This is a genomic window from Caldimonas tepidiphila (assembly GCF_003569765.1).
GTDB classification, from domain to species: Bacteria; Pseudomonadota; Gammaproteobacteria; order Burkholderiales; family Burkholderiaceae_C; genus Caldimonas; species Caldimonas tepidiphila.
Genome location: NZ_QXMG01000003.1, coordinates 109,600 through 165,406, shown reverse-complemented (window position 1 = coordinate 165,406; position 55,807 = coordinate 109,600). Strand labels below are relative to the sequence as shown.

Below are 55,807 nucleotides of genomic sequence, written 5' to 3'. Positions count from 1 at the left end.
AGCGCCGCGGCCGTTCCTCGACGCAGCCGACGCAGCGCCACCTCGCTCGCCGGCACGCCATCGGCCGGCTCGCTCCCGGCACGTGCGTGGATTGCACGAGAAGGAGCAAGGGGTGGGGGGCGCGCGACCGAAACGCGGTCCTGCCGTCCTCACCCGCGCGTGAGCGCCTTGCATATGGCGTCCACATGTCTCTGGTCGGTGCCGCAGCAGCCACCGACCACGCTCAGGAAGGGCAGCATCCGCTGCAAGTCCGCATACTGGCTGCCGAGTTCCCGCGGATCCCCGGCGTCGAGAGCGCTGGCCTCGTCGAGTTCCTTGTGGCTCTTGCGCGAGGCATTGGCGCGCACGCCGCGCAGCCGGGAAAGCCATTCCCCGCCCTCGGCGAGGGCATCCTCCAGGTGCGTCGGGTGGGCGCAGTTGACCATGTAGTAGGCCGCAGAGCCTGTCGTCGCGTCGTCGGTCGCTTCGATCGCTTCACGCAGCGTCTGCCCGTCAGGAAGGCGCCCGTCGGTCTCGACCGTGAAGGAGAGCGCCACCGGCATCCCGAACGCCCGCGCGGCGCGCGCGATACCGGTCGCCTCGTCGACATGGTTCAACGTGAAGGCGGCCACCATGTCCGCCTCCGTCTGTGCGAAGGTTTCGATCTGCTGGCGGTGATAGCTTTCCGCCTCCGCACTGCTCATCCTGACGGAGACCGAGTAGCCGTCCCCTCTCGGGCCGATGTTGCCGCTGATGACGACCGGTTCCTTGCCGCCCGCTTCCATCTCGCCGCGCAATTCGACCAGCAGGCCGATCGCTTCCCGGTTCAATCGGTCGAGGGATTCGCGGGAGTGGCCGAGCCTGGCGCCCCAGTCGCGATTCGCCCGCCATGTCGGGCTTTCCAGAACGATTCCCATCCCGTGCCGTGCGGCGATTGCGCCGTAACTGCGGAAGTACTTGCGCAACACCGCACGCCCTTCGTCGCTGTCGAGCAGCACGAAAGCCGCGAAGGAGGGGAGTTCGATGCCTTCGTCGAAAATGAGGGTGGTCTCCAGCCCTCCGTCCGTTGCGAAGAGGCCGTCCCCCAGTTGCGGCAGTTGCCCGCGATACTTGGCCATCGCTCTTCCTCCTGCACGGGAGTGCCGCCGAAGTCCTGCGTCCCGGCTCCCGCAAAGGACGCAAGCACCCGTTCGAAGCCGGCTGCACGAAGCAGGCCGAATTCATGCTACTTCTTCGAGGCGTGTTTTCGCCTCGCCCCGACCTGGGGAAATGGTGATTCGGCAGCGACCTGTTTTCCCCGGCCCGCTCGACACAGCGGATCGGGGCGGACGATCGATTGCCGGCGCGAAGCGATCGGGAGCCGAGATCCCGCCTTCCCTGCCTGCCGCGTGCCGGGCCCTGTTCTTGTCTCCGGGCGGCTCGGCGCCGGACCTCGTGCGCAGCCTCGGTTCAGCCGCGCACTTCATGGATGCCGAGCTTGCGGTGCAGCGGGCTCTCGTCGGCGACGAAGAGGAAGGCGGGCGCATCGGCGCTGCGCTTGACGAGGCGCACCGCGGCGAAGGGCCGCGCACAGCAGGTGTCGGCCTCGTCGAGCATGAAGCCGCTCGCCGCATGCTGGAGCAGGGCGAGGCCGAACTCGCGCTCGGCTTCATCGCGCAGCTCGAGGCGGGCTTCTACCAGCAGGCGCTGTTCCGGCAGCACGACGTCTGCATGGCGCGACCACCCGCGCGTGCGCGGGGCGCTGTCGCTGGCGCAGCTCGAGGCCGAGGAACACGCGCTGGTCGGCAGCTCCGGCACCGGGCACCTGATCATCGAGCGCGAGCCGGCGCGCCAGCGCATCCGGCGCCGCGTCGCGCTGCAGATTCCCAATTTCCTCGGCGCGGCCTTCGTGCTCGAGCACACCGGGCTGCTGCTGACGATCCCGCAGCGCCTCGGCGACGTGATGCAGGGGCACGGGCGCTTCAAGGACCTACCCGGTGCCCTTCGCGCTGCCCCCCTACGCCGCCAAGCAGCACTGGCACGAGCGCTACCACCACGAGCCGGGCAAGGCCTGACTGCGCGGGGTGATCCCCGAGCTGCCGGGCGAGCCGGAGGCGCCGCTGCGGCAGGCGCAGGGCCGAGATCGGGGCGTCCCGGCGCCGGCTCGCCCCACCGGGTCGGCGCGGCCCCCCATCCCCCCGCCCTGATCAGGGCGGTTCAAGTCGGGGATTGCCCTGCGGCAGCCGGCGGCTACGCTAGTCACCCATGACACCTGCACGGCGGAGCGCCTGTGGCGCGATGGACAAGCTCAACGACATCACCGAAAAGCTCCACGACCTGCAGGGTCGGCTGGTGGCACTGGAGTGCTTCACCAGCGTGCTGCGGGACGTGAAGGCCGGCGAGGGCACGAAGCTGCTCGGCGAGGCGCTGCTCTACCGGACGGAGGAGGCGCGGGTCTCGCTGCTGAACCGTCCGGTGGCGGACCGGGTGCTGCAGGTATTCGACACGGAGGTCGAACGCCTGCTGGCGCGGCTGGACCAGGAGGTCGGCTGATTTCTCCGGGCAGGACCGCGCCGCGCGCGGTCCCTGCCGTCTCCTTCGCGGGCCGCCCCGTCCCGCTGCCGGCTCGGCCGGCCTCGCCCCCGCACCCTGAACCCCTGCTGCATGCGCAGGCGCCGCATGGCGCCGGCAGGCACGTGCGGCCCCTCGGGCACTCCCTGGTGGAAACGGGAAGGCGGTGGCTTTCCCGGACAGGCCTGCCTGCCCGGGAGCAGGCATGCACGGGAGCAGGCATGAACGGGGGATCCCCCCGGACGGGTCATCGCAGCGCCCTGGGCGCAGGCTCTCCCCGGGCATTGCCTCCGCGCCCGTGGCCGCCCTCTACCCTGAAACCGAGCGACGCTCGTGTCGCGATGGCTTGTCGGGGAGGTTCCATGGCGGAAAAGATGTTGCGCTTCCTCTTCCTGCTCGTGCCGATGGGGTGGGGCGCGTGGGCGAGCTACGAGAAGGCCGGCTGGTCGGAGGAGATCCTGCTGGGGGCGCTGGCCGGCGTGCTGGTGCTGGGCCTGGTGAGCCTGCTGCTGCTGGGGCTGCTCGGCATCATCGTGCGCTGCCTCGGCTTCTTCCATCGCCATTGAGGCAAGGCACGACCGGGCCGGGCCTGCGAGCCCGGCCCCCCGGGGCCGCGGCTCAGAGTCCTGCCGCCGGTCCCGAGGCCGCGGTCTGCGGCTGCGCGGCAGCGGCAGCCCATCCGCAGCCCGGTTCGTCGGGATGGCGGACGCAGTAGTCGAACCAGCCGATCGGGCCGAGCCGCTCCTCGCCGGCCCGGAAGGGCAGCGGCGCCGCACAGGCGGCGAGCAGGACCACGGTCATCATCAGAGCACCGCGAACCATCGTCCTGCCTCCTCGACGAGATGCCAGCGGTAGCCCTGGGCCTCGAGGTCCTGGCGGACCATCGGGAAGGGGTGGCGGGCATCGAGCACGTATTCGCCGCGATCGGTGGTGGCGATCAGCACCAGGTGGTATTCGCCGCTGGCGATCCAGGCGGTCGCGAGCCGCAGGTGGGCCGGATCGGCACCGGCCGCGAGCAGGGCCGCCCGCTTGGCCAGCGCATAGTCCTCGCAGTCCCCCGCGCCGCGCGCGATCGTCCAGTGCTCCGGGCGGCCGTACAGTTCCTCGTCGCTCACGTAGCGGGTGGCTGTGTTGACGTCCCGGTTGACCCGGTGCACCGTCGCATAGCTCAGCGCCCGCCCGCCCGTGCGCGCCTGCCGCGGCGCGTCAGCGCCGGACCCGGTGTCGAGCCGCGAAGCCGTCTTCGCGACGGCGGCGTCGAGCGGCGGCGCGGGCGAGGCCTGCGCGGTGGCGGTCAGCAGGACCGTGGACAGCAGGGCGCTGCCCAGCGTCGCGAACGCACGATAGAGAGTCGCCCCGCACCGGCTTCCCGGCGGTGCGGGGGCGGTGGAAGTGCTCCATTCCATGTCCGTTTCCCCCTGCGGGGCAGTCTAGGAACGGACGTCCCTGCCGGCTTCCCGTGCACCGGGGGGCGGCACCTGCCTGAAGGCGCGGGGATCGGGGGGGATGGCACGCCCGCCACGCGGCAGGGGCGGCGAGCCGGCGGGGCAGCCGGCTCGCCGGCGAACTCAGCGCGGCGGCGGCACGGCGGCCGAGGCCGGGGGTGCGCTCTTCATCAGCGTCATCGCGGTGCCGATCAGGCCGGAGACCTCGCTCATGTTGCCCGGCACGATCATCGTGTTGTTCTTCTGCGCGAGCTGCGCGAAGGCCTGCACCGCCTGCTCGGCCACGCGCAGGTTCACCGCCTCCATGCCGCCGGGCTGCCGGATGGCCTCGGCGATCTGGCGGATCGCACCGGCCGTGGCCTCGGCCACCGCGGTGATCGCCGCGGCCTCGCCGTGCGCCTTGTTGATCTCGGCCTGCTTCTCGCCCTCGGAGCGCGCGATGAAGGACTCGCGCTCGCCGGTGGCGATGTTGATCTGCTCCTGCTTGCGGCCCTCGGACGCGGCGATCAGCGCGCGCTTCTCGCGCTCGGCGGTGATCTGCGCCTGCATCGCGCGCAGGATCTCGGCCGGCGGCGTGAGGTCCTTGATCTCGTAGCGCAGCACCTTCACGCCCCAGTTGAGCGCGGCCTCGTCGAGCGCGTTGACCACCGCGGTGTTGATCGCGTCGCGCTCCTCGAAGGTCTTGTCGAGCTCCATGCGGCCGATCACCGAGCGCAGCAGGGTCTGCGCGAGCTGGGTGATCGCCATCACGTAGTTGCTGGAGCCGTAGCTCGCGCGCATCGGGTCGGTGACCTGGAAATAGATGATGCCGTCCACCTGCAGCTGCGTGTTGTCCTTGGTGATGCAGACCTGGCTCGGCACGTCGAGCGGGATCTCCTTGAGCGAGTGCTTGTAGGCGATGCGGTCGACGAAGGGCACGATGAAGTTCAGGCCCGGCGTGAGCGTGCCGTGGTACTTGCCCAGGCGCTCGAGCACCCAGGCGTTCTGCTGCGGCACCACCTTGATCGCTCGCACGATGAAGATCACGGCGAGGACGAACAGGACGGGGGCGATCAATTCCATTCGGGGTCTCCGGGTCGGGATGGCGGGTCGGGAAGGGGAAGGGCGGGACGGGTTCGGGCTCAGCGGCGCAGCACCAGGCGGCTGCCTTCGAGCGCCTCGATGACATGCTCGCCCGGCGCGGGCGCGCCGGGGCCGGCCCAGCGCGCGGACCACTCGGCGCCGCGGTAGTGCACGCGGGCGCTGCCGTCCGCGTCCCAGCGCTCGACGTGCACGCGCTCGCCGATGTCGAGCATGACGTCGCGGTTGGCGCCGGCGGGCGGGGAGGGCGGCTCCTGCTGGCGGCGCACCACCCAGGCGCCCACCGCGCCGCCGCCGATCACGGCCGCGGTGACGATCTGCATCGGCAGGCCGAAGCCGGCATGGGCGGCCAGCGCGCCGGCAGCCAGGCCGATGCCCAGCATCAGCAGGTGGAAGCTGCCGCTGAGCAGCTCCAGCGCCACCACGACGCCGGCCGCCACCCACCATCCCGTCGCAGGCCCCAGATCCATGCATCCCTCTCGATGTGTCTTCCTGTAGCCGGGCAGTGTACGTGCCGTTCCCGCCACCCGGTGCCGCGCCGGCATGGCGCCTGCTCCCCCAGGGAAATGGCCGGCCTGCGGCCTCCGTGTCGACCGACCGCAGGTGTTGTCACGGTGCAGGCCCTACACTTCGCGCTTTTCCGAAACCGATCCGCATTCCGCCAGAGGTCCCGCATGATGCGTTTCCACTTCCCCATCGTCATCATCGACGAGGACTACCGCTCCGAGAACACCTCGGGCCTCGGCATCCGCGCGCTCGCCGACGCCATCAAGAAGGAGGGCTTCGAGGTCATCGGCGTCACGAGCTACGGCGACCTGTCGCAGTTCGCGCAGCAGCAGAGCCGCGCCAGCGCCTTCATCCTGTCGATCGACGACGAGGAGTTCGCGGGCCTCGAGCCCGAGCCGGAGCCCGCCGCGCTGCAGAACCTGCGCAAGTTCATCGTCGAAATCCGCCACAAGAACGCCGACATCCCGATCTACCTGTACGGCGAGACGCGCACTTCGCAGCACCTGCCCAACGACATCCTGCGCGAGCTGCACGGCTTCATCCACATGTTCGAGGACACGCCGGAGTTCGTCGCGCGCCACATCATCCGCGAGGCCAAGAGCTACCTCGACGGGCTGGCGCCGCCGTTCTTCCGCGCGCTGATGGGCTACGCGTCGGACGGCTCCTACTCCTGGCACTGCCCCGGCCACTCGGGCGGCGTCGCGTTCCTGAAGAGCCCGGTCGGACACATGTTCCACCAGTTCTTCGGCGAGAACCTGCTGCGTGCCGACGTGTGCAACGCGGTCGAGGAGCTCGGCCAGCTGCTCGACCACACCGGGCCGGTGGCCGCGAGCGAGAAGAACGCCGCGCGCATCTTCAACGCCGACCACTGCTTCTTCGTCACCAACGGCACCAGCACCAGCAACAAGATGGTCTGGCACCACGCGGTGGCCTCGGGCGACATCGTCGTCGTGGACCGCAACTGCCACAAGTCGGTGCTGCACTCGATCATCATGACCGGGGCCATCCCCGTGTTCCTGACGCCGACGCGCAACCACTACGGCATCATCGGCCCGATCCCCGAGAGCGAGTTCTCGCCCGAGGCGATCAAGCGCAAGATCGCCGCCAACCCGCTGCTCGCGGGGGTCGACCCCGAGAAGGTCAAGCCGAGGATCCTCACGCTCACGCAGAGCACCTACGACGGCGTTCTCTACAACACCGAGACCATCAAGGCCAAGCTCGACGGCTGGATCAACCACCTGCACTTCGACGAGGCCTGGCTGCCGCACGCCGCCTTCCACAAGTTCTACGGCAGCTACCACGCGATGGGCAAGAACCGCCCGCGCCCGAAGGAGGCTATGGTCTACGCGACGCAGAGCACGCACAAGCTGCTCGCGGGCCTCTCGCAGGCCTCGCAGGTGCTGGTGCAGGACTCGCAGACCAGGCAGCTCGACCGCCACCTCTTCAACGAGGCCTACCTGATGCACACCAGCACCAGCCCGCAGTACGCGATCATCGCGAGCTGCGACGTGGCCGCGGCGATGATGGAGCCGCCGGGCGGCACGGCGCTGGTGGAGGAGAGCATCCGCGAGGCGCTCGACTTCCGCCGCGCGATGCGCAAGGTCGAGGGCGACTACAGCGACTGGTGGTTCAAGGTCTGGGGACCGGAGCACCTGACCGAGGAAGGCATCGGCGAGCCGAGCGACTGGCTGCTGCACGCCGACGAGGACTGGCACGGCTTCGGCAACCTCGCCGACGGCTTCAACATGCTCGACCCGATCAAGGCCACCGTCATCACGACGGGCCTGGACGTGTCGGGCAAGTTCGCCGAGACCGGCATCCCGGCCTCGATCGTCACCAAGTACCTCGCCGAGCACGGCGTGGTGGTGGAGAAGACCGGCCTCTACTCCTTCTTCATCCTGTTCACGATCGGCATCACCAAGGGCCGCTGGAACACGATGGTGGCGGCGCTGCAGCAGTTCAAGGACGACTACGACCGCAACCAGCCGATGTGGCGCGTGCTGCCGGAGTTCGTCGCCAAGCACCCGCGCTACGAGCGCATGGGCCTGCGCGACCTCTGCCAGACCATCCACGAGACCTATGCGAAGAAGGACATCGCGCGGCTGACCACCGAGATGTACCTGTCGGACCTGCACCCGGCGATGAAGCCGAGCGAGGCCTTCGCCTGCATCGCGCACGGCGAGACCGAGCGCGTGAACATCGACGAGCTCGAAGGCCGCATCGGCACCTCGCTGCTGACGCCCTATCCGCCGGGCATCCCGCTCTTGATCCCGGGCGAGCGCTTCAACAAGAAGATCCTCGACTACCTGTACTTCGCGCGCGACTTCAACAAGCAGTTCCCCGGCTTCGAGACCGACGTGCACGGGCTCGTCGTGACCGAGGACGAGCGCGGCAACCGCGAGTACTGGATGGACTGCGTGAAGCAGAAGGGCTGAGCCGGAAGAACCGACCACAACCACGCCGGAGGGGCGAGCGATGACGAGCGAGAAGAAGGACTTTGCGACCTGCGACCTGTGCGACGAGCGCAAGAACGACGCGAGCGGCGATTTCCGCGTGCTGCCGCCGGTGTTCCGCGACTTCGGCGGGCGAACGAAGTTCGCCGGGCCGGTGGCGACGGTGAAGTGCTTCGAGGACAACTCGCTCGTGAAGGCGGCGCTGGAGTCGCCCGGCGAGGGCCGCGTGCTGGTCGTGGACGGCGGCGGCTCGCTGCGCCGCGCGCTGGTCGGCGGCAACATCGGGCAGGCCGCGGCGCGCAACGGCTGGGCCGGCGTCGTGATCGACGGCTGCGTGCGCGACGTGGCGGAGCTGGCCGCCTGCGAGGTCGGCATCCGCGCGCTCGCCTCGATGCCGCTGCCGACCGAGCGGCGCCAGCAGGGGCTGGTGGACCTGCCGGTGCAACTGCAGGGCGTGTGGGTGCGCCCCGGCGACTGGCTCTATGCGGACGCCGACGGCATCGTCGTGACCTCGGCACCCGCCGCCTGAATCCGGCTTTCCGTCAGCGAAACGGCCCGCGCTCCCTTTGCGGGGAGGCGGGCCGTTTTTCATCGACGAGGGGCGGGCTTCAGCCGGCCTTGAAGGCCTCGCCGATCGCCATGAAGGCGCCGCCCGCGACATGGTGGATGGTGCGCAGCGCCTCGTCGTCGAAATGCCAGCGGCCGTTCGAGAACGCGCGCGGGTCGGCCCAGGCGGCCACCACCTCGCCAAGGAAAAGGTCGTGCGCGGCCTCGAGCGCCGGCTGCGGCAGGCGCCGGCATTCGAGCCAGGCGACGCAGTCCTCGACCAGCGGCGCGGCGACGACCGAGCCGGGGGCGGTTGCGATCTTCAGCGTCGCGATCTTGTCCTCGTCGCGGCCGCTCGTCGAGCCGACCGCGACCGTCAGCCCGGCCTGCGCGCGGCAGGGCACGTTCAGCACGAACTCGCCCGAGCCCTCGATCAGCCCGCGCGTGAAGGTGCTCTTGTCGAGCACTACCGCGACCTTCGGCGGGTCGAAGTCGAGCGGCATGTTCCAGGCTGCGGCCATCACGTTGGCGCGTCCGTCGTGGGCGGCGCTGACCAGCACCGTCGGGCCGTGGTTCAGCAGCCGGTAGGCCTTCGCGAGTTCGACGGGAGCGCGGTTCGCTGCACTCACGGCAGGACGACCTCCAGCAGCCGGTCGAGCCCGCCCTCGTTGATCGCGACCATCGCCTGCTCGCGCACCTTCGGTTTCGCGTGGTAGGCGACCGACAGGCCCGCGGCATGCATCATCAAGAGGTCGTTGGCACCGTCGCCGACCGCGATGGCCTGCGAGGGGCTGCAGCCGACCTGCTCGCACAGCGCGAGCAGCTGGCGCTTCTTCTCCTCGCCGTCGACGATGTCGCCGATCACGCGGCCGGTCAGCCGTCCGTCGGCGATCTCCAGCAGGTTGGACTTCGCATGGTCCATGCCCAGGCGCTCGCGCACCCGGTCGGCGAAGAAGGTGAAGCCGCCCGACACCAGCAGCGTGGTCAGGCCCGCGGCGCGCGCCGCCTGCATCAGCTCGACCGCGCCGGGGTTCAGTTGCAGGCGCTGCTCGTAGACCTGCTCGAGCGCCGTCGCCGGCACGCCCTCCATCAGCGCCAGGCGCCGGCGCAGGCTCTCCTTGAAGTCGGTGATCTCGCCGCGCATCGCGGCCTCGGTGATCGCCGCGACCTCGGCCTTCTTGCCGGCCGCGCCCGCGATCTCGTCGATGCACTCGATGTTGATCAGGGTCGAGTCCATGTCGAAGGCGATGACGCGGAAGTCGGAGAGCTTCAGCGGCGGCGTGAAGCGCTGGATGACGAGGCCGGGGGCGTGTTCGATGCTCATGTACTTCTTGGGGTTCGTTTCTCGGGCCTCAGGCGGCCTGGGTCTTGGGGGTGCCGAGCGAGCGCAGCACGTCGCGCAGCAGCTGCGCGCGCGCCTGCGGCTCGGGGGTTTCCTTGTCGATGCGCAGCTTGTCGTTGCCGGCGAGCTTGATGTGCCGGTTCTTCTGCACCAGCTCGATGATGCGCAGCGGCTCGACCGGCGGGTTGGGGCGGAAGGTGATCACCATCGCCTTCGGCGCCGCGTCGATCTTCAGCACGCCGTAGGGCTTGGCCAGCACGCGCAGCCGGTGCACGTCGAAGAGCGTCTGGCCCTGCGGCGGGAGCTTGCCGAAGCGGTCGGTGACTTCCTCCAGCAGCGCGTCGATCTGCTCGTTCTTCTCGGCGGTGGCGAGGCGCTTGTAGAGGTTCAGGCGCACGTGCACGTCGCCGCAGTAGCTGTCGGGCAGCAGGGCCGGGGCATGCAGGTTGATCTCGGTGGCGGCATTCAAGGGCGACAGCAGATCCGGTTCGCGCCCCGCCTTCAGCGAGCGCACGGCCTCCGACAGCATGTCGTTGTACATCTGGAAGCCGACCTCCTGCATGTTGCCGCTCTGGTTCTCGCCCAGCACCTCGCCGGCGCCGCGGATCTCCAGGTCGTGCATCGCGAGGTAGAAGCCCGAGCCCAGCTCCTCCATGCTCTGGATCGCATCCAGCCGCTGCTGCGCCTGCTTGGACAGGCCCTCGAGGTCCGGCACCAGCAGGTAGGCATAGGCCTGGTGGTGCGAGCGGCCGACGCGGCCTCTGAGCTGGTGCAGCTGCGCGAGGCCGAACTTGTCGGCGCGGCTGATGACGATGGTGTTGGCGCTGGGTACGTCGATGCCGGTCTCGATGATGGTCGAGCACAGCAGCACGTTGTGGCGCTGCGCGACGAACTCGCGCATCACGCGCTCGAGCTCGCGCTCGGGCATCTGGCCGTGCGCGATCGCGATGCGCGCCTCGGGCAGCAGCTCCTCCAGCTTCTGGCGCCGGTTCTCGATCGTCTCGACCTCGTTGTGCAGGAAGTAGACCTGTCCGCCGCGCTTCAATTCGCGCAGCACCGCCTCGCGGATCACGCCGTTGCTCTCGCTGCGCACGAAGGTCTTGATCGCGAGGCGCCGCTGCGGCGCGGTGGCGATCACCGACAGGTCGCGCAGGCCTTCCAGCGCCATGCCGAGCGTGCGCGGAATCGGCGTCGCGGTCAGCGTCAGCACGTCGACCTCGGCGCGCAGCGCCTTCATCGCCTCCTTGTGGCGCACGCCGAAACGGTGCTCCTCGTCGATGATCAGCAGGCCCAGCCGCGCGAACTTCACGTCGCCCGACAAGAGCTTGTGCGTGCCGACCACGATGTCGATCGTGCCGTCAGCCAGGCCCTGCATCGCGACCTTGACCTCCTTGGCCGATCTGAAGCGCGACATCTCGGCGATCTTCACCGGCCACTGCGCGAAGCGGTCCACCAGCGTCTGGTAGTGCTGCTCGGCGAGCAGCGTGGTCGGCGCGAGCAGCGCGACCTGCTTGCCGCCGGTGACCGCGACGAAGGCCGCGCGCAGCGCCACCTCCGTCTTGCCGAAGCCGACGTCGCCGCAGACCAGCCGGTCCATCGGCTGCGGGCTGATCATGTCCTGGATCACCGCGTGGATCGCGGCGTTCTGGTCCGGTGTCTCCTCGAAGCCGAAGCTCGACGCGAAGGCCTCGTAGTCGTGCGGCGAGAAGCGGAAGGCGTAACCCTCGCGCGCGGCGCGGCGGGCATAGATGTTGAGCAGCTCGGCCGCGGTGTCGCGCACCTGCTCGGCAGCCTTGCGCCTGGCCTTGTCCCACTGGCCGGAGCCGAGCCTGTGCAGCGGCGCCTCGTCGGCGCTGACGCCGGTGTAGCGGCTGATCAGGTGCAGCTGCGCGACCGGCACGTAGAGCGTGGCCTTGTCGGCGTACTCCAGGTGCAGGAACTCGCTCGGGCCGTCGCCGAGATCGATGTTCAGCAGGCCCTGGTAGCGGCCGATGCCGTGGTTGGCGTGCACCACCGGGTCGCCGACCTTCAGCTCCGACAGGTCCTTGATCAGCGCGTCGACGTTGCTGACCTGCTCCTGCTGGCGGCGTTTTCTCCTCGTGGTCGGGCCGGTCGCGAACAGCTCGGTCTCGGTGACGAACTGGATCGCCTCGGCGTCCCCTTCGCGCGCCCAGTGGAAACCGGCCGCGAGCGGCGCGACCGCGATCGCGAACTTCTCGGCGCCCGCCTCGAAGGCCGCGAGCGACTCCACGCTCGGCGGCTCGATGCGCTGGTCGCGCAGCAACTCGAGCAGGCTCTCGCGCCGGCCCGCGGACTCCGCGACGATCAGCACGCGGTGCGGGCTGGACAGGATGTGGTCGTGCAGCTTCTTCAGCGGCTCGGGCGTGCCGCGCTCGGCCGACAGGTCCGGCAGCGGCCGGGCCCAGTCCACGGCTTCCTTGCCGCGCAGCGCGAGCTGCGCATGGGCGTTGGCCAGCATGAAGAAGTCGTCGGGCCGCAGGAAGATGTCCTCGGGCGGCAGGATCGGCCGCTCGGGGTCGTGCTGCAGGAAACGGTGGCGCTCGCGCGTGTCGTTCCAGAAGCGTTTCAGGGCCTCGTCGATCTCGCCGTGCAGCGCGATCGTCGCCTGCGCGCCGAAGTACTCGAAGATCGTCGCGGTCTGCTCGAAGAAGAGCGGCAGGTAGTACTCGATGCCGGCGGTGGCGATGCCGGTGCCGATGTCCTTGTAGATGCGCGACTTGCTCGGGTCGCCCTCCATGCGCTCGCGCCAGCGGCTCCTGAACGCCGCACGCGCGTCCTCGTCCATCGGGAACTCGCGCCCGGGCAGCAGGCGCACCTCGGGAACGGGATAGAGGCTGCGCTGGCTGTCGGGGTCGAAGGTGCGGATCGAGTCGATCTCGTCGCCGAACAGGTCCACGCGGTAGGGCACCAGCGAGCCCATCGGAAAGAGGTCGATCAGGCCGCCGCGCACCGCGTACTCGCCGGGCGATACCACCTGGCTGACATGCTGGTAGCCGGCGAGCGTGAGCTGGCTCTTGAGCGCCGCCTCGTCCAGGCGCTGCTTCTGCTTGAAGTGGAAGGTGTAGGCGGCGAGGAAGGAGGGCGGGGCCAGCCGCACCAGCGCGGTCGTCGCCGGCAGCAGCACCACGTCCACCTCGCCCTGCAGCATGCGCCACAGGGTGGCCAGGCGCTCGGAGCTCAGGTCCTGGTGCGGCGAGAAGCTGTCGTAGGGCAGCGTCTCCCAGTCGGGGAAGACGGCGATGCGCAGCTCCGGCGCGAAGAAGGCCAGCTCGTCCTGCAGCCGCTGCGTGTCGCCGGGCTCGGCGGTGACGATCGCAAGCCGCTGCTTCTTCGCCGCCAGCTGCCGGGCCATGCGGGCCAGTTGCAGCGCGTCGGCCGAGCCGGGAGGACGGGGCAGGGTGTAGCGTTTGCCGGGGGCGAGGGTGGGCAGTTGCATGGCGCGCAGCAAATGGGAAGCGCCCCGCGGCGAGCTGCCGAGGGGCGTGAAGGGCCCGATTGTAGAGAGCCGGGGGTGCCCCTGCCGGGGCGCGGGCGCGCCGCGGCAGGCGGCCGCCACGGCGGCGCAGGGACGGCCCGCGCTGCGTATCATGGCGGCCCGCCGACTCGCTCCGCACCATGTCCCTGTCCCTGATCGGCAGCCCGCCGCGCTGCTTTGCCCTGGTTCCCTGCGCCGGCGTCGGCGAGCGCGCCGGTGTCGGCGGCCCGAAGCAGTACCACCCGGTGGCCGGCCGCGCCGTCGTCGCGCACACGCTCGACGCGCTCGCGCGGGTGAGGCGGCTGGAGGCGGTGCTCGTCGTGCTGTCGCCGGGCGACGCGCAGTTCGAGCGCCACGCGCCGGACTTCAGCGGCGAGCGCGCCTGGGTGGCGCGCTGCGGCGGATCGACCCGCGCCGAGTCGGTCGCCAACGGCCTCGACGAGCTGCTGGCGCGCGGCGCGCAGCCGCACGACTGGGTGCTGGTGCACGACGCGGCGCGCTGCCTGCTGCGCCCCGAATGGGTCGAGCGGCTGATCGAGGCCTGCGCCGACGACGAGGTGGGTGGCCTGCTCGCGCTGCCGCTGGCCGACACGCTCAAGCATTCCGAGGACGGGCGCGTCGCCGCGACGGTCGACCGCACGGCCAAGTGGGCCGCGCAGACGCCGCAGATGTTCCGCCTCGGGCTGCTGCGTCCGGCGCTCGCGGCCGCCGGGGGCGGCGTCACCGACGAGTCGAGCGCGGTCGAGGCGCTCGGCCACCGCCCGAAGCTCGTCGCCGGCGACTTCGAGAACTTCAAGCTCACCTGGCCGGGCGACTTCGCGCTCGCCGAGCGGCTGCTGCGCACGCGCGGCGCCGCTGCCTGATCCCCGGCCTCAACCCCTGTCCAGAGAGGACCGCATGTCCCCATTCGACTTCCGCATCGGCGAGGGCTGGGACGTCCACGCCCTGGTGAGCGGCCGCCCGCTCGTGCTCGGCGGCGTGACCATCCCGCACACGCACGGCCTGCTCGGCCACTCCGACGCCGACGCGCTGCTGCACGCGATCACCGACGCGCTCCTCGGCGCCGCGGGCCTGGGCGACATCGGCCGGCACTTCCCCGACACCGATGCGCAGTTCAAGGGCGCCGACTCGCACACGCTGCTGACCGAGGCGGCGCGGCGCGTGAAGGCGGCGGGCTGGAGCGTCGTCAACGTCGACAGCACCATCGTCGCGCAGGCGCCGAAGATGGCGCCGCACATCCCGCTGATGCGCGAACGCATCGCCGAGGCGCTCGGGCTCGCGGCCGAGCGCGTCAACGTGAAGGCGAAGACCGCCGAGAAGATGGGCCCGGTCGGGCGGCTGGAGGCGATCGAGGCGCGCGCCGTCTGCCTGCTCGCACGCGGCTGACGCTTGCCTCCCGGGGAGCGGCCGGCCGTGCGCCGGCGCGCCGCTTCGCGGCCTTCGGCGTGCTGCTGGCCGCCGTGATGACGCTGCTCTTCCTCGTCGGCCTGGTCGGGCGCCGCGACCGCACGGTCCGGCGCATGGGCCTGGACTCGCTGGCCGTGGCCGCGGTCTACCTCGCCGGCGTGGCGATGCTCTACCGGCTGCGCCGAGACGTGCCGGCCGCGGCTCAGGAGGCGTCGGGGCGGATCAGCGCCAGGCCGCTGTCGGGATCGTGCCGGCGGCACAGGTGGGCGGGCGAGTCCACCACCAGCACCTCCAGCGTCGGCCGCACCTGCGCGGAGAGCAGGTGGCCGCCCACGGTGCTGCCGTCGCGGCGGCCGAGCACGACATGCGCGTGCAGCCTGGGCCGCTCGCCGTCGAGCGCGAAGTCGCCGACCAGCGACAGCACCTCGACCTGCTCCTCCACCGGGATGCGCTCGTAGTCCTTGCGCTCCCAGTCGAAGTAGCCGAGCGTTGCGCGCTCGAAGGCGCCGATGGCGGTGATGCGGCTCGCGCTCAAGCCCTGCTCGACGGCGAAGCGCTCCAGGGTCGAGACGACCTCGTCGCCGCGCTCGAACACGAGCGCGAAGGTGCGCTCGGGCGCGCGGTTGAGGAGCTTGGCTTGCATGGCGGGATCCTTTCTCCTGCGGGTGGGGTCGGCGCGCCTCTCAGGCGCGCAGCGCACGGCGCAGCACCTGCGCCGGGTGCAGCGCGGTGCGGCCGGTGGCCTGCCGGATCTGCTCGCGGCAGCTGTAGCCGTCGGTGAGGAGGATGGTGTCGAAGCCCGCGGCGCGCACCGCCGGCAGCAGCACCCGCTCGCCGCAGCGCATCGAGACCTCGTACTTCTCGCGCTCGAAGCCGAAGGAGCCGGCCATGCCGCAGCAGCCGGCGTCGGGCCGCCGCACGTCCAGCCCCAGCGCGTCCAGCACCGCCGCGTCGTCGTCGAGCCCGAACACCGCCTTGTGGTGGCAGTGCGGGTGGTGGAGCGCGGGCCGGTCGAGCGGCTCGATCGGCAGCGCGTCGAGCCGCGGGCGCAGCACGCTGCACAGCAGCTGCGCCTGCCGGCACAGCGCCTTCGCGCGTGCATCGCGCGGGAACAGCGCGGGCAGCTCCTCGCGGAACACCGAGGCGCAGGCGGGCTCCAGCATCACGATGGGCGTGCCCGCGTCGAGCTCCGGGCCGAGCGCGTCCAGCACCGTGGCGAGGTAGTCGCGCGCCCGATCGAGCAGGCCGAACTCGTAGAGCGGCCGCCCGCAGCACAGCCCGTCCGGCGGCAGCCGCACGCGCCAGCCCGCGGCCTCCAGCACCTCGGTCGCGGCCCGCGCCACCTCGGGGTGGAAGTGCTGGTTGAAGGTGTCGGGCCACAGCAGCAGCTCGCCTGCCGGCGCCTGCCGCTCGCGCCGCGGACGGTGCGCGAACCACTGCCGGAAGGTGCGCGGCGCCAGCCGCGGCAGCTCGCGCTGCGGCGCGATGCCAGCGACACGCCGGCCGAGCGCGGCCAGCGCCGGCTGCGCGAGCAGCGCATTGACGAGGCCCGGCGCGTGCGCGCCGAGCCGCGCCCAGCGGTCGATGCGCCCGAACAGGTGGGCGGCGAGCGGGCGCGCGTGGCGCTCGTGGTAGTGCGACAGGAACTCGGCCTTGTAGGTGGCCATGTCCACCTTCACCGGGCACTCGCCCTTGCAGCCCTTGCACGACAGGCACAGGTCCAGCGCCTCCTTGACGGCCGACTCCTGCCAGCCCCCCTTCAGCGGGTCGCCTCCGAGCATCTCGAACAGCAGCCGCGCCCGGCCGCGCGTGGAGTGCATCTCCTCGCCGGTGGCCATGTAGCTCGGGCACATCGTGCCGCTCTTCTTGCGGCACTCGCCCACGCCGACGCAGCGCAGCATCGCATGCGAGAAGCGGCCCCCGTCGTCCGGCCAGGCGAAGTGCGTCGCGGGCTCGGCCGGATGCCAGTCCGGGCCGAGCCGCAGGTTCTCGTCGGCGCGCCAGGCATCGACCACCTTGCCGGGGTTCATGCGCCCCTCGGGGTCCCACAGCGCCTTGAAGTCGCGGAAGGCCTGCATCAGCGGCTCGCCGAACATGCGCGGCAGCAGCTCGGCCTTGCTCTGGCCGTCGCCGTGCTCGCCCGAGATCGAGCCACCCATGCGCACGACGAGGTCCGCCGCCTCGTGGATGAAGCGGCGGTAGCGCCGGATGCCGTCGGCGGTGAAGAGGTCGAAGTTGGTGCGCGTGTGCAGGCAGCCCTGGCCGAAGTGGCCGTAGAAGTCGCCTTCGTAGCCGTGGCGCTGCAGCAGCGCGCGCAGCTCGCGCAGGTACTCGCCCAGCCGCTCTGGCGGCACCGACGAGTCCTCCCAGCCCTCCCAGGTCAGCGCCTTGTCGGGCACGTGCGCGGTGGCCCCGAGTCCCGATTCGCGCACCTTCCAGACCCGCTCCTGCGCCTTGTCGCGGGTGTGCAGCGCCATCGACGGCGGCTTGTCGCGTTCGCGCAGCCGCCCCATCAGCGCCTCGGCGCGCTCGCGGGCCTGCTCGCAGGTGTCGCCGCCGAACTCCACCAGCAGCCAGCCGCGGCCCTCGGGCAGCAGCTCCAGGTTCTCGGGCCGCAGCTGCACGCGGCGGATGTCGTCGGCGAGCCGATCGTCCACGCCCTCGAGCGCGATCGGCCCGGCCTCCATCACGCAGGGCACGTCGTCGGCCGCGGCATAGATGTCCTCGTAGCCGAGCACCAGCAGCGCGCGCTTCTCCGGGTTCGGCAGCAGCCGCAGCCTGGCCTCCAGCACGACCACGCAGCTGCCTTCCGAGCCGACCACGGCCTGCGCGAGGTTGAAGCCGTTCTCCGGCAGCAGCGCCGGCAGGTTGTAGCCCGAGACGCGGCGCGGGATCTTCGGAAAGTGCTTACGGATCTCGTCGGCGTGGCGGATGGCGAGTTCTTTCAAGCCCTGGTAGATCTGCGCCTCGCGCCCGCCGCGCGCGACGGCCGCTTCGAAGGCCGCCTCGTCGGTGCCGCCCAGCCTGAGGCGCAGCCCGTCGTAGGTCAGCACGTCGAGCTCGATGACGTTGTGCACCGTCTCGCCGCCCATCACCGAGTGCGGGCCGCAGGAGTTGTTGCCGATCATGCCGCCGAGCGTGTTGTGGTTGTGCGTGGCGGGGTCGGGCGCGAAGGTCAGGCCGACGCGATTCGCCTGCTCGCGCAGCTCGTCGAGCACCACGCCGGGCTGCACGCGCGCCCAGCGCCCCCCGGCGTCGATCTCCAGCACGCGGTTCATGTACTTGGAGAAGTCCATCACCACCGCGACGTTGCAGCACTGCCCGCACAGGCTCGTGCCCCCGCCACGCGAGAGCAGCGGCGCGCCGTGGCGGCGGCAGGCCTCCACCGTCCGCACGACGTCCTCGACGCTCCGGGGCAGCACCACGCCGATCGGCACCTGGCGGTAGTTGGAGGCGTCGGTGGCGTAGAGCGCACGGCTGCCGGGGTCGAAGCGCACCTCGCCCTCGATCCCGCGGCGCAGCGCCTCGGCCAGCGCGCGGGCGTCCACGCCGTGAGCGGTCTCGGCCGGCGGCAGGTAGCGCAGCGGCGCCTCGGCCGCGACCGCGCCCGCCCGGGGCGCCGCCTGGTTCCTCAGGAGACCCTGAAACATCGCGCGTCCTCCTCCTTGAGCTCCAGCCCGAGGCCGGGCCGGGAGAGGTCGGGCCGCAGCAGGCCGGCCTGCGGCTGCACCGCGCCGTCGAAGAGCACCGCCTCGATGCGCGCATGGTCGTGGAACCACTCCAAGTGCCGCACGCCCGGCGCCGCGCAGCACAGCGGCAGGTGCAACGCCGGCGCGCAGTGGCTGGACAGCGGCACGCCGAAGCTCCAGGCCAGCGCCGCCGCGTCGAGAAAGCCGGTGACGCCGGCGCAGCGCGTCGCGTCCGGCTGGATCACGTCCACGGCGCCGGCGGCGAGCATGCGCCGGAAATAGGGGGCGTCGTAGCCGTACTCGCCGGCGGTGACCTCGATGCCCGGCGGCGCGCGTTCGCGCACGAGGCGCAGGCCGTCGAGATCGTCGGAGGACACCGGCTCCTCGAACCAGCGCACGTCCTGCTCGGCGAAGTGCCGCGCCATGCGCAGCGCCTCGCCGGCCGACCAGGCACCGTTGGCGTCGACGAAGAGCTCCACGTCCGGCCCGATCGTCCGGCGCGCGAGGGCGACGCGGCGCGGGTCGTCCGCCGCGTCGCGGCCGACCTTCATCTTCACGCGCCGGATGCCCTGCGCCGCCCAGCCGCCGAGCTGCGCGCCGAGCTGCGCGTCGTCGTAGCTCGTGAAGCCGCCGCTGCCGTAGACCGGCACCGCGTCGCGCGCCATGCCGAGCAGGCGCGCCAGCGGCAGCCCGAGCAGCCGCGCCTTCAGGTCCCAGACGGCGGCGTCGAGCACCGAGATCGCCATCGAGGCGATGCCCGGTCGGCCGAGGTTGCGGATCGCGTCCACCATCGCGCGCCAGCAGCGGCGCGTGTCCAGCGCGTCGAGCCCGGCCAGCAGCGGCGCGAGCCTGTCGCGCGCGAGCAGCGCGGTCGCGGTGTCGGCATAGCCGTAGCCGAGCCCGGTCTGGCCGCCGGCTTCCAGCCGCGCGAGCACCAGCGTGGTCGAGTCCCAGGCCAGCGTGCCGTCGGACTCGGGCGCGTCGGTCGGCACCGTCCAGGCGCCGACCTCGCAGCGCCCGATCAGTGCCCGGCTGTCCTGCAGCGCCATCGCAGCTCTCCCGGTCGGCTCAGGGCTGGCCCCCCTGCGGGGGCGGCGCGGGCGGGACCTGCGCCGCCCACCATTCCTTCGCCGACGCGATCACGGTGCGCAGCGCATCCGGCTCGCCGTTCCACAGCGCCGAGGCGTAGGCCTTCGCGTTCTTCATCGTGATGTGCGGCGGCAGCGGCGGCACGTTCGGGTCCGTGACCGCCTCCAGCACCACCGGGCGCCGCGCCGACAGCGCCGCGTCCCAGGCCGCGGCCACGTCCTGCGGCCGCGAGACCCGGATGCCCTCCAGCCCGAGCAGCCGCGCGTACTCCGCATAGGGGAAGGCGGGCACGTTCTGCGAGGTCTCGAACTTCGGGTCCCCGGCCATCGCGCGCTGCTCCCAGGTGACCTGGTTGAGGTCGCCGTTGTTGAGCACCAGCACGATGAGGCGCGGGTCGGCCCAGCGCTGCCAGTCGCGCGCGATCGTGATGAGGCCGTTGATGCCGACCATCTGCATCGCGCCGTCGCCCACCATCGCGATCACCGGGCGCTGCGGGTGCGCGTACTTCGCGGCGAGCGCGTAGGGCACCGCGGGCCCCATCGTCGCCAGACCCCCGGACAGCGAGGCCATCATGCCGCGGCGGATCCTCAGGTGGCGCGCGTACCAGTTGGTGCCCGAGCCGGAGTCGGCGGTGAGGATGCAGTTCTCGGGCAGGCGCGGCGAGAGCTCGGAGAAGACGAGCTGCGGGTTCAGCGGCTCGGCCTCGTTGCCCGCGCGCGCCTCCATCACGCGCCACCAGCGCTCGACGTCGCGCTCGATCTTCTCGCGCCAGCCGCGGTCGGCCTTCGGCTGCAGTAGCGGCAGCAGCGCGGCGAGCGTGGCGCGGCTGTCGCCCACCAGGCCCACCTCCATCGGGTAGCGGATGTTGAGCTTGCGCCCGTCGATGTCGATCTGAACGCCGCGCGCCTTGCCCTCCTCGGGCAGGAACTCCGAGTAGGGAAAGCTCGATCCCACCATCAGCAGCGTGTCGCAACCGGTCATCAGCTCCCAGCTCGGCTGCGTGCCCAGCAGCCCGATCGCGCCGGTGACGAAGGGCAGGTCGTCGGGGACGGCGGCCTTGCCGAGCAGGGCCTTCGCGACGCCCGCGCCGAGCCTCTCCGCAACCGCGATCACCTCGTCGGTCGCGTGCAGCGCGCCCGCGCCCACCAGCATCGCCACCCGCTGCCCGGCGTTGAGTACGTCGGCCGCGCGCTGCAGCGCCTCGGGGGCGGGCTGCACCGAGTGCCCGGTCCAGCCGATGCCGCTGTGCACGGTGCCGTGCTCGCGCGGCGGGGTCTCGACCGCGTCGAGCTCCTGCACGTCGTTGGGCACGATGATGCAGGTCACGGTGCGGCGCTCGTAGGCGATGCGCACCGCGCGGTCCACCAGGTGGCGCACCTGCGCCGGCACGGTCGCCATCTCCACGAACTCGTGCGCCACGTCCTTGAACAGCGACAGCAGGTCCACCTCCTGCTGGTAGTCGCCGCCGAGCGCGGCGCGCTTCTGCTGGCCGACGATGGCGACCACGGGCTGGTGGTCGAGCTTGGCGTCGTACAGGCCGTTGAGCAGGTGGATCGCGCCCGGGCCCGAGGTCGCCAGACACACGCCCACGTCGCCGGTGAACTTCGCGTGCGCGCAGGCCATGAAGGCGGCGAGCTCCTCGTGGCGCGTCTGCACGAATTCGATCTTCCCGCCGGTGCGGTCCATCGCGCCCATCAGCCCGTTGATGCCGTCACCGGGAAAGCCGAAGATGCGGCGCACGCCCCAGGCCTGCAGCCGCTCCAGCAGGAAGTCGCTGACCGTCTTCTTTGCCATCTCGCTCGCTCCTGTCCGATCGGTGGAGGTAAGGCCGCCGGGGCCGACAGGGTCCGGCGGCACGTCCCGCGGAGGGGCAAACGGAGTGCCGGGCCGGGGCCTCCCCGCTTGGCGGCAGGGCAGCTCGATCGGCACGACGGGCCGCAGGCGCAGCCGCTCGCCCCGATGCCGAAGCACTGGCATCCCGGCCGCGCAGCCTCAGGTCCGGCCGGTAGCCATGGAGCTACACGTGCCGCAACCCGCGTGTGTCGGACCGCGCGGCCATGCGCCGGTGGTGGAGCGTAGGCACAGTGGGCTCGATCGCTGCCGGCGCATCCTCGTGCGCCGGGAGAAGCGCGCCTACACCTGTATCGCCGTGCTGCGCCTGGCTTGCAGGCGGATCGGCTGGCGCGCTGAAGGACTACGGACTACGGGAAAGGGCTCTCAGGGCGCGCGGCGCAGCCGCACGCGCGCGACGAGCCCGGTGTCGGGCGCCGGCGCGTTGGTCAGCTCGAAGGTGCCGCCCATGCGCGCCACGGCCTTCTCGACGATCGCGAGGCCGAGTCCCGCGCCGGTGGCCGCGGTGCGCGCGGTGTCGCCGCGGAAGAAGGGCGTGGTGAGCTGCGCGAGCTTCTCGGGCGGCACGCCGGGGCCGTGGTCGCGCACGCTGATGACCACCCAGGGGCCGTTGCGCCCGTAGGTGACCTCGACGCGCGTGACGCCGGTGTCGGCCGAGCGGCCGTAGCGGCGCGCGTTCTCGAACAGGTTGCCGAGCACGCGGCCGAGCTCGGTCTCGTCGGCCATCACCTTGGTGTCGATCGCCACGCGCGACTCGATGCGGATCTGGCTGGTGTCGCGGAAGGCGGAGATCTCGCGGTCGACCACGCTGCTGAGGTGCACCGGCACGAGCCGCACGTCGCCGGGGCGCGCGTAGTCCATGAACTTGTCGATGATCGCGTCGAGCTGGTCGATGTCGGCGGCCATGTTGCGCTTGGCCTCGTCGTCCTCGACGCTCATCTCGGCTTCCAGGCGCAGCCGCGCCAGCGGCGTGCGCAGGTCGTGGCTGATGCCGGCGAGCATCACCGCGCGGTCCTGCTCGACCTTGGCGAGCTCGCGCGCCATGCGGTTGAAGCCCATGTTGACCTCGCGGATCTCGCTGGTCAGCGTGTCCTCGTCGAGGCGCGACTCGAACTCGCCCTCGCGGATGCGGCTCGCGGCGAAGGACAGCTGGCGCAGCGGCTGGTTGATCAGCCGCGCGATCGCGGCCGAGCCGATCACGGTGGCGAGCGCCGCGATGGCGATCCAGATCGCCCAGGTGCGCTTGTCGACCGTCTGCAGCCGCGTCGGGTCGGCCTGCAGCCAGTAGAGGTCACGCTCGATCGTGAAGCCGATCCACAGGCCCGGCACGTTGTTGACGCTGGTCGCGACGATGGTCGACGGCCCGAGCCGCGAGCGCAGCTCCTCGGCGATGCGGCGCGTGAAACGGTCGGTCTCGAAGGGCTCGTAGCGGTCGTTGGGCTCGCGCGGCAGTACCTTGACCGCTTCCTGGTCCGACATGGTCTTGACCACCGCGACGCGGTTGATGCTGTCGGCGTAGCGCAGCGCGGCGCGCGACAGGTTCACGAGGCTGGCGAGCTGCTGCGCGGCCTGCACCGCGCGCGGCTCGAACTCCAGCGCGCGGAAGGTCTGCAGCCAGGCGACCACGCCGCCGAACAGCAGCAGGCTCAGCAGGATGAAGGTACGCCAGAAGAGATTGAGCGCGAAGCGCTTGCGGGGCATGCGGGGCCTGAGGCGGGGGAGGGGACCGGGACCGGTCGGGCGCGGCACTGTAGCAGCACTGCGCCCGGAAGTCGTCACCGGTGCGCCCGCCGGCTGGGACGCACCCTGGACTGCGGCGGACCCGAAGCCGGAGGAAGACACGTGTCGGCAGGCTTCAGGCGGCGCCGTCCGGCACGAACACGTAGCCCACGCCCCAGACGGTCTGGATGTAGCGCGGCTGCGCCGGGTCGGGCTCGATCATCTTGCGCAGGCGCGAGATCTGCACGTCGAGGCTGCGGTCGAAGGGCTCGAACTCGCGGCCGCGGGCCAGCTGTGCCAGCTTGTCACGCGACAGCGGCTGGCGCGGGTGGCGCACCAGCGCCTTGAGCATCGAGAACTCGCCGGTGGTCAGTGGCATCGGCTCGCCGTCCTTGGTCAGCCGGCGCAGCGCGAGGTCGAACTCGAAGGGACCGAAGGTCACGCTCTGCGGCTCCTTGGCCGGCGCGCCCGGGGCCTCGAGCGTCGGGCGGCGGCGCAGCACGGCGTGGATGCGCGCGAGCAGCTCGCGCGGGTTGAAGGGCTTCGGCAGGTAGTCGTCGGCGCCGACCTCGAGGCCGACGATGCGGTCCACGTCCTCGACCTTGGCGGTGAGCATGATGATGGGCGTCGCGTCGTTGGCGGCGCGCAGGCGGCGGCAGATCGACAGGCCGTCCTCGCCCGGCAGCATCAGGTCGAGCACGATCAGGTCCACCGTCTCGCGGGTCAGCAGCCGGTTGAGGGCCTTGGCGTCCTCGGCCAGCAGCACTTCGAAACCCTCCTGCGTCAGGTAGCGGCGCAGCAGGTCGCGAATGCGCGCGTCGTCGTCGACCACGGCGATGCGGTCGGTCCGGGCGTTGGCGGCTTGTGGCGTCATGGGCGGGCTCCGTATTTGTAACAGCGGCGATTGTGGAGGGGCTTTAGCGCACTTTTGACCGCTTCTGACGAAGTGTTACAAGATGGCCCCCAGGTGAGTGAAAACGCGGCGTATCACCCGCAACGAGGCGTCAGTACGTCTTGACAGGGGCTTGTGCGGGTCGGAGTTGCCGTGCAGGAAGGCGCCGCGCCGTTTCTGGAATCATCGCCGCTGCTTCTGATCAGGAGGAAGAACCCCATGCCGCATCACGCTTTCCGCGCCCCGGCGCTGGCCCTCGCGGGCCTGCTGCTCGGCGGCCCCGTCCTCGCCGGGCCCGCCGAGCCGCTCAACGTCGTCAACTTCTCGGCCGCCGCCACCGTCGAGGTCGCGCAGGACCTGCTGACGATCACGCTCGGCACGACGCGCGAGGGCGCGGAGCCCGCGGCAGTGCAGTCCGCGCTGCGCCAGGCGGTCGAGGCGGCGCTCGCCGAGGCGCGGCGCGCGGCGCAGCCGGACGCGATGGAGGTGCGCACCGGCAACTTCTCGCTGTCGCCGCGCTACGGCAACCAGGGCCGCATCACCGGCTGGCACGGCAGCGCCGAGGTGGTGCTGGAGGGACGCGACTGGGCGCGCATCACGCAGACCGCCGGGCGCGTGCAGACGATGACGGTGTCGCAGGTGGCGCAGGGACTGTCGCGCGAGCAGCGCGAGAAGCACGAGGCCGAGGCCGGCGCGCAGGCGATCGAGCGCTTCCGGGTGCTCGCCGCCGGCTACGCGCGGCAGTTCGGCTTCTCGGGCTACACGCTGCGCGAGGTGACGGTCGCGAGCGGCGAGGCGCCGCCGCCGATGTTCCCGAAGATGGAGATGCAGGCGCGTTCGATGAGCATGGCCGACGCGCCGGTGCCGGTCGCCGCCGGCAAGGGGCTGGTGACGGTGACCGTCGGCGGCAGCGTGCAGCTCACGCGCTGAGCGGGCGAGGGCGGGCGTCTGCCCGTCCCCGCGTGCGGCCTTCTTACTGGGCCGCCCAGCCGCCGTCCATGTTCCACGCGACGCCGCGCACGTTCGCGGCCGCGTCGGAGCACAGGAACACCGCGAGCTCGCCGAGTTGCTCGGGCGTCGTGAACTGCAGCGAGGGCTGCTTCTCGCCGAGCAGCCGGCGCGTCGCCTCCTCGATGTCGACGCCGTCCTTCTCCGCGCGCGCCTCGACCTGCTTCTGCACCAGCGGCGTCAGCACCCAGCCCGGGCAGATCGCGTTGACGGTGATGCCGCTGGTGGCGTTCTCCAGCGCCACGGCCTTCGTGAAGCCGACGATGCCGTGCTTGGCCGCGACGTAGGCCGACTTCTGGGCCGACGCGACGAGGCCGTGCACCGACGCGACGTTGAGCACGCGGCCCCAGTTGCGCGCCTTCATGGCCGGCAGCGCCAGGCGCGTGGTGTGGAAGGCCGACGTCAGGTTGATCGCGAGGATCGCGTCCCACTTCTCGACCGGGAACTCCTCGACCGGGGCGACATGCTGGATGCCGGCGTTGTTGACGAGAATGTCCACGCCGCCGAACTCGGCGGCGGCGAAGGCCATCATCGCCTCGATCTCGGCCGGCCGGCTCATGTCTGCGCCGTGGTGCTCCGCGCGCACGCCGCAGGCCCGCACCGCGTCGAGCGCCGGCTGCGCGTCGCCGAAGCCGTTGAGCACGACGTTCGCGCCCTGGCGCGCCAGCGCCACCGCGATGCCGAGCCCGATGCCGCTCGTGGAGCCGGTGACGAGGGCGGTTCTTCCTTGGAGCATGGTGTCATTCCTCATGGGGTGTTGAAGCACGGGGTAGCATTGATTATCGGAGAAGGACTTGGAACGATGACGCAGCTGCGGCTGGACCACGTGCAGTGCCTGGATGGGAGGGGGCTGCACCGCATGGCGTACTGGGAATGGGGCGACCCCGCGAACCCGCGGGTGCTCGTGTGCGCCCACGGCCTGACGCGGCAGGGCCGCGATTTCGACGCGCTCGCCGCCGCGCTGTGCGACGAGTGGCGCGTGGTCTGCCCCGACGTGGTCGGGCGCGGGCACTCGGACTGGCTCGCCGACCCCGCGGGCTACCAGGTGCCGGCCTACGTCGCCGACATGGTGACGCTGCTCGCGCGCCTGAACGCGCGCACGGTGGACTGGGTCGGCACCTCGATGGGCGGGCTGATCGGCATGGCGCTTGCGTCGCTGCCGGGCTCGCCGCTGCGCCGCCTCGTGCTCAACGACGTCGGCCCGGCGCTCAATCCCGCCGGGCTGATGCGCATCGCCGGCTATGTCGGCCAGGCCCCCCGCTTCGCGAGCGAGCAGGAGGGCGTGGACCACCTCGTCGCGCTCTGCCAGCCCTTCGGCGAGCACACGTCCGAGCAGTGGCAGGCGCTGCAGCGGCCGATGCTGCGCCCGCTCGACGAGGCGCAGGGCGGCGGCTGGCGGCTGCACTACGACCCGCGCATCGGCGAGCCTTTCCGCCTGCTGACGCCCGAGCTGCTGAAGGCGGGCGAGGCGGCGGCCTGGCAGCGCTGGGACGCGCTGCGCCTGCCGACGCTGCTGATCCGCGGCGCGCACTCCGACCTGCTGGGCGCCGACGCGGCGCGGCAGATGGGCGAGCGCGGACCGTGCGCGCAGCTTCTCGAGGTGGCGGACGCGGGCCACGCGCCGACCCTCGTGGCGCCCGCGCAGATTGCCCGCGTGCGCGAGTTCCTCGCCTCGGCATGAAGACGCTGACCCTCGAAGAGTCGGTGCAGACCGCACCGATCGTGCAGCTCGCCGGCGAGCAGCCGGCGGCCCCCGTGCGCTCGGCGCCGGCCGAGGACCACGCGCGGCTCGAACGCGCCCGTGCCTTCGCCGAGCCGCTGCTGTCGGAGCAGATGCTCGACACCGGCGAGGAGGCGCTGCACCACGCCAACGGCATCGCGGCGATCCTGCAGTCGATCGGCGCGTCGCCCGCGCTGCTGACCGCCGTCTACCTCGTCTACGCGAGCGACTTCCTCAACAAGCCCGAGGAGGTGATCGGCAAGGCCTTCGGCCCCTCGTACGCGAGCCTCGTGACGACGACGCGCAAGCTCGTGCAGATCCAGCGCAGCGCGCGCGACGCGCTGCTCGACGAGGAGATGCGCGCCGAGCAGAACGAGCGCGTGCGCAAGATGCTGCTCGCGTTCTCGCGCGACCTGCGCGTGGTGCTGCTGCGCCTGGCCTCGCGGCTGCAGACGCTGCGCTACTACGCCGCGTCGCGCCGGCCCTGCCCGCTGGTGCTCGCGCGCGAGTCGCTGCACGTGTACTCGCCGCTCGCAAACCGCCTCGGCATCTGGCAGATCAAGTGGGAGCTGGAGGACCTGTCCTTCCGCTTCCTCGAGCCCGAGCAGTACCGCGCGATCGCGCGCATGCTCGACGAGAAGCGCGTCGAGCGCGAGCAGATGATCGAGTCGGCGCGCCGCCGCCTCGTGATGCTGCTGCGCGAGCACGGCGTGGCCGCCGAGGTGCAGGGCCGCCCGAAGCACATCTACAGCATCTGGAAGAAGATGCGCGGCAAGCAGCTCGACTTCGACCACGTCTTCGACGTGCGCGCGCTGCGCGTGATCGTGCGCGACGTGCGCGACTGCTACACCGCCCTGAGCCTCGTGCACGACGCCTGGACGCCGCTGCCGGACGAGTTCGACGACTACATCGCGCGGCCCAAGCCCAACGGCTACCAGTCGCTGCACACCGTCGTGCTCGACGAGCAGGGCCGCTCGCTCGAGGTGCAGATCCGCACCCAGCAGATGCACGAGCACGCCGAGTTCGGCGTCGCGGCGCACTGGGCCTACAAGGAGGCCGGCACCAAGGGCTACGCGGGCGTGAGCGTCTCGGGCGACGACGAGGCGCGCGTCGCCGAGGCGCGCAAGGCGGTGCTGCGCCAGCTGCTCGCGTGGGAGCGCGACTTCGCGGTGCAGGCGACGCCCGAGGGCGGCGCCTTCGAGGAGCATGTCTACGTCTTCACGCCGCAGGCCTCGATCGTCGAGCTGCCGAGCGGCGCGACGCCGGTGGACTTCGCCTACACGGTGCACACCGACCTCGGCCACCGCTGCCGCGGCGCGCGCGTCGACGGCGCGATGGTGCCGCTGAACACGCCGCTGCAGAGCGGCCAGACGGTCGAGATCATCGCGGCGAAGGAGGGCGGCCCCTCGCTCGACTGGCTCAACGCCGAGCAGGGCTACCTGCAGAGCGCGCGGGCGCGCGCCAAGGTGCGCGCGTGGTTCAACGCGCTCGCGCAGCAGCAGACCATCGCGCGCGGGCGCGAGGCGGTCGAGAAGCTGCTGCAGCGCGAGGGCAAGACCGCGATCCGGCTCGACGACCTCGCGGGCCAGCTCGGCTTCCGCGGTGCCGACGCGCTGTTCGACGTGGTCGGCAAGGACGAGTACTCGCTGCGCAACATCGAGACGCTGCTGCGCCCGGCGGCCGAGCCGCCGCCGAGCGCCGACGAGACCATCGCGCTGCGCAAGCCGCGCGGCGAGGGCACGCCCAAGGGCGGCGTGCTGGTGGTCGGCGTCGAGTCGCTGCTGACGCAGCTGGCGCGCTGCTGCAAGCCCGCGCCGCCGGACTCGATCGGCGGCTTCGTCACGCGCGGCAAGGGCGTCGCGATCCACCGCAGCGACTGCTCGAACTTCCGCCAGATGAGCGGCCGCTCGCCCGAGCGCGTGATCCCGGTGGAATGGGGCCGGCCGCGCGGCGACGATCCTGCCGTCTACCCGGTGGACGTGATGGTCGAGGCGGCCGACCGACAGGGCCTGCTGCGCGACGTCTCCGAGGTCTTCGCGCGCGAGAAGATGAACGTGGTCGGCGTGCAGACCCAGACCGTCAGGGACACCCGCGGCGGCACCGCGAGGATGACCTTCACGATCGAGGTGTCCGACTCGGCCCGTCTGGCGCAGGTGCTCGGTCAGGTGGCGCAGGTCGGCGGCGTGCGTGCGGCGCGGCGGCGCTAGCGGATGAAAAAATCGCGAACCGCTTGCAGATGTGAGCAAAGCGATGCTATAGTAGCGTTCTTCGCAGGCGCATAGCTCAGTTGGTTAGAGCACCACCTTGACATGGTGGGGGTCGTTGGTTCGAATCCAATTGCGCCTACCAGGATTCCTGCAAAAGCCCGGCAAGTTCAGCTTGCCGGGCTTTTTCGTTTTCCGGATCAATTGGTCGATCGAGTGCAGGCACGCGGCTCGTGCGAACCGGCCGCGGATTCATTCATCGGCTGGAAGGGCGAGCCAGGCGGGCATCGACATTCCCGATGACGACTTGCCTCACGAACAAGGCCCGTGCTATAGTAGCGAGCTTCGCAGGCGCATAGCTCAGTTGGTTAGAGCACCACCTTGACATGGTGGGGGTCGTTGGTTCGAATCCAATTGCGCCTACCAGGATTCCTGCAGAAAGCCCGACAGGTCGAAAGACTCGTCGGGCTTTTTCGTTTGCCAGGGCGGCAGGCGCGGCGATCAGGCGGGGACGACTGCGACGGCGTCGTCCTCCTGCCCGACTCGGCCTCTTACTTGATCCGCACCGTGCCCTGGATGACGATGCCCGGCTCGGTGACCGCGGGCAGCTGCGCAGGCACGTAGACGGCGGGCGCCGGGGCGTAGTGCCCGTGCGGGACGCCCTTGCACTTGCGCTCCTCCTTGTAGCCCCCGTTCTTCTCGAACTTGCGCTCGACCTTGCAGGGGCCGTCCCAGTACTCCTCCTTGTATTCGCCCCGGCCGTGCCGGTGCTTGCCGTGGCCGCTCTCGTCCTTGCCGGGGTCCGACAGGGCCGCCAGCGGGAAGGCGAGCAGTGCGGCGGGCAGGATCAGCAGTCGAAGATTCTTTCTCATCGGGACAGGAAGGTATGCAGACAGCCGCGTTTATATGGGGCCCGCCTCTCTTCGCTGGTAACGGATTGCTTCGCGTGTCCCCGGGAATGGGGGCGCCGGCGTGAAAAGGACGAGGCGTCGCGCCTCGGGCCGATCGCGCTCCGCCTTTCTCCCGCCCGCGACGGGGCCTGCAGGCCAGGACGCACCCTTGCCCGGCTTCGCACCACCGCGAGGCTGGGTCACGCGCACGATGCTTGCTGGAGGGCGGGCGGCTCTTTCCTCCGGCTCGCCCGCTGGCCGGGCGGCGAGCGCCTTCTCCTGCGGGGGAAGGGGAGAAGGGCTCCACAATCGCATCCCCCGCGTCATCGCGGGTCCTCCCTGCTGCGCAACAAGTGAATCCGCCAATATGAACCAGGAATCGGGCTGCCTCGCGGACGGGATCGTCACTTCGTTCGCGCAACCTGTTTCGACAGCAATTCCTTCCGGAAACGGCAATCCTGACGCCCCGCTGGCCTCGCAGGGGCGCCGGCCGTCCAGCGCATCCGGCGCCCATCGGCTTCCCTGAACGCGCCGCCATGGTCCGCCTCCCGCGCTTGCGCCTGCCCCAGTGGTTCCGCACCGAGCCCACGCCCGGCGCGCCCGGAAGCCGGCTCGTCGCGCTCGATGCCGACGGCGTGCTGATCGACTACCACGAGGGCTATGCGCAGGCCTGGGAACGCGCCTTTGGCGTTCGTCCGTCGATCAAGGATCCGCTGGCCTACCATCCGGCGGACTTCTGGGACGTGCCGCGCCTCGAGGGCGCGCGGCTGCGGCAACTGGTCGAGCGCGGCTTCACCGAGGAGACCTGGCGCTCGATGCCCGCGCTGCCCGGGGCCGCCGAGGCCTGTCGCCTGCTGCGTGCGGCCGGCTACTCGCTGGTCTGCGTCACCGCGCTGCGGCCGCAACTCGCGAAGGCGCGTGCCGAGAACCTGCAGGCGCTCGGCATTCCCGTCGACGAGGTGATCGCCACCGGCACCGACGGCGCGCCGGGCAACCCGAAGGCGGCGGCGCTGCGCAAGCTGCAGCCCTGCCTGTTCGTCGACGACTGCCTGCCTTTCATGCAGGGCCTGCCGCAGGGCATCTGGCGCGCGCTCGTCGACGTGCGGCCCAACCGCAGCCCCAACCGCGACCCGGCGCTCGAGCCGCCCCACTCGCGGCACATCAGCGTTCTCGACGCCGCGCGCTGCTGGCTGGCGCGCTGAGACGCGGCGTTGGCGGCAGCGCGCGCCGATCTCCGCCCGAACCCATGCGACAACGTGTCGCAGCCTTTCCCTCGATTCCGAGCTTTCGCCGCCGCGAGCCGCTCGTTAATCTGATCTCCATCGACAGAAGGGTCCGCCGGTCTCGAATCGGGAGAACCAGGGCATTCCACCGGCATCGCCGCGCAGAAGGAATGCCGGGCGTACGGACCGTGGAATTCGAAGGAGGGAAGGAAATGAGCATCGCCTTGCGCGCCATTCTCGCAGCCGCCCTGCTGGCGGCCGGTACCGCGGCCCACGCCGACCTGAATCGTCACGGCCCGGTGAATAATCCTTCACCCCCGGGGCATGGTTTCCCGAAGTGGTACCAGGACATGAACGGGACCGTGCTGGACCTGTGCCTCCCGGGCGGAACGGATCCCGGCGGATTGCAGAAGACCGCCTGCCTGCTCGAAACCGACCCGCCCTATGTATTCCCCGACAGTTTCCCGGACGAGAGCTTCTATTTCCGTGCGGTGTCCTCGCTCGACCTGGGCGGCGACCGGCGCGCGGTGCTGGTGCTCGCGCTCGAGGCCGCCTTCGCCAACGGCGTGCCGCAGGCCGGCGAGCAGATGGTGTTCACCCGCATCCGCGTCACTGCCGGGGTGCCGCACCCCGGCACCTACCGGGTGCGGCACCCCTACGGCGCGGAAACCTTCCACGACGTGGTGTCCGCCGGCGGCAGCCGCGACATCGTGTTCTCCGAGGACATCGGCGTGACGCCGGGGGAGTTCTCGCAGGCGCTGACGAGCCGTTTCGGACCCTTCCTGCAGGCGGTCGACGGGCAGGGTGCGATCAAGCGGGTCGAGCTGAACGGCGCGCAGTTCCTGTCCGACGGCGTGAGCACGGAGAGGGTGACCGGCGGGCCCTTCGGCAACGTCTTCGCCATCTGCGGGCCCTTCGACGGCCCCGGGACCGAGCGCTGCGTCGAGACGGACCAGTTCACGCTGACCGGCCGCGTGCACGACTCGGTGGCCGACCCGATCCCCAGCCCGCTCGCGGTCAGGCGGGCGAGCTACTCGCGCGACGCCGGCGGCACGCGCGTGGACGTCGTCGCCAACGCCTCGGCCGGCATCGGCGCCGGAGCCCCGCTGCTGAGCGCCGGCGCCACCGGGCTGCCCCCGGTGAAGCTGAACGGCCCCGACGCGCTGCAGAACTACTATGCGCAAGCCATCCCGCTCGAGGCCGGCAAGGTGCCGGCCGAGGTGAGCGTGGTCAACTCGGGCGACACGCCGCCGTCGAGGGTCAGCCGGCACGTGGTCGACGAGGTGCGCATCGGCTCGGCGCGCTACCACCCTGACACGAGGCAGCTGGTCGTCGTCGCGACGTCGAGCGACAAGGGCGCCGGCGGCGAGGCGCCGCCCGTGCTCGTGCTCGAGGGCCATGCGGCGCAGTCGGAGCGCGGCGTGATCCTCGAGGACCCGGCCTCCCACCGCTTCGTCGTGGAAGGCCTCGCGGTGCCGCCGGCGGCCGTGACCGTCGCGTCCGCCGCGGGCGGCAACGCGCGCGCCGCGGTGGCGATGGAGCGCGGCACGAACGCCTTCGCCGCCGGGGTCCCGCTCGCGCTGGACGACACCGCGACCGCCACCGCGGGCGCCACCACGCCCACCGTCATCGACGTGCTGCGCAACGACGTGGTGCCGGCGACGGCGGGGCTCACCGGCCCCGTCACGATCCTCGATCCGCTCCAGACGCCGATGGGCACGCTGTCACACACCGCCGACGGCAAGCTCGGCTTCCTGCCGACCACGACCACCGGCACCGCGACCTTCCGCTACACGGTCGCCAATGCCGTCGGCACCTCCAATGCGGCGCTGCTCAGCGTCAGCGTGCTGCCGGGCGCCGGCGGCCCGGTGCCGATCGCCAACCCCGACCCGGGCAGCGGCGGCACGCCGCTCAACGTGGCGATCAACTCGTCCATCGTGATCGACGTGCTCGCCAACGACTCGGCCAACGACCCGGGCGGCACCGTGACGCTGAGCCCGGCATCGGTCACGGTCGTCACGGCCCCGAACACCGGCACCGCCAAGCCGGAGCCGGACAGCGGCAGGATCACCTACACGTCGACGGAGACCCCGGGCACCGCCACCTTCGCCTACACGGTGAGCAACACCAACGGCAACACCTCCGCGCCGTCCACGGTCACGGTCAACGTCCTCGCGCCCGACCGCATCACCGTGACCCGGGCGCGCTGCATGCAGGGCTCGCGGACCTGGGACGTGCGAGGCACCAGCTCGGTGACGAACGGCAACTCGGTGACGCTGTACTCGGTCTCGCCGGTGCCGGACGCCCCGACCGCGTCGCAGATCCTCGCCGCGAACCTGCCGGTCGACGCGCTCGGGGAGTTCCGCTTCCAGGTGCAGAACGGGCCGGCCTGCGTCTCGCCGATCAGCCTGAAGTCCGCGCTCGGAACCAAGGTGCCCAATATCGCCGTCCAGATCAGGAACTGAGGCCGCCGGCGCGGGGATATCGCGTCGCGGGCTGCCGGGACATGGCGAGCGGGCGGTGGCGAGGCGAAATGGTTCACATGCCCGCGTGGAAGAAAAGGCGCAGATTCCGCAAGCGCCCCTGCAGATCGATACCCGCACGGGCGCGTCGGGACGGGCCGCTGAAACGCAAATGGGGGAGTGTCCGCAGATTCCCGGGAAACCCGGGAATCGCGACGGCGCAGCGACGCCGGACATGCGCGGCGGGGCGCGCCGATTCAGCCGATCATTCCGGAGAAGGGGAGACCATGAAACTGTCCCTGGTGAATGCCGACGGCACGGCGGATCCGGCCGCGACCGCGCCGCCTTCCGCATGCATGCCGGACGGCGGGGAAAAGCCGGGCTTCATCCCCGGCGCGATGATCGCCGATGCCTGCGGCGAATCGGCGCGCAGCGGAACACCGGCGCTGGAACTGCTGCAGGCCCGCCTGCGGCTGCCGCGGGACGAGTTCACCGCCGCGCTCGGCCGCACGCTGCATTACCCGGTGCTGACCCGCGCCGCGCTCGCGGCGCATGCCCCCGCCTTCGACGCGCTGCCCTTCCCGCAGGCGCTGCGCCAGCGCTGCATCCCGCTGCGCCTGCAGGGCGGCGGCGGGCTGGCGCTGGTGATCGGCGATCCCTTCGCGACCGAGCGGATCGCCTGGCTCGAGGAGCAGGTGCCCGAGCCCTTCGCCTGGTTTCTCGCCCATCCCGACGACGTCGGCGCCTTTCTCGCGCGCCACGAGGACTCGGCGCGCGCGATGGACAGCGTGCGCGTCGGTACCGACGCGGCCGAGCGCGAGGACGCCGGCGCGGTCGAGTTCCTGTCGATCCAGTCGATCGGCGGGGACGCCAGCCCCGTGGTGAAGCTGGTCAACTCCACCCTCTACGACGCGCTGCAGGCGGGCGCCAGCGACGTCCACCTCGAGACCACGCCCGGGCGGCTGCTGATCAAGTACCGCATCGACGGCGTGCTGGTGCAGGTGGCCTCGCCGGCGGGCCAGGACCTCGCGGAGCAGGCGATCTCGCGCATCAAGGTGATGGCCGAGCTCGACATCGGCGAGCGGCGCGTGCCGCAGGACGGGCGCTTCCGCATCTCGATCCGCGGCCGCGCGGTCGACTTCCGCGTCTCGGTGATGCCCAGCATCCACGGCGAGGACGCGGTGCTGCGACTGCTCGACAAGCAGGCGCTGGCCGACCGCGTGCGCGGGCTGAGCCTGGAATCGCTCGGCTTCGACGAGCCGACCAAGGCGGCGATCCGCCGGCTGTCGCGCGAGCCGCACGGCATGGTGCTGGTGACGGGCCCCACCGGCAGCGGCAAGACGACCACGCTCTACGCGGTGATCGGCGAGATCAACAGCGGGCAGGACAAGATCATCACGATCGAGGACCCGGTCGAGTACCAGCTGCCCGGCGTGCTGCAGATCCCGGTGAACGAGAAGAAGGGCCTCACCTTCGCGCGCGGGCTGCGCTCGGTGCTGCGCCACGACCCGGACAAGATCATGGTGGGCGAGATCCGCGACCCGGAGACGGCGCAGATCGCGGTGCAGGCGGCGCTCACCGGGCACCTGGTGTTCACCACGGTGCACGCCAACAACGCCTTCGACGTGATCGGGCGGCTCACGCACATGGGGCTCGATCCCTACAACTTCGTCTCGGCCACCAACGGCATCCTGGCGCAGCGGCTCGTGCGGCGGCTGTGCCCGCGCTGCGCCGTCGAGGAGCGGCCCGACGCCGCGCTGCTGCGCGACTCGGGCCTGCGCGAGGACGCGCTCGAAGGCTTCCGCTTCCTCGCCGCGCGCGGCTGCGGCCACTGCCGCATGAGCGGCTACAAGGGCCGCCAGGCGATCTCGGAGCTGCTGGTATTCGACGACGGGATCCGCGAGCTGATCGTGCGGCGCGAGACGACGCCCGTCATCCGCCAGGCCGCGCTGCGCGCCGGCACGCGGCCGCTGCGCCATGCCGCGCTGGACCTGGTGCGCCGGGGCGAGACCACCCTGCAGGAGATCAACCGTGTCACTCTTGTCGCCTGACCATGTCCGGGTGGGCCTGAGCCCGCGCGAAGTGGTGATCGTGCGCCGCGGCGGGGGCTGGCGCCGCGCGCCGGCCGAGCGGCGCACGCTGCCCTGTCCCCGGCCCCCGCAGCGGGCGCCCTGGCAGGCGGCGCTGCCGCTCCTCGCCGAGGCGCTGGACGCCGGCGGCAGCGGGCCGGCGCGGCTGAGCATCGTGCTCTCGAACCACTTCGTGCGCTATGCGGTGCTGCCGTGGAACGAGGCATTCACGCGGCCGGCCGAGCGCGAGGCGCTGGCGCGCCACCGCTTCGCCGAGGTCTACGGCGAGGCGGCCTCCGGCTGGCGCATCAGCCTCAGCGAATGTCACTGGGGCGCCGGCGCGCTCGCCTGCGCGGTCGACGAGGCGCTGGCGGAGCAGCTCGTCGCGCTCTGCGCCGAGCGGCGCCTCGCGCTGCTGGAGGTCCAGCCCTACTTCATGCAGGCCTTCAACCGCTTCCGGCGCCGGCTGGGGCGCAGCGGCTGCTTCTGCCTCGCCGAGCCCGGCCGGGTCTGCCTCGGCGTGTTCCGCAAGGGGGCCTGGGAGACGCTGCACTCGCAGCGCCTGCCCGCCGACGCCGGGCCGGCCGGCTTCGGGACGCTGCTGGCGCGGCTGCTCGGCGCGACCGGGGTGGCGCCGGGCATGCCGGTGTTCGTCTGCGGCGCGGACGGCTTGCCCGACGCGCCTGACGACCGCGCCGCACTGCCGCCTGCGGACACCGCGAACGGCGCGCCGCTGGCCGGCCTGCCGCCGCTGCGGCTGCTCAGGCGCGCGTCGGGCCGGGCCGCGGACGAGGCCATCGCGCTGTGGGGCGCCGCATGATGCCGCGGCTGTCGTTCGAGCTGGTCCCGCGTCGCGGCGCGCGGCGCGGCCCGCGCCTGCTGCTGGCGGCCGTGCTGCTCGTCGCGGCGGGCGAGGGCTTCGTCTACCTGTCGCTGCAGCAGGAGCTCGCGGGGCTGCGGCAGCGCCTGGCGGCGGCCGAGCGGCCGAGGGCCGCGGCGCCGCGCGCACCGTCCCCCGACGACACGCGCGCCCGGGCGTTGCAGGCCTCGCTGCAGCAGGCCCGCGGCGTCGTCGAGAGCCTGGCGCTGCCGTGGGCGCCGCTGCTCGACGCGCTCGAAGCCAGCGGCGACCTGCAGGTCGCGCTGCTCGCGCTGGAGCCCGACGCGCACAAGCGCCTGCTCGGCATCCGCGGCGAGGCGCGCAGCTACCCCGCGCTGCTGGCCTACCTCGCCCGGCTGGAGCAGGTGCCGGTGCTGGCCGGCGTGCACCTGACGCGCCACGAGGTCCGGCAGGACGATCCGCAGCGGCCGCTGGTGTTCACGATCGCCGCGCGCTGGAGGGTCGAGCCATGAAGCGCCTGTCCTGGCTGCTGCGGCGCGGCACCGGCCGCGCAACCGGCGCGGCGGCGCTGCTGCTGCTTCTCGCCTGCGCGGCGGCCGTGCCGCTGGTGCTGCAGCCGCTGCACACCGAGCTGGCGCAGGCGCGGCGGCAGCTGCTGCTCGCCGAGGCGCGCCGCTCGCCCGCCGACGAGGCGCCGCCCTCGTGGGAGGACGAGGCCGAGCGGCAGCTCGCGGCCTTCCATGCGCGCCTGGGCGCCGGCGCGACGCTGCCGGAGTTGCTCGCGGTCTTCCACGAGGCGGCGCTGGCCGAGGGCCTGGTGCTGCAGCGCGCCGACTACCGCCTGAGCGAGGAGCCGCAGGACCGGCTCGCGCGCTACCGGATCTCGCTGCCGATCGCCGGGCCCTATCCGGGCGTGCGCCGCTTCATCGCGCGCGTGCTCGAGCGGATGCCCGCGGCCGCGCTCGACCAGGTGGCCTTCGAGCGCGAGCGGATCGCCGAGGGCCGCGTCGAGGCGCGGCTCGGCTTCACCCTCCATCTGGTCAAGCCATGAAACGAACTGTCGGCAAGTGGGCATGGGCGGGCGCGGGCGGCGCGCTCGCGGTCGCGGCAGGCTTCGCGGTGTCGCCGCGCTCCGGCGCGGAGGTGCCGCACGCCGCAAAGCCGCCGCCCCCGCCGCCGGCGCGCGCCGAAGTCGCGCGCGAGTCTGCCGCGGCGGCGCTGCAGCTCGCGCTCGCGAGGCTCGAACGCGGCGGCAGCGCCACCGCGGCGCCGTCGGCGGACCTCTTCGCCGTCCGCTCCTGGCAGCCGCCCCCGCCGCCGCCACCCCCTCCGCCCCCGGTCGTCGCGGCCGCGCCGCTGCCGCCCCCGCCGCCGCCGCAGGCGCCGCCGCTGCCCTTCACGCTGATCGGCAGGCTCGAGGAGGGACCGGAGCGCGTCGTCTATTTCCTGCGCAAGGGCGAGCACCTGCACACCGTGGCGGTCGGCGACGTGATCGAGAACACCTATCGGCTCGAGCAGGCGGGCGGCGGGCGGCTGACGCTGCTCTACCTGCCGCTCAACCAGAGACAAGTGCTGACGGAGGGACGCTCATGAACACCGCGTCGAAGCGGGCGCGCCTCGCGCCGGCCCTGTGCGTTTCGCTGCTGCTGCTGACAGGCTGCGCCGCGCAGCGGCTGCAGCGCGAAGGCGCCTGGCTGCTGGAGCAGGGCCGCTACGAGGAGGGGCTGGAGCGGCTGCAGCAGGCCAGCCGGCGCGGGCCCGACAGCGGTCGGCTGCGCGCCGAGCTGCGCAACCGGCAGGAGCAGGTGGTGCAGCGGCTGCTGCAGGCGGCCGACGCCGAGCTCGCGGCCGGCCGCCTCGACGCCGCCGAGGCCGCCTACCGCCGCGTGCTGCGCCTGCAGGCCGGCACGCCGCGCGCGGAGCAGGGCATCGAGGCCGTGGCGCGCGAGCGGCGCCACGCCGAGCTGCTGCGCCAGGCCGAGGCGCTGCAGAAGAAGGGCGAGGTGCAGCGCGCCGAGGCGCCGCTGCGCGCAGTGCTCGCCGAGAACCCGCGCCACCCCGCGGCCCGGGCCCTGCTGCGCCAGCTCGAGTCCGCGCGGCTCAAGGAGGCGCTGAACACGCCGCCGCTGCGCCCGCGGCTCACGAAGCCGGTGGACGTCGAGTTCCGCGACGCGAGCGTGAAGATGGTCTTCGAGGGCCTGTCGCGCCTGAGCGACATCAACTTCGTGTTCGACCGGGAGGTGCGCGCCGACGCCAAGACCACCATCTACGCCCGGCAGGTCTCGGTGGAGGACGCGGTCGACCTGATCCTGCTGACCAACCAGCTCGAGAAGAAGGTGCTCTCCGAGAACATGCTGCTGATCTACCCGGGCACGCCGCAGAAGCTGCGCGAGTACCAGGACCTCGTCATCAAGAGCTTCTACCTCGAGAACGCGGACCCCAAGCACGCGCTCAACACGATCAAGACGATGCTCAAGACGCGCGACGTCGTCATCGACGAGAAGCTCAACCTGCTGGTGATGCGCGACACGCCCGAGGCGGTGCGCCTGGCGGAGAAGCTGATCGCCGCGCAGGACCTCGCCGAGCCCGAGGTGATGCTGGAGGTCGAGGTGGTCGAGATCAGCCACGCGCGGCTGACCGAGCTCGGCGTCAAGTGGCCGGACCAGCTCACCCTCGGCCTGACCGACCCCACCGGCGGCTCGCTGCTCGTCAGCGACCTGCAGGGCATCAACTCGGGCCGCATCACGATCAACAACCTCGGCGCCACCGTCAACGCGAGGAAGCTCGCCGGCGACAGCAACATCCTCGCCAGCCCGCGCATCCGCGTGCGCAACCGCGAGAAGGCCCGCATCCTGATCGGCGACCGCGTGCCGGTGATCTCCAGCCAGGTCACGCCCTCGACTGGCACGCCGGTGGTCACCGAGAACGTGCAGTACCTCGACGTCGGCCTGAAGCTCGAGGTCGAGCCCAACGTGCACCTCGACGAGGACGTGGCGATCAAGGTCAACCTCGAGGTCAGCACGCTCGGCGAGCAGGTGCGCACCGGCACCGGCACCGTCGCCTACCGCGTCGGCACCCGCAATGCCGGCACCGTGCTGAGGCTGCGCGACGGCGAGACGCAGGTGCTCGTCGGGCTGATCCGCAACGACGAGCGCAAGGCCGCCAACAAGGTGCCGGGCCTCGGCGAGCTGCCGGTGCTCGGCCGCCTGTTCGGCACCCACCAGAACGAGAACCAGAAGACGGAGATCGTGCTGTCGATCACGCCGCGCGTCGTGCGCAACCTGCGCCGCGTCGACGTGGAGACGGCGGAGTTCTGGTCCGGCAGCGAGGCGACGCTGCGCACGCAGCCGGTCTACGCGCGCGCGATCACCGGCCCGGCCGCGCCTGCCGCGCCGGCCGCGCCGGCCGTCGCCGGTGCCGCCAGTGCCGCCGGCCCGGGCGCCGCGGCGGCCGCGAAGGCGGCGCCGGAGGGGGCCGCGCCGACCGCGGCCGTGCCGAAGCTCCCGGCCGGGACGGCCGCCGCCGCGCGCGGCCTGAGCTGGCAGGCGCCGGCGAAGGCGAAGGTCGGCGAGCTGTTCACGCTGGCGCTGCGCGCGAGCACCGACGAGCCGATCTCGAGCGCCGCGCTGCAGCTCGGCTTCGACCCGGCCGCCTTCGAGCTGGTCGAGGTGAAGGAGGGCGCCTTGCTGAAGCAGGACGACGTGCCCACCAGCTTCTCGCAGCAGGCCGACGCGCAGGCCGGCCGGCTGACGGTGAGGCTGGCGCGGCCGGGCAGCGGCGGCGGCGCCGTCGGCGAGGGCGAGGTGCTCGGCCTGACCTTCCGGGCCCGCAGCCCGGCGAGCCAGGCGAGGTTCGAGCTGCTCGAGCTCTCGTCCGCGGGACCGGGCAACCGGGCGGTGGCGCTGCCGCTGCCGGCGCCGCTGGGCGTGGACGTGCTGCCCTGAGGCCGGGAGAGCGGACATGCGCGCACGCGGTTTCACGCTGATCGAGCTGCTCGTCACGGTGGCGATCGTCGGCATCCTCGCGAGCATCGCCTTCCCGATGGCGGAGCTGGCGGTGCGCCGCCACAAGGAGCAGGAGCTGCGCCAGGCGCTGCGCGAGCTGCGCGGCGCGATCGACGCCTACAAGCAGGCGGCCGACGAGGGCCGCATCGCGCGCAAGGCGGACGAGTCCGGCTACCCGCCGACGCTCGAGGCGCTGGTGGACGGCGTGCCGGACATCCGCAGCCCCGACCGGGAGGCGCGATTGCGCTTCCTGCGCCGGCTGCCGCGCGATCCCTTCGCGGCGGACCCGCAGGCCGCCGCCGCGCGGACCTGGGGCAAGCGCAGCTACGACTCGCCGCCGGACGACCCGCGCGAGGGGCGCGACGTGTTCGACGTGCATTCGCTGTCGCGGGGCACCGGCCTCGACGGCCGTCCTTACCGGGAGTGGTAGGCATGGATCCTCGCCGAACAGGCCCGCGCGGCTTCACGCTCATCGAGCTGCTGGTGGTGATGGCGATCGTCGCGACGCTGCTGGCGCTGGTCGTGCCGCGCTACTCGCAGAGCGTGGACCACGCGCGCGAGGCCGCGTTGCGGCACGACCTGGCGGTGATGCGCGACGCGATCGACAAGCACTTCGCCGACACCGGCCGCTATCCCGCATCGCTGCAGGAGCTGGCGGCGAAGAAGTACCTGCGCCGCATCCCGGTCGACCCGATCACGCGCAGCCCCGACACCTGGGTGATCGTGCCGCCCGGCGGCGACCGGGAGGGCGGCGTCCATGACGTCGGCAGCGGCGCGCAGGGCAGCGCGCTCGACGGCACGCCCTACTCGCAATGGTGAGGCCCGCGATGCGCCGCCCGGCCCGCTCCCGGGGCTTCGCCTACCTGGCGGTGCTGTTCTTCGTCGCCACGCTGGGCATCGCGCTGGCGGCCGCCGGCGAGCTGTGGAGCACCGCCGAGCGGCGCGAGCGGGAGCGGGAGCTGCTCTTCGTCGGCGCCGAGTACCGCCGCGCGATCGCGCTCTACCACCAGCGCACGCCGGGCGTGGCCCGGCAGTACCCGCAGCGCCTCGAGGAGCTGCTGGAGGACCGCCGCCAGCCGGTGCCGCAGCGCTACCTGCGCCGGCTCTACCGCGACCCGATCACCGGCAGCGCCGACTGGGGGCTGGTGCGCGACGAGCACGGCGGCATCCGCGGCGTGCACAGCCGCTCGGGCGCGGCGCCGCTGAAGACCGGCAACTTCCGCCCCGCGGACCGCGAGTTCGAGGGCAGGGGCGCCTACTCGGAGTGGGTCTTCCAGCACGCGCCGCGCCGCGCCCCCGGACGCGAGGCGGCGCCGCAGCCCGCGCCGCCCGCGTCCGCGCGGTGAGCCTGCCGCCGGCCCGCTCACAGCGGCAGCAGGATCTCGATGCGCGCCCCCTCGCGCAGGCGGCGCATCAGCGCGCCGGCGCCGGCCTGTGCGGCCGTGCCGTCCGCGGCCCCGCCCGCCCCGTCGGACGCGGCCGCCTGCGCCAGGAGCTTGCGCGCCGACAGCAACCGCCGCAGGTGCTCGCGGTAGCCGTCCTCGGTGTAGCCCTCGCTCGCCAGCCGCGCGGCGAAGGCGGCGGCGGACGGGAAGCGCGAGCGCAGGGCGGCGAGCGCCTGCCCGACCTCGCCCTCGTCGGCCAGCACGCCGCGGCGCGACGCCTCCTGCCACAGCAGCTCCTGCTCGACCAGCAGCTCGAGCGTCTCGCGCTTGAGCGCCTTCACGCGCTCGGGACGGCGCACCGCGGCGATGTGGATGCCGCGCTCGCGCAGGTGCTCCTCGAAGCTGCGTTCGAGCTTCTCGACGCTGATGCCGGCGCCGTTGACGCGCGCGGCGAGGCCGGCAGCGTGCAGCTGGGCCGCCGCGAGCGCGGGCAGCAGGCACAGCAGGCTGCCCGCGGCGAGGCGGGCGATCGACGGGATTCGCATTGCGGTTCCTCCTTGCTGCGCCGCGCGGCGGCGCTATTCCAGGGCGATCCAGTCGCTCGCCGGGCGGAAGCCCCGCTGCGCGGCATCGAGCGCGACGACGAAGCCGCCCTGGCTGCCGATGCGGCGCTGCGGCCCGTAGCTCAGCGGCGGGCCGACCCCGGTCGGCAGGCCGTGCACCGACTCCAGCGCCGCGAGCAGCTTCTCGCGGCTCAGCGCGCGGCCGCTGCGGCGCAGGCCCTCGGCGAGCAGTTGCACGCTCGCGTAGGCGGAGATCTGCGCGCCGAGCTGCGCCTCGCCGATGCCGTGGCGCCGCCGCAGCGCGTCGAAGCCGCCGGAGGGCGCCGCCGCGTCGGCGGGCAGGTGCGGCACGGCCAGGAAGATCCGGCCGTCGAAGCCGGCCGGCGCCTCCGCGGCGGCGCGCGCGGCGGCGAGGCCGGGCAGCAGCAGCGGCGGGTGCCAGGCCGCCCGCGCGGCCTCGCGCACGAAGGCGGCCAGCTCCTCGTTGCCGCCGAGGAAGAAGACCGGCCCGCGGCCGCGCTCGCGCAGCGCCTGCACCGCCGCCGCAGCGTCGAAGCGGCCCGGCGCGTACTCGCTGCGCTCGATCTCGCCGCAGCCGAGCGCGGCGCACTCCTCGGCGATCGCCTGCGCGACGGCGCGCGCGCCGGCGTCCGCCGGCAGCAGCAGCGCCGCGCCGGCGTGCGGCGGCTTCTCCAGCCTGGCGGAGAAGGCCGCCAGCACGCGGGCCTGCTCGAGCGGGCCGGCGAAGAGCCGGAAGGTGTGGCGGCCGGCCGCGGCGGCGGGCCGGGCGCCCGGCGCGAAGGGGCCGATCACCGGCACCTCGCGGGCCTCGGCCAGCGCGGCGAGCGCCTCGTCGAGGCCGGCGCCGAGCGGGCTCAGCAGCGCGAGGACGTCCTGCTCGAACAGCCGCTCGAGCCCGGCCTGCGGCTGCGCGTCGGACACCACCAGCTCGAGCCGCCGGCCGTGCAGGCCGCCGGCGCGGTTGAGCTCGTCGAAGCCCGCCTCCAGCACCTGCCGCACCGCGCGGGCGGCGGCGGCGAGCGGTCCCGTGGCGGGCAGCAGCGTGCCGATGCGCAGGCGGTCCTCGGCGATGCCGGGGTCGCGCTCGCCGTCGAGGCGCTTCAGGTAGGCCACCAGGTTCGCGAGGTCCTCGCGCGCGAGCAGGAAGCGCGGCATCGCCGGATCGAGCGGCCGGCCGGCCGGGTCGATGCCGCGGGTGAGCGCACGCTCGAGCGTCTGCGTGGTGAAGGGGGGATGCCGCCGGCCGTCGCCATGGACGTGCCCGTGCGGCCGGCTCAGCTCGGCCCAGCGCAGCGCGGGCGGCGCGAGGCCCGCTTCCGGGCGGCCGAGGCCGTCGCGGCCGTGGCAGTTCGCGCAGGCCACTGCCGCGCCGGAGACGCGCGCCGCGCCCGGGCCGACCAGCGCCTGCACCGGGCTGCCGGCCGCGGTGATGCCGTCGCGGTAGAGCCGGCGGCCCGCGAGCTCGCTGGCGTCGGGCGGCGCGGCCTGCGCCGCCAGGCAGGCCGCGGCCAGCGCCAGCGCCGCGATGCGGCCGGGCAGGGGCCGGCGTCGCGCGCAGGGCGCGGCCGGGGGGCGGGTCGGGCGCACGCGGGCAGGCATCGCGTTCAGGGCTGCTGCGCGCCGTCGCCGGCCAGCAGCCGCAGGTGCGCCGCGATCACGGCCGGCGGCAGGTTCGGCTGCAGCCGGCGCCAGTGCCCGGTGCGCAGGTTGCCGGCGAGCAGCGCGGTGTTGTGGCTCTCCAGCGTGTCGGTGTGGCCGCCGAGCCGGCGCAGCACCTGCTCGACCTTGCGCGGTGCGCCGGTCAGGAACAGCCACTCCGGGTGCACCGCGCCGTGCTTGGCGGCGAAGCCGCGCAGGACCTGCGGCGTGTCGCGTGCCGGGTCCAGGCTGATCGACACGAAGCGCACGTCGCGGCCGAAGCGCTCGCCGAGCTCGTCCTTCACGCGCGAGAGCTGCTGCGTGATCATCGGGCAGGCCTCGCCGCACTCGGTGTAGACGAAGTTGATCAGCACGACCCGGTCCTTCAGCACGTCGCTGTAGAAGCGCAGCGGCCGCCCGTCCTGCGTCAGCAGCTCGGTGTCGGTGAAGTAGCGGCCGGCCTCGGCCTTCGCCTCGGCCGGCGCGCGGCGCATTGCCGCGGCGGCCGGTGGCGATGCGCGTTCCGGCGCGGCCGGCGGGGCGGAGGCGGCGGGCGAGGGGGACGCCGCCGCCCGGTGGCCCTCGTGGGCCGGCGCGGCGCAGGCGGCCGCGGCCAGCGTGAGGCCGCAGCCCAGCGCCCGCAGGCGCGACGGCGCCGGCCTCATGAGGCCGACCCCGCGGTGCCGGCGAGCGCCGTGCGGCCCCGCCGCAGTTCCTCGACCTGCGCGAGCAGGCGCTGCGGGTCCGGCAGCCCGGTGAAGCGCGTCCAGCGGCCGCTGCGCCCGTCGCCGACCAGCACCATCGCCGGGTGCCGCGCCGGCTCGGACGCGGCGGCGCCGAAGCCCCTCAGCACCGCGTCGATCGTGCCCGGCGCGCCCGTCAGCCAGGTCCAGGCCGGCCCGGCGCGGTGCGTGGCGGCATGGGCCTTCAGCCGCGCCGGCGTGTCGCGCAGCGGGTCGACCGTGATCGACACCAGCCGCACGTCCGGCCCCAGCCGCTCCTGCAGTGCGCCGAGCAGCGCGGAGAGCACCGGGCAGACCGTGGTGCAGCTCGTGTAGACGAAGTCGACCAGCACGATGTGCCCGCCGATCACGTCGCGGCGCAGCTCCAGCGTGCGCCCGTCCTGGTCGAGCAGCCGGGCCTCGGGCAGCCGCACCTGCGCGGGCGTCGGTGTCGCGGCGGTGGGGTCGGCGCCCGCCGCCGAGGGCGGGGCCCGGTCATGGCCCGGATGCGCCCTCACGGCATGCGTCGCGATGCCGAGCATGCCCGCCCACGCGCAGCGCAGCGCGTTTCTCCTTCCCGTTCCCTGCATGGTCCCCTCCCGTGGGTGTTGCCGATCGGCGCGCCCGCCCGCCCGCGTGCCCCGCTCATCCCGGCGAGGCGGGACGGCCTGCCGCCGCGTCGCCCGCCGGCCTGCGCGCGCGCAGCGTCAGCAGCGGCAGCTCGCGGTAGCCGACGCCGAGCGAGGGCACCGCGACGTGGATGTAGTAGGCCCCCTCGCCGGAGAGCGCGAGCGCGGCCTCGTAGACGCCGTCGCCGACCTCCCGCGCCGGCACCTCGCGGCGCTGGCGCCCCGGCGCGAGGAAGTGGCTGACCGTCACGTCGCGCAGCCCGGTCCTCGGCGCGCCGGTGGCCGGGTCGAGGAGCCGCAGGCGCAGCGGCAGCATGCCGGTGGCGACCTCGCGCCCGTCCAGCAGGTGCTCGAGCCGCAGCGGCCCCGCGTCGCGCGGCCGTGACGGGTCCGGCCGCACCTCGGCCGAGAAGCAGTGCAGCAGCCGCGGCGAGTCCAGCAGGAAGGCGACGTCGTAGCGCCCGGCGGCCGGCAGGCGCAGGGTCGCGGCGTACACGCCCGGCGCCGTCTCCTTCAGGCCGCGGTCCACCGCCATCACCGCGCGGGCGCTGGCGCCGCGGCTGCGGTACTGGGAGGAGGGCGCGTTCATGCCCTCCATGTAGAAGTAGGTGGTCTGCTCGGCCGGGTTCACGACGAACACTCCCGTGCCCGCGCCGGCCGGCGCGATGCCGTCGGCGATCGCGAGCGGCCCGGCCTGCGCGGGCGCGGCGGCGCCGGCGGCGAAGCTCTGCACCAGCGGCTCGCGCCCCGCGCCGAGCGTCGAGAGCTTCACCATCGTCACCCGCTCGCTGCCGAGCGCGCGCAGGTAGGCGTAGGCGGCGGTGAAGCTCGCCTGGTAGGGCTGCGCCGCCACCTTCAGCGTGTGCACCACCTCGTTGCCGGCGACGTCGATCACGCTGACCTCGTCGGCGGCCGGGTTCAGCGCGAAGGCCCAGCGGCTGTCGGGCGTGAGCCGCAGCGGCCCGAGCCCCGGGCGCGCCCGGATGCGCTTGACGAGCTTCAGGCTGCGGGCGTCGATCACCGAGACGACGCCTTCCTTCGCGTCGGCCACGTAGAGCGCGTGCGACAGCGGCGAGTAGGCCAGCGAGATCGGCAGCGGCCCGGTGGCGATGCGGCGCAGCAGCCTGCGCCGGCCGGCGTCGATCACCGCGACGGTGCCGGCGTCGCGGTTGCTGACGAAGGCGAGGCGGGCGTCGGCGCTGAAGGCGATCTCGTGGTGGCCGGCGCCGGTGGCGATGCGGGCGACGCGCTCGAGCGTCCGCGTGTCGATCACCGTCACGCCGCTGTCCTCGGCGCGGGTGGCGTTGTTGCCCACCCACAGGAAGCGGCCGTCGGGCTGCAGCGCCAGTCGCGTCGGCCGGGGGCCCGCGGGCAGCGAGGCCTTGAGCGTGAAGCCGTCGGTGTCGATCGCGGCCACTTCGCCGGCCTGCGGCATCGAGACGAAGACGGTGCGCGTGTCGGCGCTGCGCGCCCAGTCGATGCCGGGCCGCTTCAGGGCGATCGTCGTGTAGGTGCTGGTGCTGCCGCCCACCGACACCTGCGGCTCGACCACCGTGACGCCGGGCTCCCGGTCGAGCAGCAGCAGCGAGTAGCCGTTGAGGTCGGCCGCCGCCCGCATGCCCACCGCGCCCTTCAGGTAGAGCGAGACGCGCTCCCGGCAGTCGCGACCGGCGCCGCCCGCAGCGCCCGCAGCGCCCGTGTCACCCGGTGCAGCGGCGATGTCCATCCAGGCCGAGGGCGCGAGGCCGCGCAGCGGCTGGCCGCTGCCTTCGTCACGGATGCGGAAGCGCAGCTCGGCGATGCGGCCCTCGGTCGGTACCGCACCGCTGCCCGCGGCATGCGCGTCGAACTCGACGACGATGCCGTTGCGCCGCAGCACCTGACCGGCCGGCGCCGGGCCGTCGCCGGCCGCGGCCGGCCCGCACAGCGCGAGCCCGAGGACGAGTGCGAGGGAATGCCTCATTCCGGTCCTCACTCGTCGACCCGCAGGATGCCCCACAGCCCGCTGGCGTTGCCGATCGAGCCCTTGTCGCGGAACAGGTAGTCGCCCGCCACCTTGTTGCGCCCGCCCGCGCTCGGCAGCCGGAAGGTGAAGTGCGAGGCGCCGGTCAGGCTGTCCTGGCCGCCCAGCACGAAGCCGAGCGGGTTCTGACCGATCGCGCGCGAGCCGACCAGCGGGTTGCCTGCCGCGTCGAACAGCCCCGCGTTGGCAGCCACCGGGCACACGCCGAGCAGCCCGTGGAGCTGCTGGTCCGGGCAGACGTAGGGATCGCGCTGCCAGAGGTGGCCCTGGACCGAGAAGGTGCTGCCGCGGCTGGCGCTGTGGGGCGCCGCCACGTGCAGCCGCACCTCGTCGCCGGCCTGCGCGCGCAGCACCGGCGTGACCGGGTCCGCGCCGCCGGTGAGCACGTTGCTGTAGGCCTGGTGCGCGTTGGCCACGCCGCCGAAGCAGCCCGGTCCGCAGCCGGCGCCGCCGAAGTCCGCGTTCGGCGCGAGGCCGAAGCGGAACCACAGCGGCTCGATGCCGTAGTTGAAGGCCATCGCGGTGCCGTCCTGGCTGTCCTCGGGGATGCCGGCCCCCTCGCCGTTGATGTGCTCCACGGGCGAGCCGTCGGCCCAGCGGTGGTTCAGGTTCTTCGCCATCACCAGCATCAGGTCGCGCGCGCTGCGCGCCGCGCCGGTGGCCGGGTCGGTCCAGCGGACGGTGGCCTGTGCGCGCTGGTCCGGGTCCTCGGCGATCGTGGCGCCCTGCGGCACGACGACCATGCCGCCGACGAGCGACTTCTGGCCCTGCTTGATCTTGTCGGCCGGCAGCAGCCCGAAGCCGCCGAACTCGACCGGGGTGGCCACCATCCTCACCGCGCTGCCGGCCGGCCTGGTGCTCAGGTCGCCGGCATACCAGCGGTAGGTCTGCGCGTCGCCGGCGTTGCCGGTGGCCGGGTCGACCGGCGCGACGGTCTGGGCGATGTTCTGGCCGACGTTGGCGCCGTCGTCCTGCGTCACGTCCAGCGCGAGCAGCTGCGGGTGCAGGCCGACGGTGGTGGAGGGCCGGATCAGGTTGTTGTCGAAGGGGGTCGAGCCGTCCGCCCGGTCGCGGTCGCGCTTGACCAGGCCCAGCAGCGTGCCGAGCGAGGGCAGGTCGGGCGCCACCGCGGGCAGCCGGTTGTGGAGCGTGAGCTCGACGCAGGAGCCGGCCGCCGCGCGCAGCATCAGCGGCTCGACCTTCAGGCCGGGCTTCAGGCGCACCGCGCAGGCCGGCTTCGTGACGCCGGGGGCGTTGCGGCTGTCCTGGCAGGCGCGGTCGGCCGGGTTGCGCGGCTCCAGGTCCTCGATCCGCACGTACAGCATCGCGGTCGGGTCGTGGAGCGGGCCGCTGCGCCCGCTCGCGTTCGGCGTTGCGCGCGGGTTGTAGACCAGCGTGCCGCCGTTGGGGTTCAGCGGCGCGCCGTTGTGCTGTGCCGGGCTGCCGAAGTCCAGCTTCACGCCTGCCGGGCGCCGGTCGGCCAGCAGGTCGTTGGCGAGGATCGCCACCACGCGCTGCCGCACCACCGGCGCGCTGGTCGGGCACACGCCGACGAACTCCGACGCGTTCTCGATGCGCGGCGACTTCGGCGTCGGGTTGCTCGGCAGCGCGAACAGGTCGCTGCGGGCCGCGTCGTAGGCGCGCAGCAGCCCCCACATGCCGCTCCACCAGCCGTCCGTCGAGGTGTCGAGGCTGTAGGCGTAGTCCTTGAAGCCCGGGGTCGTCACCTGCTTGTTGACCGGGATCACCGGGGCGGCGAAGGTGAACTGCTCCGAGATGCCGGTGGCCTGCGCGTTGCGCCAGCCGGAGTTGGGCGCGCGGCCGAAGGCCGAGCCGCCCTGCAGCCACTTGATGCCGTGGATGCTCGCGTTGTGCTCCTCCTCGTGGCCGCCGGCCTGGACCTTCATGCGCACGATGTCGCCGGTGTAGCTGCGCATCATCGGCGTGAAGGGGTCGTTCGGGTCGATGGCGCTCGCGGCCTGGAGCGGGCGAGCCCAGAAGCCGAGCAGGGACTCGCCGAGGTTCATCTCGGGAATCGCGCGCACGATCGGCTTCACGGTGCCGTCCTTCGCGAGGATCTTGGTCGACAGCGCGTAGGCGAGGTCGCCCGCCACGCCCTCGGCCTGCGCGCCGGGCTTGCCGTCGGGCCCGAGCTTGTTCGGGTCGAAGACGCGCAGCCCGACCGGCTCCTGGCGGTAGTTCACCACCATCATGCCCGGGTCCTGCACCGAGATCGCCTGCGGACAGGGGCGCGACGGGCAGCCGGGCAGGATCCCGCCTGCGACCTCGAGCACGAGGTCCGGGTACAGCGGCGAGATCTGCTTGCGTGCCGGCGGATTGATTGCGCGGCGGAAGCTGTCGGCGAGCGCCGGCGCGGTGGCGCGCGAGGGGTCGAACGCGTCGACGACGATCTGCGCCGGCTGCGGCAGCCCGTCCGGCCCGGCGCCGACGTAGACCCCCTTCTCGTAGGCGTGCTGGAAGTCGCTGAACTCGAAGAAGAACTCGCGGTGCGCCGGCACGGTTTCGGCCTTCACGTTGCTGCCGCCCGGGGCCGTCGAGGGCGGCAGGATCGCCGCCTGCCAGCTCGTCGGGCCGCCGTCGCTGAAGCTCGTGCCGTCGAGCCGCGTGTCGGTGCGCGCCGGCGCCCCGTTCGTCGGGTTGTAGCCGAGCGGCTGGCCGGTCTCGTTGTGCACCCAGCGCGAGCCCGCGGGCTCGGCCAGCACCGTTCCGTACAGGCCGGTCTGCTGGTGCGTCGACGGGCCGAAGTGGTCGTGCGTGAAGGCCAGGCCCAGGCCGCGGTCCACGCCGAGGGTGTTGACCACCGGGTCGGAGAACCAGCGCTGGGTCGTGGTGCGCGCGCCCAGCCACTCCTCCGGGTAGCGTCCGCCGAGCCCGGCGGCGACCTTGCCGAAGTAGGGATGGGGCCGGGCCACCGGGCAATCAGGCGTGCCGTTGCGCGCGTCCTCCGCCTGGCAGCCGTTGTACGCGCGGATGGCCTGGATGCGCTCGCGCAGGGCACCCGGGGAGGCCGTGCCGTCCTCGTAGTTCCAGCCGTTGGCCGCGCCGTCCGCCGTGGTGAGGTCCCACTTCGGCAGGTGCATGTGCTGCCCGATCAGGTCGGTGGGCGTGCGCACCTGGTAGTCGTCCATCTCGTAGTAGGCGGGTGCCAGGTTGGTGTGGTGGAAGACGGCGCAGTCGAAGGTGTTGAGCCGCATCACCAGCGGCTCGGGCGGCCGGGCCTTCGTGATGACGCCGGCCGCGTCCTGCCACAGCGTCAGGATGCGCTGCTGCGGGTAGTGGTAGCCGGCCTTGTTGAACACCGCGTCGAACTGGATCGCGGCGCCCTTGTAGATGCGCGGGTTGCTCGCGCTGAAGTGGCTCGAGCCCCGGGTGGACAGCGCCGACGGCGATTCGCCGCTGAAGAAGCGACCGACCACGCCGCTGTCGAGCCGCGTGCCCGCGTCGTCGATGCAGGGCTCGTGGAAGGGCGCGCCGACGGCGGGCGGCGCGCCGTTGGTGACGAAGTCCGCGCTCGACACGTTGCCGTCCAGCCCCACCTTGCGGCTCGGGTGCCGGCGCTTGGCATGGAAGGCCATCGCCAGTTGCTCCAGGTCGGTGCCTTCCTCGGGGTAGAAGACCGGCTTGGCCTTCTCCACCGTCTTGCCGAAGTCCAGGTTGTTGAGCACCGACACCGCCTTGCCGCCCGCGGCCATGCCCTGCAGCGCGTGGCGCGGCAGGCCGCCGTCGAAGCCGTCGGCCTGCTTCGGGTCGAGGTTCGCCCACAGCGGATTGCCGGACGCCTTCAGCGCCGCCGCCTTGGCGGAGTCGAGCATGTCGAGCACCGGCGTGGGCGGGCGCTGCCCGACCACGTCCTCGATGCCCGCGACCCAGAACGGGAAGCCCGGGTTCCTGCTGCGGTCGAGCACCTTCGCGTTCGAGCCGATCACGGTCGTGCCATCGGCCGCGAACTTCGGCACCACGGTCACCTCGCCCGGCATCAGCGGCAGCGCCTTGCCCGGCAGCGGCACCACGGCCGGGATCGGCGTGCCGGCGGCGATCTCGCCGTCCGGATAGGCGCGCGCGCCGGCGGCCGGCGTGGTGTCGGCCAGGCCCCACGGCTCGGTGTGGTAGCCGTCGGCGCCGGTGGGCGCCTTCAGCCGCGTGCCGGTCTCGAACACGTCGTGGTTGCGCCAGTGCGCCCACATGCCCTGCGCGAAGTGCGGGTAGAAGTGGCAGTGGTAGATCGCGTCGCCGGCGCTCTTGTTGCGGTTGCCCGAGCCGCCGAAGTTGATCTCGTAGGTGTAGCCCGAGCCCGGGCCGAGGGTCTGCGCGTCGAGGTAGTTGGAGTTGTCGTCGTTCGGGTTGTAGAGCCACTGGTGGTTGTGCAGGTGGAAGACGTGGTGCTCGGTGCCGACGTGGGTGTTGCGGAACTTCACGAAGTCGCCGATGTAGCTGTGGTGCACGTTCGACGGGTCGCTCGCGCCGATCGCATAGGCGGCCTTCGGGCCGAGCGCGCCCTGCGGGGGCTGCTGGCCGGGGCGCAGCGACTCGAGCCCGAAGTTGGCCGGGATGTCGACGAGCAGCGCCGGGTCGCCGACCGCGAAGGCGCTGAGGAAGAACTCCTCCATCGAGCAGCTCAGGCAGTCGTGCATCGGGCCGACGCCCAGGCGGTTGGCGATGATCTCGGCGCCGACGCCGGCCGAGCCGTAATTGACCATGAAGGCGTCGCGCACGCCTTCGAGCACGTGGCCCATTACCGGGTCGTCCTTGAAGAAGCCGGGGAAGGCCTGCGCAGTGGCGACCTCGTCGTGCCACAGCGAGGCGAAGTCGCGAAAGGGCTCGAGCCGGTTCGGCAGGCTCGGGTTGCGCTTGTTCTTCGACTCGAGCGGGTAGGTGCCGGGCGGGAAGCTGCCGTCGGCATTGGGCCCGGCGACGATCGCGGCGATCTCCGAGTGCACGATCTCGCACGAGGTGGCGGTGGCGCAGCGGAGCATGTTGAGCACCGGCAGCCCGGCCTTGCCCTCGAGCCGGAACACCTCGATGTCGGGGTACACCGCCTCGTAGTCCAGGACGGGCTGGCCGAGCTCGGTGCGGCGGCGCGTCGCCATCCGCATCTCCTCCTCGTTGACCTGGCTGCGGTAGATGCGCGCGCCGGCGGGCTCGACGATCACCTGGCCGAACAGGCCCGTGGAGAGGTGGCCCTGGTTGCCGTCCGAGCCGATCGTCACCCCTTCGCTCGTCGCGACGAAGACGCCTTCCTTCTCGGCGTAGAGCCGGTAGCTGCGGGTCTCGCCCGGCGCCGCGAGACTGCCGGTCTGCTCGTTGCGGCTGCCCTTGCCGCCGGCGAGGTGGTTGCGGCCGACCATCGCGCCCGCGTCGTCGATGCCGCCGACGGGCTGCATGCCGGCGGCATGGAAGCCCACCACGCGCGAGGCCGGCTGCTCGTCGATGAAGACCGTCGTGACCGCGCCGGCCGCGGTGGTCTTCGGCACGTCGAAGGGGTTCGGGTGGCGCGTCAGCAGGTTCTGCAGGTTCACCGTCAGGCAGTCGCCCTGGCGCACCCGCAGCACCAGCGGGCGCGGGCGGCGGTCGGGCCGCAGCTCGACCTCGCCGGGCACGGCACCCGCCGCGTCCACCGTCAGCGGCAGCCGGCTGTCCTTGTGGATCACGTCGCGGCGCAACGCGTAGACCGTCGCGTTGACGTTCGACGCGCCGAGCCGGTTGTACATCAGCGGCTGGTCGATCGCGACGATGTCCGCCGTCACCGTGCGCTGGCAGGATTCCTGCGCCGCGGCCGCGCCGAGGCCGACGCCCAGGCCCGGCCAGAGGGCCAGTGCCGCGAGCAGGGAACGTGCGCCGCTGCGGCCCGCGCACCGAGCCGGCCGTGATGCCTGAAGGGGGTTCGCCATCGCCTCTTGCCTCCGTCCCGTGCCGTATCGGCTGCCGTCGAGCTGTGGTGGCAGCGCATTGCAATGCAGCATAGGAAGGACGGGCTGCGAAGGAAACGCGACACGTTGTCGCACCGGATGAGGGAGTAGCCGCTCGCGCCGCAGCCGACATGGCCGGCGCGGGGCCAGACGGGGCCGGAGGGCCGCGGCTGCGCGGCAGCGCGGCATCGTGTTGCGGGGGGCCGGCGCCCGAGCCGCCCGGGGCGGCTTCGGAGGCCCCCCGGCCGTGGGAGGCGCGCGGACACGGCCGCGAACTAAGCTGCGCTCGCCGCACGAGAACCTGTCCACGGGGCTCGCGCGGTCTCCGGGTCCGCCCGCGCAGCGGACGCCTCGATGCCGCGTCGCGGCGGACCCGGCCGAGCGCCGTCGATTTCCACGAGAGAGGGATATCTTGGCCCATGCATCGATGCAGGCGCCGAAGTACGACCGCGCCGACCCTGCGAACCAGCCGCTGCTGCGGGCCATGAGGACATGGCCCCGCCTCTCGGTGGCGGGGCAGGCCGCGGGCCTCGCCCTCGCGGGCTTCGTGGGGGAGGAGAGACTGCCTTGGGCGGTGCTGGTCGGCGGCCTGGGGCTGCAGGCCGGCCTCGGGCAGGCGATGCTCTGGCGGCTGCGCCGACACGGCGGCGTCGACGAGGCCGGGCTGCTCGGGCAGGGCCTCGCGGAGCTGCTGATCCTGTCCTGGATGGGCCATGCGATCACGGCCGGTCCCCAGCCGCTTGCCGGCATGCTGATGGTGCCCTTCCTGCTCGTGCCGACGGCGATCGCGGCGGCCTTGCTGAGCGGGCCGCGCCGCTGGGTCTCCGCCACCGCGGCAGCGGGCCTCTGCGGCTGGCTGATCCTCGCGGCGCTGCGCCGCGTCGTGCCACCGCTCGGGCCCGCGGAGCTGCAGCTGCCGCTGTCCGCGCTGTGGCTGACGGTGCTGCTGGCCGCCGGGCTGCTCGCCGCGTTCGTCGGCCTGTGGGCGCAGCAGGCCCGCGAGCACGAGCGCCGCCTCGCGGAGGCGGCGCGCCGGGAGCGCGACAGCAGCTTCCTGGTCGAGGTCGGCAGCCTGGCCGCCGGCACCGCGCACGAGCTCGCGAGCCCCCTCAACACGATCGCGGTGGTGGCGGACGAGCTGTCGAGCCGGCGCGACGCGAGCCCGCCGGAGCTGCGGCAGGGGCTGCACACCATCGCGAGGCAGGTCGATGCCTGCAAGGCGACGCTGGCCGGCTTGCGCGACTGCGGCCGGCTCGCCGCCGCGGACGCCGAAGGCGTGCACGAGCGGGCGGACGCGTTCGTCGATGGCGTGGTGGGGCGCTGGCTGGCGGCGCGGCCCGGGGTGCGGCTGCGGCGGCGCTGCTCGCGCAGGACGCCGCCGCGCGTGCCCGCCGACCGGCGGCTGGCGCAGGGGCTGGCCAATCTCCTGAACAACGCCGCGGACGCCTCGCGCGCCGAGGTCGTGCTCGACTGCATCTGGCGCGCCGACCACGTGGTGCTCGGCATCCGGGACCGCGGACCCGGGATCGCGCCGGCGCTGGCCGAGGGCAGGGCCGCCCCGTCCTTCACCACCAAGCGGGAAGGCCTGGGGCTGGGCCTGCTGCTGGCGCGCACCGCCGTCGAGCGCGCCGGCGGCCGCCTGAGGCTGTCGGCCAGGAAGGGCGGCGGCACCTGCGCGCTCGTCCTCCTTCCCGCCGTCGCGGCGGCCGGCGCCGGGCCCTGCGAGCGGCCTTCCTCCTCGACCCCCCTCAATGGAGCAAGCCATGGCAAGCAGTGACGATCCCCGGCCGAGCGCCGGCACCGCGAAACCGCCGGCCCTGCTGATGGTGGACGACGACGAGGCGCTGTGCGAGGCCCTTGCCAAGGCCTTCGCGAGACGCGGCTTCGCGGTCACGCTCGCGCACGAGCAGCGCGCGGCGCTGGCGGCGGCCCGGGAGGTGCAGTACGCGGTGGTGGACCTCAAGCTGCCGGACGGCACGGGCCTCGCGCTGGTGCAGCGGCTGCTGCAGTCGAACCCCGCGCTGCGCATCGTGGTGCTGACGGGCTTTCCGAGCATCGCCACCGCGATCGAGGCCGTCAAGCTCGGCGCCCGCTACTACCTCGCCAAGCCGGCAGGGGCCGACGAGATCCTCGCGGCGCTGCATCGCGATGCCGGCGAGGTCGCGATGCCGGTGGTCGGGAAGCGGCTGTCGGTCGAGCGGCTCGAATGGGAGCACATCCAGCGGGTGCTGAGCGAGCAGGCCGGGAACATCTCCGCGGCGGCCCGCGCGCTGTGCATGCACCGCCGCACCTTGCAGCGCAAGCTGGGCAAGCACCCGGTGCGGGAATAGTCCCGGCCGGGACGGGACGGCGCGCGCCGCCGGGGCGCCCGCCGAGGCAGTTGGCAGGCAGGAGGGATCGGCAATGTCGGCAATCGATACGACGGCGGGCCGC

46 protein-coding genes and 2 tRNA genes (1 of these 48 cut by a window edge) are annotated in these 55,807 nt (G+C 72.7%); 25 read left to right on the top strand and 23 right to left on the bottom strand.

The window, feature by feature from the left end:
* Window positions 1-149 precede the first annotated feature (149 nt).
* Window positions 150-1,097 carry a homocysteine S-methyltransferase family protein gene (locus D3A59_RS07485; protein ID WP_119154287.1) on the bottom strand — a complete coding sequence of 316 codons (948 nt, stop codon included), beginning with the start codon at window positions 1,095-1,097 and terminating at the stop codon, window positions 150-152.
* A 331-nt stretch (window positions 1,098-1,428) separates the two neighbouring features.
* A complete protein-coding gene (locus tag D3A59_RS25925; RefSeq protein ID WP_205665135.1) occupies window positions 1,429-1,818 on the bottom strand; it encodes a hypothetical protein in 390 nt (129 codons plus the stop codon).
* 438 nt (window positions 1,819-2,256) lie between these two features.
* Between D3A59_RS25925 and D3A59_RS07470 the strand changes: the two genes are divergently transcribed.
* Both D3A59_RS07470 and D3A59_RS07465 read left to right on the top strand, forming a co-directional pair.
* Window positions 2,257-2,511 (top strand): hypothetical protein, encoded by a 255-nt coding sequence (locus D3A59_RS07470; RefSeq protein WP_119154286.1) that lies wholly within the window; start codon window positions 2,257-2,259, stop codon window positions 2,509-2,511.
* A gap of 380 nt (window positions 2,512-2,891) precedes the next feature.
* Window positions 2,892-3,095 (top strand): hypothetical protein, encoded by a 204-nt coding sequence (locus D3A59_RS07465; protein WP_157991443.1) that lies wholly within the window; start codon window positions 2,892-2,894, stop codon window positions 3,093-3,095.
* 52 nt (window positions 3,096-3,147) lie between these two features.
* Here the strand turns inward: D3A59_RS07465 and D3A59_RS07460 are convergent, their stop codons facing one another.
* The 4 genes from D3A59_RS07460 to D3A59_RS07445 all read right to left on the bottom strand — a co-directional run bounded on the left by D3A59_RS07460 (window position 3,148) and on the right by D3A59_RS07445 (window position 5,524).
* Window positions 3,148-3,351, bottom strand: a complete 204-nt coding sequence (locus D3A59_RS07460; protein WP_157991442.1) for a hypothetical protein — start codon at window positions 3,349-3,351, stop codon at window positions 3,148-3,150.
* A complete protein-coding gene (locus D3A59_RS07455; protein ID WP_119154283.1) occupies window positions 3,333-3,935 on the bottom strand; it encodes a transglutaminase-like cysteine peptidase in 603 nt (200 codons plus the stop codon). Before D3A59_RS07455 ends, D3A59_RS07460 begins: the two co-directional genes overlap by 19 nt.
* 162 nt (window positions 3,936-4,097) lie before the next feature.
* Complete coding sequence (locus D3A59_RS07450) at window positions 4,098-5,036, bottom strand: SPFH domain-containing protein (protein WP_119154282.1); 939 nt, start codon at window positions 5,034-5,036, stop codon at window positions 4,098-4,100.
* 59 nt (window positions 5,037-5,095) lie between these two features.
* Entirely contained in the window at window positions 5,096-5,524 is a 429-nt protein-coding gene (locus D3A59_RS07445; protein ID WP_119154281.1) for an NfeD family protein, read from the bottom strand.
* Between the two features lie 204 nt (window positions 5,525-5,728).
* Here D3A59_RS07445 and D3A59_RS07440 point away from each other — a divergent pair, with 204 nt between their 5' ends.
* Together D3A59_RS07440 and rraA are read left to right on the top strand one after the other, a co-directional pair.
* Complete coding sequence (locus tag D3A59_RS07440) at window positions 5,729-7,996, top strand: Orn/Lys/Arg family decarboxylase (protein WP_119154280.1); 2,268 nt, start codon at window positions 5,729-5,731, stop codon at window positions 7,994-7,996.
* Window positions 7,997-8,036: 40 nt separating this feature from the next.
* Entirely contained in the window at window positions 8,037-8,543 is a 507-nt protein-coding gene (rraA, locus tag D3A59_RS07435) for a ribonuclease E activity regulator RraA (RefSeq protein WP_119154279.1), read from the top strand.
* 79 nt (window positions 8,544-8,622) lie between these two features.
* On the opposite strand, the gene D3A59_RS07430 is transcribed toward rraA, so the two are convergent.
* The 3 genes from D3A59_RS07430 to mfd are packed head-to-tail and all read right to left on the bottom strand — an operon-like array spanning window position 8,623 to window position 13,359.
* The gene (locus D3A59_RS07430; RefSeq protein WP_119154278.1) at window positions 8,623-9,189 is read right to left on the bottom strand and encodes a flavin reductase family protein; all 567 of its coding nucleotides are present in this window, start codon (window positions 9,187-9,189) and stop codon (window positions 8,623-8,625) included.
* Window positions 9,186-9,884, bottom strand: a complete 699-nt coding sequence (serB, locus tag D3A59_RS07425) for a phosphoserine phosphatase SerB (RefSeq protein ID WP_119154277.1) — start codon at window positions 9,882-9,884, stop codon at window positions 9,186-9,188. Before serB ends, D3A59_RS07430 begins: the two co-directional genes overlap by 4 nt.
* 28 nt (window positions 9,885-9,912) lie before the next feature.
* Window positions 9,913-13,359, bottom strand: a complete 3,447-nt coding sequence (gene mfd / locus D3A59_RS07420) for a transcription-repair coupling factor (RefSeq protein WP_119154329.1) — start codon at window positions 13,357-13,359, stop codon at window positions 9,913-9,915.
* A 179-nt stretch (window positions 13,360-13,538) separates the two neighbouring features.
* Between mfd and ispD the strand changes: the two genes are divergently transcribed.
* Complete coding sequence (gene ispD / locus D3A59_RS07415; protein WP_119154276.1) at window positions 13,539-14,261, top strand: 2-C-methyl-D-erythritol 4-phosphate cytidylyltransferase; 723 nt, start codon at window positions 13,539-13,541, stop codon at window positions 14,259-14,261.
* A 34-nt stretch (window positions 14,262-14,295) separates the two neighbouring features.
* Window positions 14,296-14,784: a 2-C-methyl-D-erythritol 2,4-cyclodiphosphate synthase gene (gene ispF / locus D3A59_RS07410; protein ID WP_119154275.1), complete on the top strand. Its 489-nt coding sequence runs from the start codon at window positions 14,296-14,298 to the stop codon at window positions 14,782-14,784.
* Window positions 14,785-15,007: 223 nt separating this feature from the next.
* On the opposite strand, the gene D3A59_RS07405 is transcribed toward ispF, so the two are convergent.
* The 6 genes from D3A59_RS07405 to ompR form a co-directional block, all read right to left on the bottom strand.
* The gene (locus tag D3A59_RS07405; protein WP_119154274.1) at window positions 15,008-15,448 is read right to left on the bottom strand and encodes a PPC domain-containing DNA-binding protein; all 441 of its coding nucleotides are present in this window, start codon (window positions 15,446-15,448) and stop codon (window positions 15,008-15,010) included.
* Window positions 15,449-15,488: 40 nt separating this feature from the next.
* Window positions 15,489-18,455, bottom strand: a complete 2,967-nt coding sequence (locus D3A59_RS07400) for an FAD-binding and (Fe-S)-binding domain-containing protein (RefSeq protein ID WP_119154273.1) — start codon at window positions 18,453-18,455, stop codon at window positions 15,489-15,491.
* Window positions 18,437-19,543, bottom strand: a complete 1,107-nt coding sequence (locus D3A59_RS07395) for an enolase C-terminal domain-like protein (RefSeq protein WP_119154272.1) — start codon at window positions 19,541-19,543, stop codon at window positions 18,437-18,439. Before D3A59_RS07395 ends, D3A59_RS07400 begins: the two co-directional genes overlap by 19 nt.
* A 19-nt stretch (window positions 19,544-19,562) precedes the next feature.
* A complete protein-coding gene (locus D3A59_RS07390) occupies window positions 19,563-21,377 on the bottom strand; it encodes a thiamine pyrophosphate-requiring protein (protein ID WP_119154271.1) in 1,815 nt (604 codons plus the stop codon).
* 423 nt (window positions 21,378-21,800) lie between these two features.
* Window positions 21,801-23,135: a sensor histidine kinase gene (locus D3A59_RS07385; RefSeq protein ID WP_119154270.1), complete on the bottom strand. Its 1,335-nt coding sequence runs from the start codon at window positions 23,133-23,135 to the stop codon at window positions 21,801-21,803.
* A 154-nt stretch (window positions 23,136-23,289) separates the two neighbouring features.
* On the bottom strand, window positions 23,290-24,027 hold the full coding sequence (gene ompR / locus D3A59_RS07380; protein WP_119154269.1) for an osmolarity response regulator transcription factor OmpR: 738 nt from the start codon (window positions 24,025-24,027) through the stop codon (window positions 23,290-23,292).
* Window positions 24,028-24,264: 237 nt separating this feature from the next.
* On the opposite strand from ompR, the gene D3A59_RS07375 reads away from it, so the two are divergent.
* A complete protein-coding gene (locus D3A59_RS07375) occupies window positions 24,265-24,975 on the top strand; it encodes an SIMPL domain-containing protein (protein ID WP_119154268.1) in 711 nt (236 codons plus the stop codon).
* A 43-nt stretch (window positions 24,976-25,018) separates the two neighbouring features.
* On the opposite strand, the gene D3A59_RS07370 is transcribed toward D3A59_RS07375, so the two are convergent.
* Complete coding sequence (locus D3A59_RS07370) at window positions 25,019-25,789, bottom strand: 3-hydroxybutyrate dehydrogenase (protein ID WP_119154267.1); 771 nt, start codon at window positions 25,787-25,789, stop codon at window positions 25,019-25,021.
* A gap of 66 nt (window positions 25,790-25,855) precedes the next feature.
* Here D3A59_RS07370 and D3A59_RS07365 point away from each other — a divergent pair, with 66 nt between their 5' ends.
* The 4 genes from D3A59_RS07365 to D3A59_RS07350 all read left to right on the top strand — a co-directional run bounded on the left by D3A59_RS07365 (window position 25,856) and on the right by D3A59_RS07350 (window position 29,403).
* Window positions 25,856-26,734, top strand: a complete 879-nt coding sequence (locus tag D3A59_RS07365; RefSeq protein ID WP_119154266.1) for an alpha/beta fold hydrolase — start codon at window positions 25,856-25,858, stop codon at window positions 26,732-26,734.
* Window positions 26,731-28,980, top strand: coding sequence for a RelA/SpoT family protein (locus D3A59_RS07360; RefSeq protein WP_119154265.1), 2,250 nt, complete (start codon window positions 26,731-26,733; stop codon window positions 28,978-28,980). Before D3A59_RS07365 ends, D3A59_RS07360 begins: the two co-directional genes overlap by 4 nt.
* A gap of 65 nt (window positions 28,981-29,045) precedes the next feature.
* Window positions 29,046-29,122: transfer RNA gene (locus tag D3A59_RS07355), tRNA-Val, on the top strand.
* A 204-nt stretch (window positions 29,123-29,326) separates the two neighbouring features.
* Window positions 29,327-29,403 (top strand) — tRNA-Val (locus D3A59_RS07350).
* A 125-nt stretch (window positions 29,404-29,528) separates the two neighbouring features.
* Here the strand turns inward: D3A59_RS07350 and D3A59_RS07345 are convergent.
* A complete protein-coding gene (locus D3A59_RS07345; protein WP_119154264.1) occupies window positions 29,529-29,849 on the bottom strand; it encodes a hypothetical protein in 321 nt (106 codons plus the stop codon).
* Between the two features lie 554 nt (window positions 29,850-30,403).
* Between D3A59_RS07345 and D3A59_RS07340 the strand changes: the two genes are divergently transcribed.
* The 11 genes from D3A59_RS07340 to D3A59_RS07290 all read left to right on the top strand — a co-directional run bounded on the left by D3A59_RS07340 (window position 30,404) and on the right by D3A59_RS07290 (window position 41,812).
* Window positions 30,404-31,069 carry an HAD family hydrolase gene (locus D3A59_RS07340; protein ID WP_119154263.1) on the top strand — a complete coding sequence of 222 codons (666 nt, stop codon included), beginning with the start codon at window positions 30,404-30,406 and terminating at the stop codon, window positions 31,067-31,069.
* 425 nt (window positions 31,070-31,494) lie between these two features.
* The gene (locus D3A59_RS07335) at window positions 31,495-33,555 is read left to right on the top strand and encodes an Ig-like domain-containing protein (protein WP_119154262.1); all 2,061 of its coding nucleotides are present in this window, start codon (window positions 31,495-31,497) and stop codon (window positions 33,553-33,555) included.
* Between the two features lie 395 nt (window positions 33,556-33,950).
* On the top strand, window positions 33,951-35,603 hold the full coding sequence (locus D3A59_RS07330; protein ID WP_419187240.1) for a GspE/PulE family protein: 1,653 nt from the start codon (window positions 33,951-33,953) through the stop codon (window positions 35,601-35,603).
* The gene (locus D3A59_RS07325; RefSeq protein WP_157991441.1) at window positions 35,584-36,441 is read left to right on the top strand and encodes a hypothetical protein; all 858 of its coding nucleotides are present in this window, start codon (window positions 35,584-35,586) and stop codon (window positions 36,439-36,441) included. The genes D3A59_RS07330 and D3A59_RS07325 overlap by 20 nt, the downstream gene beginning before the upstream one ends.
* Complete coding sequence (locus tag D3A59_RS07320; protein WP_157991440.1) at window positions 36,438-36,974, top strand: hypothetical protein; 537 nt, start codon at window positions 36,438-36,440, stop codon at window positions 36,972-36,974. The genes D3A59_RS07325 and D3A59_RS07320 overlap by 4 nt, the downstream gene beginning before the upstream one ends.
* Window positions 36,971-37,513, top strand: coding sequence for a hypothetical protein (locus tag D3A59_RS07315; protein WP_119154259.1), 543 nt, complete (start codon window positions 36,971-36,973; stop codon window positions 37,511-37,513). The genes D3A59_RS07320 and D3A59_RS07315 overlap by 4 nt, the downstream gene beginning before the upstream one ends.
* Entirely contained in the window at window positions 37,510-38,055 is a 546-nt protein-coding gene (locus D3A59_RS25290) for a secretion system X translation initiation factor (protein WP_157991439.1), read from the top strand. The genes D3A59_RS07315 and D3A59_RS25290 overlap by 4 nt, the downstream gene beginning before the upstream one ends.
* Entirely contained in the window at window positions 38,052-40,406 is a 2,355-nt protein-coding gene (locus D3A59_RS07305) for a secretin N-terminal domain-containing protein (RefSeq protein ID WP_119154257.1), read from the top strand. The genes D3A59_RS25290 and D3A59_RS07305 overlap by 4 nt, the downstream gene beginning before the upstream one ends.
* 16 nt (window positions 40,407-40,422) lie before the next feature.
* Window positions 40,423-40,896, top strand: a complete 474-nt coding sequence (locus D3A59_RS07300; RefSeq protein ID WP_119154256.1) for a type II secretion system protein — start codon at window positions 40,423-40,425, stop codon at window positions 40,894-40,896.
* Between the two features lie 2 nt (window positions 40,897-40,898).
* Window positions 40,899-41,285 (top strand): type II secretion system protein, encoded by a 387-nt coding sequence (locus D3A59_RS07295; protein WP_119154255.1) that lies wholly within the window; start codon window positions 40,899-40,901, stop codon window positions 41,283-41,285.
* Window positions 41,286-41,293: 8 nt separating this feature from the next.
* The gene (locus D3A59_RS07290) at window positions 41,294-41,812 is read left to right on the top strand and encodes a type II secretion system protein (RefSeq protein WP_119154254.1); all 519 of its coding nucleotides are present in this window, start codon (window positions 41,294-41,296) and stop codon (window positions 41,810-41,812) included.
* Window positions 41,813-41,829: 17 nt separating this feature from the next.
* Here the strand turns inward: D3A59_RS07290 and D3A59_RS07285 are convergent, their stop codons facing one another.
* From D3A59_RS07285 to D3A59_RS07260, 6 genes are read right to left on the bottom strand one after another with little or no spacing between them, the layout of a single operon-like run.
* The gene (locus D3A59_RS07285; RefSeq protein ID WP_119154253.1) at window positions 41,830-42,396 is read right to left on the bottom strand and encodes a SurA N-terminal domain-containing protein; all 567 of its coding nucleotides are present in this window, start codon (window positions 42,394-42,396) and stop codon (window positions 41,830-41,832) included.
* Window positions 42,397-42,429: 33 nt separating this feature from the next.
* Complete coding sequence (locus tag D3A59_RS07280; RefSeq protein WP_119154252.1) at window positions 42,430-44,034, bottom strand: cytochrome c/ABC transporter substrate-binding protein; 1,605 nt, start codon at window positions 44,032-44,034, stop codon at window positions 42,430-42,432.
* Window positions 44,035-44,039: 5 nt separating this feature from the next.
* Window positions 44,040-44,738: an SCO family protein gene (locus tag D3A59_RS07275; protein WP_157991438.1), complete on the bottom strand. Its 699-nt coding sequence runs from the start codon at window positions 44,736-44,738 to the stop codon at window positions 44,040-44,042.
* Window positions 44,735-45,385, bottom strand: coding sequence for an SCO family protein (locus D3A59_RS07270; RefSeq protein ID WP_119154250.1), 651 nt, complete (start codon window positions 45,383-45,385; stop codon window positions 44,735-44,737). Before D3A59_RS07270 ends, D3A59_RS07275 begins: the two co-directional genes overlap by 4 nt.
* A gap of 55 nt (window positions 45,386-45,440) precedes the next feature.
* Window positions 45,441-47,387, bottom strand: coding sequence for a YncE family protein (locus D3A59_RS07265; RefSeq protein WP_119154249.1), 1,947 nt, complete (start codon window positions 47,385-47,387; stop codon window positions 45,441-45,443).
* Between the two features lie 8 nt (window positions 47,388-47,395).
* The gene (locus D3A59_RS07260) at window positions 47,396-53,356 is read right to left on the bottom strand and encodes a hypothetical protein (RefSeq protein ID WP_240635978.1); all 5,961 of its coding nucleotides are present in this window, start codon (window positions 53,354-53,356) and stop codon (window positions 47,396-47,398) included.
* Window positions 53,357-53,786: 430 nt separating this feature from the next.
* On the opposite strand from D3A59_RS07260, the gene D3A59_RS07255 reads away from it, so the two are divergent.
* The 3 genes from D3A59_RS07255 to gspG form a co-directional block, all read left to right on the top strand.
* Window positions 53,787-55,151, top strand: coding sequence for a sensor histidine kinase (locus tag D3A59_RS07255; protein ID WP_157991437.1), 1,365 nt, complete (start codon window positions 53,787-53,789; stop codon window positions 55,149-55,151).
* Window positions 55,138-55,704 (top strand): response regulator transcription factor, encoded by a 567-nt coding sequence (locus D3A59_RS07250; RefSeq protein WP_119154247.1) that lies wholly within the window; start codon window positions 55,138-55,140, stop codon window positions 55,702-55,704. The genes D3A59_RS07255 and D3A59_RS07250 overlap by 14 nt, the downstream gene beginning before the upstream one ends.
* A 73-nt stretch (window positions 55,705-55,777) precedes the next feature.
* Window positions 55,778-55,807: the start of a type II secretion system major pseudopilin GspG gene (gene gspG, locus D3A59_RS07245; protein WP_119154246.1), read on the top strand. The gene runs 414 nt beyond the window's last position; 30 of the gene's 444 nt are visible here — the first part of the coding sequence; the start codon lies at window positions 55,778-55,780; the stop codon falls past the right edge of the window.

What these genes read in the sequence shown, in the direction of transcription:
- D3A59_RS07330 (WP_419187240.1), top strand. Translation starts at nt 33,951, where the DNA reads ATGATCGCCGATGCCTGCGGCGAATCGGCGCGCAGCGGAACACCGGCG.
- D3A59_RS07305 (WP_119154257.1), top strand. Translation starts at nt 38,052, where the DNA reads ATGAACACCGCGTCGAAGCGGGCGCGCCTCGCGCCGGCCCTGTGCGTT.
- D3A59_RS07365 (WP_119154266.1), top strand. Translation starts at nt 25,856, where the DNA reads ATGACGCAGCTGCGGCTGGACCACGTGCAGTGCCTGGATGGGAGGGGG.
- D3A59_RS07360 (WP_119154265.1), top strand. Translation starts at nt 26,731, where the DNA reads ATGAAGACGCTGACCCTCGAAGAGTCGGTGCAGACCGCACCGATCGTG.
- D3A59_RS07390 (WP_119154271.1), bottom strand. Translation starts at nt 21,377, where the DNA reads ATGGCAAAGAAGACGGTCAGCGACTTCCTGCTGGAGCGGCTGCAGGCC.
- D3A59_RS07370 (WP_119154267.1), bottom strand. Translation starts at nt 25,789, where the DNA reads ATGCTCCAAGGAAGAACCGCCCTCGTCACCGGCTCCACGAGCGGCATC.
- ompR (WP_119154269.1), bottom strand. Translation starts at nt 24,027, where the DNA reads ATGACGCCACAAGCCGCCAACGCCCGGACCGACCGCATCGCCGTGGTC.
- D3A59_RS07300 (WP_119154256.1), top strand. Translation starts at nt 40,423, where the DNA reads ATGCGCGCACGCGGTTTCACGCTGATCGAGCTGCTCGTCACGGTGGCG.
- D3A59_RS07450 (WP_119154282.1), bottom strand. Translation starts at nt 5,036, where the DNA reads ATGGAATTGATCGCCCCCGTCCTGTTCGTCCTCGCCGTGATCTTCATC.
- D3A59_RS07280 (WP_119154252.1), bottom strand. Translation starts at nt 44,034, where the DNA reads ATGCCTGCCCGCGTGCGCCCGACCCGCCCCCCGGCCGCGCCCTGCGCG.
- D3A59_RS07440 (WP_119154280.1), top strand. Translation starts at nt 5,729, where the DNA reads ATGATGCGTTTCCACTTCCCCATCGTCATCATCGACGAGGACTACCGC.
- D3A59_RS07275 (WP_157991438.1), bottom strand. Translation starts at nt 44,738, where the DNA reads ATGAGGCCGGCGCCGTCGCGCCTGCGGGCGCTGGGCTGCGGCCTCACG.
- D3A59_RS07445 (WP_119154281.1), bottom strand. Translation starts at nt 5,524, where the DNA reads ATGGATCTGGGGCCTGCGACGGGATGGTGGGTGGCGGCCGGCGTCGTG.
- D3A59_RS07460 (WP_157991442.1), bottom strand. Translation starts at nt 3,351, where the DNA reads ATGGTTCGCGGTGCTCTGATGATGACCGTGGTCCTGCTCGCCGCCTGT.
- D3A59_RS07320 (WP_157991440.1), top strand. Translation starts at nt 36,438, where the DNA reads ATGATGCCGCGGCTGTCGTTCGAGCTGGTCCCGCGTCGCGGCGCGCGG.
- D3A59_RS07405 (WP_119154274.1), bottom strand. Translation starts at nt 15,448, where the DNA reads ATGCAAGCCAAGCTCCTCAACCGCGCGCCCGAGCGCACCTTCGCGCTC.
- D3A59_RS07485 (WP_119154287.1), bottom strand. Translation starts at nt 1,097, where the DNA reads ATGGCCAAGTATCGCGGGCAACTGCCGCAACTGGGGGACGGCCTCTTC.
- D3A59_RS07260 (WP_240635978.1), bottom strand. Translation starts at nt 53,356, where the DNA reads ATGGCGAACCCCCTTCAGGCATCACGGCCGGCTCGGTGCGCGGGCCGC.
- D3A59_RS25925 (WP_205665135.1), bottom strand. Translation starts at nt 1,818, where the DNA reads ATGCGCTGGCGCGCCGGCTCGCGCTCGATGATCAGGTGCCCGGTGCCG.
- mfd (WP_119154329.1), bottom strand. Translation starts at nt 13,359, where the DNA reads ATGCAACTGCCCACCCTCGCCCCCGGCAAACGCTACACCCTGCCCCGT.
- D3A59_RS07285 (WP_119154253.1), bottom strand. Translation starts at nt 42,396, where the DNA reads ATGCGAATCCCGTCGATCGCCCGCCTCGCCGCGGGCAGCCTGCTGTGC.
- D3A59_RS07250 (WP_119154247.1), top strand. Translation starts at nt 55,138, where the DNA reads ATGGCAAGCAGTGACGATCCCCGGCCGAGCGCCGGCACCGCGAAACCG.
- D3A59_RS07315 (WP_119154259.1), top strand. Translation starts at nt 36,971, where the DNA reads ATGAAGCGCCTGTCCTGGCTGCTGCGGCGCGGCACCGGCCGCGCAACC.
- D3A59_RS07395 (WP_119154272.1), bottom strand. Translation starts at nt 19,543, where the DNA reads ATGGCGCTGCAGGACAGCCGGGCACTGATCGGGCGCTGCGAGGTCGGC.
- D3A59_RS07385 (WP_119154270.1), bottom strand. Translation starts at nt 23,135, where the DNA reads ATGCCCCGCAAGCGCTTCGCGCTCAATCTCTTCTGGCGTACCTTCATC.
- D3A59_RS07400 (WP_119154273.1), bottom strand. Translation starts at nt 18,455, where the DNA reads ATGTTTCAGGGTCTCCTGAGGAACCAGGCGGCGCCCCGGGCGGGCGCG.
- D3A59_RS07375 (WP_119154268.1), top strand. Translation starts at nt 24,265, where the DNA reads ATGCCGCATCACGCTTTCCGCGCCCCGGCGCTGGCCCTCGCGGGCCTG.
- D3A59_RS07455 (WP_119154283.1), bottom strand. Translation starts at nt 3,935, where the DNA reads ATGGAATGGAGCACTTCCACCGCCCCCGCACCGCCGGGAAGCCGGTGC.
- D3A59_RS07465 (WP_157991443.1), top strand. Translation starts at nt 2,892, where the DNA reads ATGGCGGAAAAGATGTTGCGCTTCCTCTTCCTGCTCGTGCCGATGGGG.
- D3A59_RS07265 (WP_119154249.1), bottom strand. Translation starts at nt 47,387, where the DNA reads ATGAGGCATTCCCTCGCACTCGTCCTCGGGCTCGCGCTGTGCGGGCCG.
- D3A59_RS25290 (WP_157991439.1), top strand. Translation starts at nt 37,510, where the DNA reads ATGAAACGAACTGTCGGCAAGTGGGCATGGGCGGGCGCGGGCGGCGCG.
- D3A59_RS07290 (WP_119154254.1), top strand. Translation starts at nt 41,294, where the DNA reads ATGCGCCGCCCGGCCCGCTCCCGGGGCTTCGCCTACCTGGCGGTGCTG.
- D3A59_RS07295 (WP_119154255.1), top strand. Translation starts at nt 40,899, where the DNA reads ATGGATCCTCGCCGAACAGGCCCGCGCGGCTTCACGCTCATCGAGCTG.
- D3A59_RS07470 (WP_119154286.1), top strand. Translation starts at nt 2,257, where the DNA reads ATGGACAAGCTCAACGACATCACCGAAAAGCTCCACGACCTGCAGGGT.
- D3A59_RS07270 (WP_119154250.1), bottom strand. Translation starts at nt 45,385, where the DNA reads ATGCAGGGAACGGGAAGGAGAAACGCGCTGCGCTGCGCGTGGGCGGGC.
- ispF (WP_119154275.1), top strand. Translation starts at nt 14,296, where the DNA reads ATGTCCCCATTCGACTTCCGCATCGGCGAGGGCTGGGACGTCCACGCC.
- ispD (WP_119154276.1), top strand. Translation starts at nt 13,539, where the DNA reads ATGTCCCTGTCCCTGATCGGCAGCCCGCCGCGCTGCTTTGCCCTGGTT.
- serB (WP_119154277.1), bottom strand. Translation starts at nt 9,884, where the DNA reads ATGAGCATCGAACACGCCCCCGGCCTCGTCATCCAGCGCTTCACGCCG.
- D3A59_RS07345 (WP_119154264.1), bottom strand. Translation starts at nt 29,849, where the DNA reads ATGAGAAAGAATCTTCGACTGCTGATCCTGCCCGCCGCACTGCTCGCC.
- rraA (WP_119154279.1), top strand. Translation starts at nt 8,037, where the DNA reads ATGACGAGCGAGAAGAAGGACTTTGCGACCTGCGACCTGTGCGACGAG.
- D3A59_RS07340 (WP_119154263.1), top strand. Translation starts at nt 30,404, where the DNA reads ATGGTCCGCCTCCCGCGCTTGCGCCTGCCCCAGTGGTTCCGCACCGAG.